Here is a 56088-nt window from a genome sequence, read left to right as displayed (position 1 = left end):
CGGTCTGCTGCCGGACGATCTCCTCGTGCAGGCCGAGGTCGGCGGACAGTCCGTAGGCGTAGTACGGCGGAAGGTTCCAGCCGTGCACGACCCTCAGGGCGGTGGCACGACGGGCCGCCTCCTCGAAGGCGAAGGCGAGCACCGAGTCGTCCGGGCTGTCGGGGTCCAGGCCGAGCACAACGGGCCGGAAGGGCGTCGCGGCGGACGGGATGCCGGACGGATCCATCACGTGCTCGTCGGCGGCCTGTTCCCCGGCACGGACCAGCACCACGGGCCGCTCGGCGTGCGCCACGACGGTGAGGCCGACCGAGCCCACCAGGAACCCGCCGATCCCGCTCATGCCGCGCGAGCCCAGGACGAGCAGCGCGGCGTCCTCGGCCAGATGCGTCAGGATCTCGCCCGGCCGGCCGTAGACCTGCTCGGCGGTGATCTCGACACCGGGGTGCCGCAGGCGCAGGCCCTCGGCGGCCTCACGGGGTATCTGTTCGCTCCAGTGCTGCTGGGTCTCGGCGCGGAGGAGTGGCGCCTGCGCCACGGGCGTCGGAGCGGGCTCCCAGACGTTGACGAGCTTCAGGGGAAGTCCGCGCAGCCTGGCCTCCCGGGCCGCCCATTCGGCCGCGGCATGGCTTTCGGGCGAGCCGTCGAGTCCCACGATGACGGTGCTGGGCATGATCTCCACCTTCGGGATCGGGATCGGGGTCGAAGTCGGAGTCGAGGTCGAGGTCGGAGTCGGACGATGCGATTCCAGCGTGGTGTCGGACGAGTTCGTGGTGCAGGGGCCGTAGGTCCTCAACAGGGGCCGATCGGCCCCATCGGGCCGGCGGGACGCGGCGAGCCCATGACGGATATCGCCGCGTCCCGCCAGGTCCCCGAAGTCAGCGCAGCCAGCCGTTGGTGCGGACGAACGGCAGCCTGGCCCAGAGCTTGCCGATGCCCCAGGTGTCACCGGCGGAGGCCAGGGCGAGCGCGATCAGGACGACGGCGTAGATGAGGTGGTAGTCGACGAACGGGTTGCTGGACATGCTCGGCGACCCGTCGGAGAGGAGCTTGGCGGGCGGCCACTCGGCGACCCACATCAGCGCCATCATCGCGGTGCCCGCGACGGCCGCGAGCCGTAGTGCGAACCCGCCGATCAAGGCCAGTCCGATGCCGAGCAGACCGGCCATGAAGAGCCAGTTCGCCCAGGTGGCACCGGCCCAGGAGTGGAAGGTGGACTCCATCGGTCCGGCGGCGACGCCGCTGAGGAAGCCCATGGTCGGCGAGCCGCCGTCGATCCAGCCCTTGCCGGAGGGGGTGGCGTAGCCGAAGCCGAAGGTCTTGTCGAGGAACGCCCACAGGAAGGCGAACCCCGTGAGCAGTCGCAGGGACGCGAAGGCGTAGGCCCGGGCCGTGTGCGTGTCGGTACGAGCCGACACGGCGGACCCGGAGGTGGCGGCGGTCCGGTTCCCACGGAACGTCGGCAGGTGGAACCCCGGGCTCCGGCGAGGATGCTCGTGCACGGCCATGGTGATGGTCCTTTCAGGAATTCGGGGATTCGGGGATTCGGGGATTCGGGGGTGGTCCGGTCGTTGTCCGTCCGACACCCATCACTCTGGCCGCGCCGGGCGGGCGTCGCCGGAGGCCGAAGGTCCGCGGCGACGGGGCTGAACGGCCCTTTTCACAGGGCCGGTTGGGCTGCCGGGAACGGGGCCGGAGTGCCTGTAGGTTCCTGTCGGCCGGGTCGACGTCTCGCGGCCGTCCGCCCGTCGGTGGATCCTGAGGTCACGCGACAGAAGGAGACTCATGGCAAGGAGCGCGGGCGGGCACGTTCCGGGAGGCCGTCCGACACAGAGGCTCGGCACTCTCCTCGGGCACCTCGCGCCCGGAGTCGGCACGCTCCTCGGCTACCGGCGCTCGTGGCTGAAGGGCGACCTGCTGGCCGGGGTGACCGTGGCCGCGTACCTCGTCCCGCAGGTGATGGCGTACGCGGGCGTGGCGGGTCTGCCGCCGGTCGCCGGACTGTGGGCGATCCTGCCCGCACTCGGGCTGTACGCCGTGTTCGGCTCCTCACGTCTCCTGTCGGTCGGTCCCGAGTCGACGACCGCGCTGATGACGGCGACCGTGGTCGCCCCGCTGGCCGCCGGAGACCCGGACCGTTACGCCGCACTGGCAGCCGCCCTCGCACTCACGGTGGGCCTGTTGTGCCTGGTGGCGTGGGCGGTGCGGCTGGGCTTCCTCGCGGACCTGCTCTCCCGGCCCGTCCTGATCGGCTACCTCGCGGGCGTGGCACTGATCATGATCGTGGACCAGCTGCCCAAGCTCACCGGCGTACGCACGACGGGGTCCGAGTTCTTCGCCCAACTCTGGTCCTTCGTACGGCACCTGACAGAGGTCCATGCGGCGACGCTGCTGGTCGGCGTCGTCACGCTCGCGTTCCTCTTCACGGTGGCGCGGTTCTTCCGGGCGGTCCCCGGCCCTCTGCTGGCCCTGGTACTCGGCACGGCGGCCGTGGCTGTGTTCGACCTGGACGACCGGTACGGCATCAAGGTGATCGGAGAGGTCCCGTCGGGTCTGCCGGGACTCGCCGTGCCCGACCTGACCGAACTGGCGCACCTGGTCCTCCCGGCCCTCGGAGTGCTCCTCGTGGGCTACACGGACTTCATCCTCACCGCGCGCGCCTTCACCGTCCCCTCCTCCGACGACAAGGGCCCCGGCCTCGACCCCAACCAGGAGTTCCTGGCCCTTGGAGCCGCCAATCTGGGTGCGAGCGCACTGCGCGGTTTCCCGGTGAGCAGCAGCGCCAGCCGGACCGCGCTCGCCGCCTCGGCCGGCGCCCGCAGCCAGGCGTACTCGCTGGTCGCCGGTGCGGTGGTCCTCGCGGTACTGCTCTTCCTGAGCCCGCTGCTGGCCCGCACACCCTCGGCCGTGCTGGGCGCGCTCGTCGTGTACGCCGCGGTCCGCATGATCGACCTGGCGGGCTTCCACCGGCTGGCTTCCTTCCGCCGCCGGGAACTGCTGCTTGCCCTCGGCTGCCTGGCCGGGGTGCTGGCCCTGGACATCCTGTACGGCGTGATCGTCGCCGTCGGCCTGTCGGTCGCGGAGCTTCTGGTCCGCGTGGCCCGTCCGAACGATGCCGTCGAGGGAGTGGTCCCCGGTGTGGCCGGCATGCACGACATCGACGACTACCCGCAGGCCCGCACCATCCCCGGCCTGCTGGTCTACCGCTACGACTCGCCCCTGTTCTTCGCCAACGCCGAGAACTTCCGCCGCCGGGCCCTGGCCGCCGTCGACGAACAGGAGGACCCGGTCCGCTGGTTCGTCCTCAACACCGAGGCGAACGTCGAGGTCGACATCACCGCCCTGGACGCCGTCGACGCGCTGCGCCTCGAACTGACCCGGCGCGGCATCGTGTTCGCCCTCGCCCGCGTCAAGCAGGACCTGATGGACGACCTGGACGCGTACGGCCTGACGAAGTCGGTCGGCGCCGATCTGGTCTTCCCGACGCTGCCCACCGCCGTCGCGGCGTACGGGGAGTGGAGTCGCGCACGGGACGACACTCGGTAGGCCGAAAGGACCGAACGAGCCGATAGAGCCGACAGAGCCGACAGAGCCGACAGCCCGTGCTCCCGCCGCACGGCGCGGCGGAGTTCCTTCACGAGGCCGAGGGCGCGGCGCTCTCCTGCCCGGCGGGAACGAGCAGCACCGGGCAGTGGGCCCGATGCAGCAACGTCCGTGCCAGGGAACCGAGATGGCGGCCATGCCCGGTCCGCTCGGGTCGGCAGGCGGTCACGACGAGGTCCGCCGTACGTGTGGCCTCCAGCAGCGTCTGCGTCGAGGCGGCGGCAGCGTCGCGACTCCCCATCCGGACGAGAGGATGCCGAGCGCCGAGCACCGTCGGCGGCTCACCGGCCGGGAGGTACGACGCGGTCCACTCGCTCCGTCGGTGCGGCACCGGGACCAGGGCCGGGTGCCGATCCGCCGGGGGCCGGAAGATCCGCAGCGAAGCACCACGGAGTTCCGCCTCCTGGAAGGCGAACGCCGCCGTGTCCGCGTCGTCCTCCTCGTCGAGGACGAGCACTACCTCGTTGTGCAGGTGCGGCGGAGAGTCGCCGCGTACGACCAGCAGCGGGCCGGGCGCGTGCGCGGCGAGGCGCCGGCTCACCGAGCCGAACATCGTGCCCGCGAACCCGCCGAGACTCCGGCAGCCGACGACGGTCAGCGCGGCCCTGCGTCCGTGTTCCGCCAGGACGGCCGCCGAGTGGCCCTCGGCAGGGACGGTCACGACCGGCAGGCGCGGGTGGCGGTAACGCACCCGCGAGGCGGCGGACGCCAGCACCGGGCCCGCCTCGTCGAGGTCGGGGACGGCGTACACGATCTCCAGACTGGTGGCGCGCAGGGCTGCCTCGTCGGCGGCCAGGTCCAGTGCTCGTACGGCGATGACGGAGCCGTCCACCCCGACGATGACGTGACGTGTGGTCATGACTGCTGTTCCCTCCCTGGACCGCTGGTGCCCTGGGCCGTTGGCCTGAGCACCGTCACGGCGCCGCTTCAGTCGTGCGGGACGACGGCCACGGGGCAGCCGACGTGGTGCAGCACCGCGTGAGTGACGGCGCCGATGTGCGTGCCGAGGTGGCTGTCCCGGGTCCGGCGCCCCACGACGACGAGGGAGGCTCCGGACGACGCCCGCACCAGCGCGGTGGCGGGCCGTCCCTCGGAGACGGTCTCGACCACCGTGACCTCGGGGAACTTCTCGCACCACGGGCGCAGGGTCGCGACCATGGCGTGTTCCTGTGCCGCGATCAGTTCCGGCCCGGTCACCGTGGCCCACGGTCCGTCGGCCGGCTGGACCCGCGGCGTACCGAAGGCGTGGATCACGTGCAGCGTGGCGCCGCAGCGCCGTGCGGACTCGAAGGCGAACTCGATCAGCTCGTCACTGGGGCGCGGGGTGTCCAGGCCGAGGACGACATCGCGATAGGGGGTCTCGGGTATCTCGTCGGGCGAGACGCCGTCCAGGGTGGTGAAGTGTTCGTCGGCGGCACTCTCACCCGCACGTACGAGCACCAGAGGGCGGGAGGACCTGGCGACGAGCCGCTGGGACACCGAGCCGACCATGAATCCCGCGACGCCACTGAGCCCACGGGAACCGAGGACGAGCAGCTCCTCGTCCTCGGCCGCCGCGAGGAGGGCGGCCACCGCGGAGTCGGCCACCAGTCGCTCCACGACCCGCAGCCCGGGGTGCGCGGCACGGATGCTGCCCGCCGCCCGGTCCAGGGTCTGTTCGGCCCAGTCGCGCTCGGTCCTGTCCGCGGGGACGGAGGGGGCGGGGCGTGGGTGCCACGTCCAGGCGTGCACGAGGTTCAGCGAGACGCCGCGACGCAGGGCCTCCCTGGCCGCCCAGTGTGCGGCGGCGAGGCTCTCGGCGGATCCGTCGATTCCTGCGGTGATGTGCCGAACCATGGTGGGCACCTCCTGTGTCCGGTCCTGCCCGATCTCATGCAGAGCCTCGTACAGGAACGTCCGCGTGCGCAGGGGCCGCACAGTCCCCTCCCTGGGGCCGGGTGGCCCATGGTTCGAGCCGAGGCACGGGCACACGCTGGAAGTCCTAGGTTCGAACGTCCGTCCTGGAGGCCGGTCATGAACGCTTCGCCCACGTCCAGCATGCCGCGGGCACTGCCCGCCGAGCACCGGCAGCGACTGATGCACATCGCCCGGGAGGTGTCGTTCCCGCAGGGAGTCCGCCTCTTCGAGGAGGGCGGTCGCGCCGACCGGTTCTGGATCATCCGCACCGGCACGATCCAGCTCGACATGCGCGTACCCGGCCGCCGGGCAGCGGTCATCGAGACCCTCGGCCACAACGAGCTCGTCGGCTGGTCCTGGCTGTTCGCACCGCACTCCTGGCACCTGGGCGCCGAGACGACGAGCCCGGTCCGCGCCTACGAGTTCGACGCCCCGGCCGTCCGGGCGATGTGCCAGGACGACCCCGCCCTGGGCCACACGGTCGCCCGGTGGGTGGGCGACATCCTCGCCCACCGTCTACGCTCGGCCCGGACCCGGCTGCTGGACCTCTACGCCCCGTACGGCAGCGGCAGCCGCCTGTGACCGCGCATCGAGCGATCGCCTCCGGGGCTCCGGAACGGGCTTGGCCCGCGGCGGATGCGCCGGACAGGGCGCATTGTGGGTCGGAGTGGGGCCGGTCGGCCCTAGTGCATCCGGCTGCCGGCGAGTGACGATCGTCGTCGCGGACAGCCCGCAGTCCGTCAGTCGCCGGGGAACGAGGGGTCGCCATGACCAGGACACGCACCTTCACGGAGCAGGACCCGATCCGCGTCTTCCTGCTGGACGACCACGAGGTCGTACGACGCGGTCTGTCCGACCTCCTGGACGCCGAACCGGACATCTCGGTGGTCGGCGACGCCGAGAACGTCGAGCACGCGCTCGCGCGCGGCCCGGCCCTGCGCCCGGACGTCGCCGTCCTGGACGTACGCCTGCCGGACGGCGACGGGATCACCGTCTGCCGCGAGCTGCGCAGCCAGATGCCGGAGCTGGCCGTTCTCATGCTGACCTCGTTCGACGACGAGGAAGCCCTGCTCGACGCGATCATGGCCGGCGCCTCGGGCTACGTCCTCAAGCAGATCAAGGGCTCCGACCTCGTCTCAGCGGTACGCACCGTCGCCTCGGGCCAGTCCATGCTCGACCCCGCGACGACCGCCCGGCTGATGGCCTCCCTGCGGGCGGATCCTGCCGGTACCCCGGCCGTCGCCCCCGAGCTGGCGAGTCTGTCCCCACGCGAACGCGACATCCTCGCCCTCATCGGAGACGGACTCACCAACCGCGAGATCGGCAAGAAGCTCTTCCTCTCGGAGAAGACCGTCAAGAACCACATCTCCCGGCTGCTGGCCAAGCTGGGTGTCCAGCGCCGAGTGCAGGCCGCGGTCCTCGCTTCCCACCTCGAACAGCCCGAATCCGGCGAGCGCCCCGCGAGGTGAAGCGCATCCGGGCCGTCCGGCACAGCACAGGGCCGTACGGCCCCTGCTGCCGCTACACCCGGTGACCGCACGCTGGGAGCGGTCACCGATGAGCCCGGCCCGCCACTCGGCCCGGGGCGGGGAGGAGTTCGCGATGAGGTCCATGACACTCGACGCCCCGACCCTGGAGAAACTCATATCCGCGGCCGTGGCCGCCCCCTCGATCCACAACACCCAGCCCTGGCGCTTCCGCCTCGACCCGGACACCGTCACCCTGGAGATCCGCGCCGCCCCGGACCATGGCCTGCGCCACATCGACCCGACCGGGCGTGCCCTGCACCTCTCCGTCGGGTGCGCGCTCCTCAACCTGCGGGTGGCGGTGGCGCACTTCGGCTGGGAACCGGTGTCCCGCCTGCTGCCCCGGCCCGACGAGCCGGACCTGCTCGCCACCGTACGCTTCGGCGGCACCGCCAGAACCGCCTCTTCGCCGCACCTGTACGACGCGGTGTGGCGCCGGCACAGCAGCCGCTTCCCCTTCTCGGAGCGGCCGTTGCCCACTGCCGTCCACACCGAACTCGCCGAGGCCGCTCACAGTGAAGGCGTACAGCTGAGCCGTCCCGCGCCGCGCGAGACCGACCGCCTGCTGCGGCTGACCGCGGAAGCGGAGCGCCGCAACACGTCCGACGCCGACCGGGCCGCGGAGAGTCGCCTATGGGTGCGCGATCCGAACCACACGGACCTGGGAGTACCGCCGGAGGCGCTGGGCCCGAAGGATTCCCGGGAACAGGTCCCGATGCGGGACTTCGGCGCACACCGACACCCGGCCGTGCCTGCCTCCCGCCCCTTCGAGAAGCGGCCGTCGATCGCCGTGCTGTCCACCGCGCACGACCGCCGGACCGACTGGCTGCGCGCCGGTCAGGCGCTGGAACGCGTACTACTGACGGCCACCGCTCGTGGCCTGCGGGCGTCGCTGCTGCACCAAGCCCTGGAGTGGCCCGATCTGCGCGAACAGCTGATGCCATGGCCGAGCGACCGGCGCGGTCACGCACAGATGGTGATCCGCCTGGGGTACGGCCCTCAGGGGCCTTCCTCGCCTCGTCGAGCAGTGTCCCGGACGCTGACCGAAGGGGCACGGTCAGTCCCGCGCTGAGCCTGTCGGTACGCGCCACACCAGGCGCGTACCACCGCCCTGCGGCCGTTCGCCGAGTGTGAGCGTTCCGCCGAGCGCGCGGGCCCGGTCCTCCAGGTTCTTCAGTCCGCTGCGCGCCACACCGTCGGGCACTCCGCACCCGTCGTCCGTCACCGTCAGCGCCAACTCGCCCCTGGCGCACTGCAGATGGACGTCCACGGAGTGCGCCCCCGCGTGCCGGACCGCGTTGCTGAGCGCCTCGCCGAGGACCGCGAGCGCATGGTCGGCGACATCGCCGGGGACGTCCGTGTCGACGAGGCCCTCGATCCGCAGCGCGGGAGCGAAGCCGAGGGAGGTGGCGCAGGCCTGCACTGCCTCGGACGCCCGGCCGCGCAGGCCGCTGTCCTCCTTCGTCCCACCGCCATGGGCGCGCAGCCCGAAGATCGTCGACCGGATGATCTTGATGGTGTCGTCGAGATCGTCGACGGTCCGCGAAAGCCGCTCCACGGCCTCGGGATGGTCCACGAAGCGCTGTGCGCTCTGCAGGGTCATGCCTGCCGCGAAGAGGCGCTGGATCGCCAGGTCGTGCAGGTCGCGCGCGATCCGGTCCCGGTCCTGCAGCAGCACAAGCTGCTCCGCGTCCCGGCGGCGCTCGGCGAGCTCCAGCGCCAGCGCCGCCTGACCCGCGAAGCCGAGCAGGGGCCCACTGTCGGCGTCGGAAAACGGCGTTCGGCCCGCCAGACGCCCCAGCAGGAGCACTCCGCGGGCCTTCCCGCCGGCGCCGAGCGGCACCGCGACCACCGGGCCGAGCCCGGCCCAGTGCGACTCCAACTCACCGGTACGGTCGTCGAGCTCTATGTCGACGCTGACCACCGGCTCCGCCGTGGTGAGCGCGGCCGCGACAAATCCGTCCTGCGCGGAGAGGACCAGCCCGTTGCGCCGCTCCGCGTCCGCCCCGACCGCGAGCACCGGCCGCAGTTGCTGCGCCCCGATCATGTACTCTGCGATCATCCCCACGTCCGCCGAGGCGATCTCCCTGGCCTGTTCGACGATCAGCTCCAGCACCTCGGCACCGGACGTTCCCGACAGCAGCGCGCTCGTGACCTCCCAACTGGCCCGCATCCAGCGCTCGCTCAGCCGCGTCTCCTCGTACAACCGGGCGTTCTCGATGGCCACTCCGGCCGCCACGGCGAGAGTGGAGAGCACCGACTCGTCCTCGGCGTCGAACTCCGCCGCGCCCCGTTTCTCGGTGAGGTAGATGTTCCCGAACACCTTCTCGCGCACGCGGATGGGCACACCCAGGAACGAATGCATCGGCGGATGGTGGTCGGGGAACCCGTGCGAGGCCGGGTGCTCAGAAAGCTCCGGCAGCCGCAGCGGTTCCGGGTGCCGGATCAGCTCGCCGAGGATGCCGTGGCCGCTGGGCAGTTCACCGATCTCCGCGCGCAGTTCCTCGCCGATGCCCACCGTCAGGAACTCCGACAGCCGGCTGTCGTCCCCGATCACACCCAGCGCCCCGTACTCGGCGTCCACCAGCACCACGGCGGCCTCGACGATGCGCCGCAGCACGTGCGGCAGATCGAGCTCCCGCCCGACCGACAGCACCGCTTCCAGCAGACTGTGCACCCGGTCCTGCGTCCCCCGGGCCGCGTCGATGCGCGCCTGGAGCTCGTCGAGCAGCTCGTCCAGCCGCAGCTTGGGCAGCTGCTGACCGGAACCCCCTTGCCCTTCCCCGCTCATCGCTTCCTCCGACATACGCAGCCAGGGTGCCGTTCATCCGGTAGGCCTCATGCTCACCGTACTGGCTGAAGGACCAGGCAGAGGCTCCTACCTCCGTCGGATGTGGCGCAGCACCGAACCACCATGCTCCGGCCCGTCGACCAGGCAGCACCAGGGCCGTCACCTGAGCAGCACCAGGGCCGTCGTCTAGGCAGCACCACGGACCACAGTCGGCGAGGCCGACGGGGTGATACCCGAGAGATCGCGGGTGGCGACGCTGTTGCGGTCGCACACCGAGCGGCCCAGGGCGTGCTGGGGCCACAGGCCCGCCGCCACGCGTCGGCTCCGCTCGCTCCATTCCCGGGCCGGTCCGCTGCTCGTCTTGTAGTAGTTGAGGGCGTAGCCGCCCGTGTGGATCCGAAGCAGGCAGAAGCCGCCCGGGTACTCCTTCACGGCGCTGACCTCCTGCAGCGTGACGTGCCGCGCCTGTGGGAGGACGGTGCGCTTGTTGCGGTGGGTGTGACCGGCGTGGTGGAGGAAGACACCGGGGGCAACGGAGTAGGCGTCGAGGATCGCGCGGGCCTGGCGGCGGTTGAGGCGCTGCCCGCTCATCACGGGGAACAGTGAATTGCGTACGGTCAGTGGGTGGTGTCCGAAGACCATGGTCGGCTGGTCCCTGTTCTCCCTCAACCTGGCCCGGAACCAAGCCAGTTGGTCGGGCGAGAGTCCGCCGGAGTCGCTGCCGTTGCCCCTTTTCTCGTAGGTGTCCAGTCCGACGATCCGCAGCCCGCCGAGATCGCGTGCGAAGTACGCGGGCCCGTCGCCACCGGGGAATTCGTCCAGAAAGCTGTCGCCGAACGGGTCGTGGCCACTCTTCGGTCTGGGCCGGTCGTGGTTCCCGCGGACGACGAAGTAGTCCTGCCCGTGCGTGCCGAAGCCGTCGAGGATCTGCCTGGCCCCGGCCAGATCGCGCGGCGCGCCGCCGGCCGAGATGTCGCCCGCGGCCAGCAGATGGTCGGCTCCGCGCCGACGGGCCTCGTCGACCAGGGCCCGGCCCATGATTTCCGGATACGGGGCGAGGCCGAGCCGCTGCGAGACGCCCCGCATCAACGGGACTCCGGCCACCAGACCGGCTGTGGTCTCTCCCAGATGCAGGTCGTTGCAGAGGGCGATCGTCCGCAGGTGGCGGCCGGGCGGAGGCTGGGGCGTGGTGAAGGAGTACGGGCCGCCGCGCGAGCCGAGCCCGTGCAGCGAGGTTCCGACGGCGTTGCCCTTCACGAGGTGCAGTGGTGTGGGTGTGGCCGCCGAACCCCGGGAGCGGGCCTGGTAGTAGTACGTCTGGCCGGGTTCCAGGTCGGTCAGTTCCACGTAGTGGTGGGCGGTGCGGCGGCCTTCGGAGGCGGTGCGGTTCAGCCGGGCGGGGTGGGTGCCGTAGACGACTTCGCCCTCGGTGACCGCGGGGAGCAGGTGGCCGAATCCGTCGTCGCTGCCGGTCACGCCGGTGTACCAGGTGATGACGGCCAGGTCCTCGGTGAGCGTGACCAGTTCCAGGTTGACGGCGGACACGGCGTCCGGGTCGCGGGGGTGGCGTATCTGTGTCGTGCCGCGGCGGGCGGCGGCGTGGAGGGCTCGGAAGAGGGCGGGGGCGAGGAGTGCGGCGGATCGCAGGCCACCGTGGGGAGCGGAGAGGCAGCAATACATGTCTGATTCGTGCCCGCTGGTGGTGAACCGCAACAGTGCGGCGGGCGGCGGCCACTTGAAACACCGGCGTGCGCGGTGCTCAACGACGGCGAGGTCGGGTCTCACAGCAGGCCGAGGTCCCGGGCGCGCAGGGCCGCCTGGGTGCGGTCGCGCAGGGCGAGCCGGGTGAGGATCCGGGACACGTGGTTCTTGACCGTGCCCTCGCTGAGGTACAGCCGCGCGGCGATCTCCCGGTTGGTGTGGCCCTGTGCCACGAGCCGCAGGATGTCCGTCTCGCGCGGGCTCAGGACGGCGGCAACAGTCGCGGGAGGTTTGGCAGTTGGGGCGGGCGTGGGGTTCGGCAGGGAGGCCGTGAGGTGGCGGGCGACGGACGAGTCGAGCTGGGTGACGCCCGCGTGCGCCAGGCGGACCGCGTGGGCGAGTTCCTCGGCCGGCAGGTCCTTCAGCAGGTAGCCGTGGGCGCCGGCCCGCAGCGCCTGCACGACGTACTCCTCGTCCTCGAACGTCGTCAGCATGACCACCCTGCACTCCGGGGCCCGGCCGCGCAGGACGGCGACCGCTTCGATCCCGTCCATCTCCGGCATCCGGACGTCCATGAGCACCACGTCCGGGCCCAGTTCGAGGGTCTTCGCCACGGCGTCCCGCCCGTCCACGGCGGTACCGACGACGGCGATGCCCGGCCGGATGGCGAGCAGCGAGGCGATGCCGTCGCGGATGAGCCGCTGGTCGTCGACCACCAGCACCCGGACCGGCGGCGCCGGCTCCTGGTCGTCCATGGTCATCTCCGCCCGCGTTCGTCCATGCTCATCCCCACGTGGTCTTCCCGCGCGGCACGGTCACCGTAAGCCGGGTCCCGGCATCCGGGCCGCTGTCGATGTCCACGCTCCCCGCCACCAGGTGCACCCGTTCCCTCATCCCGAGGAGCCCGAACCCGCCGACGGCCGCCTCCGGTACGAAGCCACGGCCGTCGTCGGACACCACCAGCCGCGCGGTGTCCTCGGCCAGCAGGACCGCCACCGTCACCCGCGTGGCCCGCGCATGACGGCGCGCGTTGGTCACCGCCTCCTGGGCGGCCCGGTACAGGGCGGTCAGTTCGGCCGCGCCGAGGCCGTCCTCGTCGCCCGTCACCTCCACGGTGACCACCGGCCGGGCCTCGCCGCCGTGGGCCAGGCCGGCGAGCGCGGCCGAGAGCGTGGGGTGCGCCGCCTCGCCACGCAGAGCGCGGACCGACTGCCGTACGTCGCCGAGCGCGAGCTTCACCGAGCGCCTCGCCTCGTTCAGCGCCCGCTGGGCCGCGTCGGGGTCCAGGGCCCTGAAGTCGGAGGCCATCTCCAACTGGACCGACATCGCGGTGAGATGGTGACCGAGGCTGTCGTGGATGTCCCGGGCCAGCCGATTGCGTTCGGTGGCGGCCGACAGCTCGGCGACCCGCTCGGCGTACTCCTCCAGTTCACGCCGGGCGCGCTGTTCGCCGACGGCCACGGCGGCCATCGAGAGCGCCAGCACCAGGCCGACGGTGAGCATCAGCAGGTCGGAGACGTGCTCCAGGTCGCGGTACCAGCTGGGAGCAGTCAGTACGTACAAGGTGAGCAGCCCGGCCAGGCAGAGCGCGCCCAGCGCGAGTGCGGTCGTACGGCCGAAGGCGAAGTAGGCGGTGAACGGCAGCAGCACGAACAGCACTTGGGCCAGGTCCGAGGCGTCAAGGACCACCGCCGCGCCGATCAGGGCGCAGCGCGCCAGCAGTAGCGGCACCCGGGCCGTGGGACGGCGGTGTCCCGCCGCTTCCAGGGCGAACAGCGCCCCGATCACGGCGACGAAGCCGACCGTCCGCCACACCGACGGGCCCGGACCGTCGCCCAGTCCGGCCGCCGCGTAGTACAGACCGCCCACGAGCACGGCGCCGTACAGCAGCGGCGGCACCCACCGCACAGGCCCGTACGCCGCCATGAACACCCCCTCACCCACCATCACCCACTGTCGTCAGGCTAGGCCGGACCCGGTGGCTCAGCGGCGTCGCCGCGGAAACTCCAGGTGGTTAGGGCCGAACGACACGTGCCGAACGGCTGGACGGCCCGCGGGAGATGGTGACTTCCGGCGGTCGATGTCCCCGTTCTGCACCTCCTGCCGCTGGTCGGCGGCTCCCTACGGTTGCGGCCTGTCCCACTGTCAGAACCGTCGGAGCAACCGGAGTTGGCCTCATGTCATCGCCCCTCACCTCACCCATCGCCTCACCCGTCACCTCATCGACGTTTCGCGTCGGCGCCCTGTGCGGGGTGCTGGCCGGTCTGCTGATCGCCCTGCCCGCGCTGGTCGAGGCGTTCACCGGGGAGACCACCGCGACCAGCGTCCCACTCGGCCTCTCCCCCGCGTTCGCCCTCCCGCTGCTCACCGCACTGCAACTGCGACAGCGCCCGGCCACCGGCCGCTTCGCAGAGGTGGCGCACATCGTGAACCTCATCGGGCTCGGCCTGTTCGGCGCCGCCGCGTTCGCCTCGAACCTGGTGTTGTTCTACTTCGACGACGACGTCATCGACGAGGTATTGACCGGCCCGACGATCCCCGCGCTCATCGGCTGTGCGGCCGTGTTCGCCGTGGGCTGTGCGCTGTTCGGCACGGCGATGATCCGCGCCCGGGTGTTCCCGGCGATTCCGGCCTGGGGCTACGCCGTCGTCCTGCCGCTGTTCGCGTTCCTCACCGGCCTGTCCGACAGCCTGCTCACGAGCGGGCTGCACATCCTGGTCGGCGCCATCCTGATCTGGCTCTCGGCGGCGCTGTGGCGCATGGCGCGTGACGCCCAGCACGCCGCGAGCCCGGCCCGGGTGTCGGTCTGAGATTGTCCTTCAACCTCTACGGCTGTCACGGTCGAGGATGCTCTCAGGGCGTTTGGTAGTCCTTCCGACGTCATGGTGGGTCGCGGGGTGGCGATTCCTGGAGCCAAGTGGCCTGCCTGGTACGGGAGTTGGGACCCGACCACGGCAGGTCGGCGCGGGACGCCGGTGGGGGACGTCGCTGTCGTATCCGCCGAGCTGCGGTGGCGGAGTGGACCTGAAACGAGCGGGCAACCCCCGTGTGCGGTTCGCGTGTGCCTAGGCGCTCTCAGACGTAAGAGTGGTGAGCGGAAGGGCTGTGGCGTCTTGCGCGGGTCGTGAGAGGTGCAGCGCGGTGTGGAAGTAGCCCTCGGTCTCCTTGCCCCGGGGATCCTCGTCGGCGGCAGTCACAGCGGTGATGGCATATCGCTGCTCCTGCACGCTGGTGAAGCGGCGTTGCGGATAGGTCGGAGCAGCCGCTTTCTCGGTGATGAGGCCGTACGGTGTCAGCCCGTCAGCGATGTGGCGGTAGGAGCCGGTACGCAGGACCAACGCCGCGATCCACACCGGTTCGTGAGCGGCGGCGAGGAGCGGTTGAAAGGTGCGCGGGGACAGGAAACTCGCTCCGCCCGTGACGGTGACCAGCAGGGTTGGCTGCGCGGCGCGCAGGAGAGCGGGGGTGGGTGGAGCCTCTTCGAGGTTCTCGGTGAAGCCTTGGTCCAGCAGGCCGACGGCAAGAGCGTAGGTGATGGCGTTCGCAGCGATGTCGAGCCCGATGACCGGGTGAGCGTCGGCACGTCGGTGAGCCGCGTAGTAGGCACGGTCCCACTCGATCAGCTCCGCCGTGGTGAGCGCCGCGGCCTGCGGGGATGTGTAGTGGGCATACAGGTCTTCCAGGGTGAGGCTGTGGTTGAGAAGGGCCGCGTTGATGCCGTACGAGCAGCAGATGTCCAGCACGGTGACCGGGGCGGCGGCGCGGGCGGTTCGCGCGCGGGCGGCGGCCACGCGCCGGAACAGCCCCTGCGCATGGCGAGGCGTCTGATAGTCCCAGTGGCCCAGGACGCGGAAGAAGTGTCTGGGGTCCGGCTGGTCGTACACCTCGTCGAACGAGGTCATCTCCGCCTGGCCACAGGCGGCCGGATCGCCGGGAGCGGCACTTCCCAGGTCCTCTTGGCCATAGCGCCGCGCGCGCGTCATCGCAGTGTCCCTTCCCTGCCTGGGGCCGCCCTGCATCTCGGCAAGGAGTACCGCTTGACCGAAAGGCGGGGAAGAGGGCATCGGCGAATCCAGCCATGGGCCCACGGTCATGTCTCTGGGCGGCGCATCGGGCGGTGTCGCGCAAGGGTGCGCGGGTTGGCCGGCCGGGCAGACTTCGTCCCGGCCGGCTCAGGTCAGGTCAGGTCAGGTCAGGTCAGGCGACGCAGCCCGAGCGGCGGGCCGAAGTCGGCGTCAGGGCCGGTCATGCGGCTGGCTACGTGGCCCAAATGCGCACGACTGACCGAAACTGTCATCGCACCGCACGCCGCGATGCTCGGTCAGTGGCGGCCGACGCCTCCTGTATCCGCCATTACCGCCACACCGCTCCACTCCGTTCCGAGGAGCCGTCCGGCATGACGCGCCGTACTCGTCAGGCCATCGATCCCGCGTTGCCTTGCACGAATGCAGGAAGTAGCCATTCGTGGAGGCAACTTCACGACGGCGTCACCGGACGCGCGCTTCCGGCCGAGCGTCGCGCCGGGTGTGTCCGTTGGGGAAGACGGTGCGTTCGCGGTTTGCCTAGCCTCCCGGGTCATGCGATCAACACAGATGAGACGCATCGGTCTCGCCGGTATCTTCGCCCTCGTCCTCGCCCTGTTCGGCCTCGCGCCCAGCGCGAGCGCGGCCGAAGCGGGCCCGACAGATCTCACCTTCACGACCGACAGCGCCACCACGACTCCGGGTGGCACGGTGAATCTGTCGATGACGCTCACCAACAACAACACCTACGACGTCTGGTTCATCCACCAGACCATCGAGCCGACCTGGCTGACCACCCAACGGCCCGACCTCAAGTACAGCTTCACCGGTTGCAGCCTGGCCACGGCAGCCGGCAGCGTGCCGTGCTCCGGTACCGGACCCGCCAACCTCGGTACCAACTACGGCGCCACCATCCCGCCCGGTCAGAGCCGGACTGTCACCCTGACCCTTCAGGTCGCCGCCGACTCCGGCTGCAACGGGAACATCGGCTTCTACTCGTACTTCTACGCCGAGTTCAGCGACAGCACGAGCACCAGCGGCGGTCCGGTCTACACGCCCGAGACCCGCGTCCTCTGCGCCTGACCGCGTAGCCGGCGCCACCTCGGAGTGAGCCCACCCGGGGCTGAGCCATGGCACACCGCCGGCACCGCACGACATCAATGGCGGCCGGCCCACATGGGCCGGCCGCCACAGTTGCCGCACGTCCTCCGCTGCGAGTCACGGGCGCCCGTGGGAGAGCCGGCGCGCCACCACGGGAATGATCACGGCGGCGGCCACCAGATGGGACAACGCCAGGACGACCTGGGTGGAGGTCGCGGTGTGCGGGGCCACCGCCGGGCCGGCCATGGACAGTGCGGTGAGCGCGACGGTGGTCACCACGAAGGTGCGGGCGGGCCGCTTCGCCCAGCGAGCCAGGGCCACCGCGAGGACGATGCCGACGACCGACCAGAACAGCACACCGCCGAAAAAGCCGCCCACCGGGATCTCCGCCGCTTCCGTGGCGCCGGGACTGGCCGCCTCCATCGGTACTCCGACGCCTCGGGCGATGAGCCCGAACGCCTCGGTCACGACGGCACCGACGAGCGTGGCGACTACGCCGACCAGCCACACGGGGCGCGTGTCGAGCAGCCGCGCGGACCGGGCGGAGGACTGGGACGAGGTGGTGGGACGGGTCTGGGGCGTGGTTGCGCTCATGGCAGTGACTCCTGCTTCGTTGTTGGGTGTTGATGCCTTTCGCAGGGGTAGACCGCGGGCCACTCGACAACTCATCGGTCCCTGGGCAACTTCTTCCGGGGCGTGTACGAGGGGAGTTCGCGAAGGGGCTTGCCGAGATCCACTGAGATGCTTCGGCAGGAACGGATTTCACGGTTGGATGGATCCATGACTGAGGCTGCCGAGCGGTTCGATCCCGCGGTCCTGGAGATGATGCAGGCCAACCAGGCGAACTGGGACGCACGGACTCCCGTACACCTGGCCAGCCGTTTCTACGACGTCGAGGAGCAGCCCGATCCGTTCCGCTGGTTCGCGCCCTTCGAGTGGGAGGACCTCGGCGAGTTGGCAGGGCGGGAGGTCGCGCATCTGCAGTGCCATCTGGGCACGGAGACCCTCGCGTTCGCCAGGCGTGGAGCGCGCACGGTCGGGCTCGACATCTCCGGGGCGTCGGTGGCGGCGGCCCGGGACCTAGCGGCGAAGGCGGACTGCGCCGTCGACTACGTACGCGCCAATGTGTACGACGCGGTCGACGCGCTCGGCGAACGACGCTTCGACGTGGTCTACACCGGCAAGGGAGCACTGTGCTACCTGCCGGATCTGGACCGCTGGGCGGAGGTGATCGCCCGTCTCCTCAAGCCGGGTGGACGGCTGTACCTCGTCGAGTTCCACCCCCTGCTCAACGCCCTCGGTCCCAAGCCCGCCCCCGACGAGGGCCCGGACCTTCTACTGCGCCACGACTATCTCCAGGGGCGCGGCGCCATCCACGGCAACTCCACCCACACGTACACCGACGGCCCGGCCGTCGACGGCGCGACGGAGAGTTTCGAGTGGAGGCACGGCCTGGACGAGGTGATCAACGCGCTGGCCGGAGCCGGCCTGCGCATCGTCCGGCTCCGTGAGAGCGAGGAACTCCCCTGGCCGCGCTTCCCGCAGATGATCCGCACCCCTTCGGGCTGGTGGCGGCTGCCGGACAGCGCACCACGCATCCCGCTCCTCTATGGGCTGCTCGCTTCCCTCTAGTGCTGTGCCCACATCGGTTCACCGGCATGGCGTGGCAGCGTGCCCAGTAGGCGATCCATTCCCGGGCCGTACGCCCGTGGACGAGGCAACGGTGGTGGGTCAGTTCCTCGCCGAGCCGCCGCAGGGGAGGCGAGGTTGTCCGGCCGTTCGTGACGGTGTGCCTGCTCCAGCCCGGCCGCCCTCGCCCCCGCTCCTGGCTGGACCCGCTCGCCACTTCGCCCGTCGGCAGCATCCGCCGCGACGGGTGACTATGGACTGACGAGACTTGTGGGGTCGGCGAGCGCGCGGTCAGAACCAGTGCAGGCAGTGCGGGGGACGGTCGGCGCGGAAGAGGGAGTCGGCGAGGGTGGCCGCGCCTGGGCGGTGGGCCTGTATGTGTCCGGCACGTACGAGCGTGCTCGGGGCGGTGCCGCCGAGGTAGACGGAGCCCAGGTCGCGCACGTCCATGGACAGGTCGGGCTTCCGGTCCGTGGGGACGCAGTCGGCCTTGCCGTCCCGGACGGTCAGCAGGTAGCGGCCGTGTTCGGCGAGGAACGGGTCGTCGATGTCGAGGACGAGTTCGCCGTCCGTGAACCAGCCGCGCGCGGTCAGAGCACGCGGGACGTCGAGCAGTCGCGCCCAGAGCCAGTCCATGTCGCCGCTCACCTCGCCGGCGCGGAAGTCCGCGAACTGCCAGCGCAGCGGGTGCCCGGGCGGGACGTGCTTGAACACGACCTGAGAGACCAGATCGTGTCCGAGTACGAACCAGGCCAGGGCCGTGAAGACGGCGTCGTCGGTGGCGATGGTCTCGTCGACCGTCAGGGTGCCGGACTCGACCGAGTAGCTGGCGTACCCGTCCGGGACGCCGTCGGCGTCCCGGTGGACGGCGACGTAGCGCGGCGCCGGCGAGATCGGGGGCTGCCCCGCGCGCAAGCCCCACCAGCGGTGCGGGCGGGACAGCGCGCCGGGCTGGGCGCGGCGGTAGCGGTCGTAGACCTCTTCCAGAATCTCGCCGCACTCGGCCCGACGCAGCACCTCGACCGAGCCGTTGTCCGAGCCGGTCGCTGGTGCGTCGGCCACTCCCCGCGCCCGGGGAACCGCGAGGGCGGCCTTGTGGCGCGGCACCGTCAGCTGCGCAGTGTAGGTCGCCGGTCCGTAGCCGAACCTGCCGTAGATCGGGGCCTCAGAGGCCAGCAGCACGGAAAGGAACTCCCCCGCCGGCCCGCAACTCGGCGAGCTGATGCCGCACCATCGCGCTGAGCACGCCCTGGCGCCGATGCGAGGGCAGAACGCCCACGGCGGTCACCCCGGAGACCGGGACAAGGGTCCCACCGGGCAGGGTGAGCTCGAAGGAGTGCGCGGCCGCGGTGCCAACAGGCCGCCCGTCCGCCGTCAGGGCGAGCAGACAGCGGTCCATTTCGAGCGCCGACCACCAGAGCCCGCCGCCCTCGACCGGGGGTTCCGGGAAGAGCCCGAACGCGGCATGAACCGTGTCGACGAAGACGTCGAGATCCTTGTCGGTCGTGGGACGGATCTCCATCGTTGCCGCTGCCTCCTCGGGATACCGGCACCACGACTCATGGTGTCTGGCCACAGTGCAGCTTCAACCCGTAGCCAGGGCAAGCGAATTACGGCCGGGCCCGCAGCCGGACACGGCACAGCCCGGTCCAGGCCCGGCCCAAGGGGTGAGTTGCGGTGGTAGGGCTCGGCGGCCGTCGTGAGCCAGGCGTCAGGCCGTGACGGGCAGTGGGCGTCCGCCCCAGCGGATGCCCTTCTCGCTGCGGACGCGGGCGCGTTCGCGTCGCTGGGCGGCCAGGACATCGGGGTACCGAGCGTTCTGGTTGCGCCACCGCAGACAGCGGTGCAACTCGCGGGTCTGGACGGGGTGGTTGGGACGGTTCGAGTTGGCGAGCGTGAACTGCCGCGGCGGCCCGAAGTGCGCCTCGATCGGGTTGGCCCAGGAGGCGTTGGTCGGTGTGAAGCACAGCTCGACCTTGTTCCTCTGCACCCACCGGCGGATCTTCGTGCCCTTGTGTGCGGAGAGGTTGTCCAGGATCACGTAGAACGGGGCGCCGTCCGGGCGGACGGCCCGGACGGACTTGAGCGCGGCCAGGCTGTTGGCCGCTCCCTTGCGACGGCGGTTGACGGCCCCACAAGGTGTCGTCGCCCATCGAGTAGCAGCCATGGAAGTAGGTGACGCCGTGGGTGCGGTGGTAGGTCGCCGGGACCCGGTCGGGGCGGCCCTGCCGGGCCCAGCAGGTTCCCCCGGTGGGACGGATGCCCAGCGGGCCGAACTCGTCAAAAGCGAATATGCGGTCGGGGAAGTTCTCCAGGAGGTACTCGATCCGGTCGAGCTTGGCGTCGCGCTCGGGATCGGTGGACTCCTTCCAGGTCTTGGTCCGCTGGAAGGTCACGCCGCGGCGGGCGAGCAGGCGCCGCAGGGCCTCGCGGCCGATCCGGATCACCCGGCCGTGTACTTTGCGCAGGTAGGCGACGAGTTTGCGTAACGACCAGCGGGTGAAGGTCAGGCCGAGCCTGGCCGGGCGGGTGGTGGCCGTCGCCACGACGAAATCTTCGTCGTCAGGGCTGAGCAGGCGGGACGGCCTCCCGCCCACTTGGGGTCCAGGCAGGCCAGCCCGATCTCGTTGAACCGGTGGATCACATCGCGCGCTGTGTCCTCGTCGGCCGGGACCAGCTGGGCGATCACCGGCACGCGGTTCCCGCCGGCCGAGGCCAGCAGCATCATCGCGCGCCGGTAGCGCACCGAATTGGTGCTGCCCCGCCGCACGATCTGCTGCAGACGCTGCCCCTCCTGGTCGGTCAGTCTGCGCACGCGGACAGGCTCAGCCACCGCGCCTCCAGCGATCGGATCGGATGTCACCGCACATCCAATCGCCACGACCACCAAACCGGCGAACCTATGCGGTCACAGCACTAGGTGAGCTCGGCTCTCCGGAGGCGGGCCAGTTCCCCGCTGAGGGGCACCGGGACCTCCCGGCCGACAGGCCATCGCGTCCACCTGGTCAATCCCGCCCATCCGGTCCACCTACACTTTCCGCCCATGATGCCTTTGGACGACCCGCGCTGGCCCGCCCTCGACCACCGGGGTTGGTCCAAGGGGCAGGGCAGCGCGCCCGACGCCCCCTTCGTTCCCGACGAGTTGCGCCATCTGATGGCCGACCCCATGAACGGCGGGCACTTCAACGACCTGTGGCCGTACCTGTGTTCCGAGGGCACCGCCTGGCCGGCCGCCTACGCGGCCGTGCCGTACATCGTCACGATCGCGCGCGGGCTTCCGCCGGCCAAGCGCGACGACTACCTGTACGTCGTCGGCCTCGTGGCGATGTGCTCCGGTGAACTCGGCGAGACTCCGGCGGACCTGCCCGACGACATCGCGGACGCCTACCGTCAGGCCCTACCCGAGGCCATGACCCTGCTGGCCGACACATTGGCCAGCGCGGAGCACGACCAGATCACCACTCGCTATCTGCTCGCCGCCGCGGCGGCCCTCAAGGGTCACCCCGAGTACGCCGAGATACTCAACGATCTCGATGTCTTCGCCGAATGCCAGTCCTGCGGTGAACCCATGCTGGAGCTGCCGGAGTAGCCGCGCACGGCGAGCGGGCCGCCCCGGGTCACTCCGTCAACTTGCCCTTGCGCAGGGTGAGTACGCGATCCGACTGGGCCGCAAGGCGCTGGGAGTGGGTGACGACCACCACGCACTTGTCCTGTTCGTGGGCGAGTTCGCGGAAGGTGTCGATGATGCCCTGGGCCGTGTCCTCGTCGAGGTTTCCGGTCGGTTCGTCGGCGAAGAGGATGTCGACGTCGCAGGCCAGGGCGCGGGTGATGGCGACGCGCTGCTGCTGGCCGCCGGAGAGCCGCATGACGTTGCGCGTCGCCATGTGCTTGTCCAGGCCGACCCGCTCCAGGAGTTCCAGCGCGCGCGCCCTGCGGCCACCACTGCCCGGCTTCACACCGGTGATCTCCATGGCGGTGGTGACGTTCTGAAGGGCGGTCATGTAGGTGAGCAGGTTGTAGTGCTGGAAGATCGTGGCGGCGTGCTTGTTCCGGTAGCGGCCGAGGCCGAGCTTCGTCAGGTCCTGACCGTTGAAGCTGATGGTGCCCCGGGTGGGTGCGTCGAGGCCGCTCGCGAGGCTGAGCAGGGTGGTTTTTCCGCTGCCCGAGGGTCCCAGGACCGTGTAGAAGGTGCCGCGCCGGAAGCTGTAGTCGATGTTCTTGAGGACGGTGGTCCGGCGTCGCTGGCCGATGTAGGTGTGGCTGACGCCGTCGAGCCGGAGGACGGGCGGGGGTTCGGTCGCGGTATCGGTGGCGGTGGTCATGGTGGCTGTCACTTGCCCTTCGTGAGGATGGTCCGCGGGCTGAGCCGCAGTACGGAGGCGGCCGGGACGGCGGTGGCGAGCAGTCCGAGGCCGAGGCCGACGGCGCCCACGGTGGCGAGGTCCGCGGGGTCCAGGCGTATGTCGATCCTGTCGATGGGGTCGGCGTTCTCCACCGGCTTGTCGTTCGGGTCGATGCCCTGGTCGATGCCGGTGCTGCCGGGGGCCGGGGGCTGCCACGATTCGAGCTTTTGCCGGGCCGCGGCGGCTTCTTCGCCGAGCAGCGACTGGCTCGCGCTCTGGGTCAGGCTCTGGGTGAACAGGGAGCTCAGTCCGATGGCGAGGGCCGCGACCGCGACGATCTCCAGCGCCTGCTGGGCGATGAGTTTCCACTTCTTCTCGCCCATGGCCAGCAGTACGCCGTACTCCTTGCGGCGCTGCTTGACCGCGAGGTTGACGAGGAGGACGAGGACGGCGGCGCCCGCGATACCGATCAGCCACATCGCGAGGGCGGCGGTGGATCCGATGCTGTCCAGCGGGCCCGTCATCTGCCGGATCGCCTTGTCGTTCGCGTCCAGTTGGAACCCGTCGAGCTCGGATCCCGCGATCCGCTCGGCCTCCTCCTTGAACTTCGGCAGGTCTTCGGCGTCCTGGAGGAGGAAGGTCGCTTTCGTGACCTTGAGGGACCTGTCCTGGGTGGCGTTGAGTCCGGCGAAGCCGCCGATGGAGGCGTACAGCATGTTGGCCGGGTCGACGAAGTACTCGGGCTCGGGTTCGGAGCTGGGGCGCGGGTCCCGGTAGATCCCGGCCACGGTGAACTCGGCTTTGGCAGTGCCTTCGTTCGCGCCCAGGGTGATCTTGTCGCCGGTCTTGAGGCCGTTCTTCCCGGCCAGCCTCTCCTCGATCAGCAGCAGGCGCTTGTCCTTGTCGGCGGCGGTGAGGTGTGCTCCGGACAGGAGTTGGAACTTGCCGCTGCGGAAGTCGGGCAGCAGGGCCGAGTCGAGGACACCGACGGTTGCCGTGCCATTGGGACCCATGCCGGAGGCCGCGGTGTCCGTTCCCCCGGTGACCAGTTCGGTGCCGCCCTTGACGACGCCGCGGTCGAACATGGAGTAGTTGTACTTCTGGACCAGCGTGGACGCGCCCAGCTTCTCCACCGTTCCGGCACTGATCTGAGGGGCCATCAGACCACCGGCGGCGTTCTGGCCGCTCAGGTCCATCACCAGGTTGACCTCGGCGCCCACGGAGCGCTTGGCCTCGTTCTTGGCCTGGGCGGTCGCGTCCGCGATCAGTACGCCGGCCAGCACCATCACGGAGATGACGAGGAAGGTGCAGAGGGTGATCAGGGTCCTGCCTCTGCGGGACCACAGGCTGAACCCTGCGCGTTTGACGAAGTTCATGTCGGTCGGATCTCCCGGTCTGTTTCGGTGCGGTGCTTATTCGCTGTCGGTGAGGATGGAGCGGGGGTGGAGGCGCAGAATTCCGATGCCGGGGACGACAGTTGAGACCAGGGAGATGCCCAGACCGATACCGGCGACCTTGCCCAGGTCGGACGGCTGGACGCGCATCTCGGGCGAGTCGGCCACTGCGTCCGGCGAACGGGGCCTCGGCGATGAAGCGGACTCCTGGTGGCCCAGCAGTGCGTCGCCCGCCTGCTGGGCGGCGATCTGACCGGCCAGGGCGGCGAGGGCCACCGCGGGCAGGGCGACCGCGGCGACTTCCACGGTGTGCTGGCCGATGAGCTTCCACTTCTTCTCGCCCAGCGACAGCAGCATGCCGAGTTCGTCGCGGCGCTCCCGGATCTGCAGCATCACGATGAGTCCGAGAATGAGCGCCCCGGCCAAGGCGATGAGCTGGACGATCAGCCTGGCGAAGGTTCCCACCCGCTGGATCGGACGGACCTGGTCCTTGTACGCCTTGTCGTTGACGCGGAAGTCGAAGGGCCCCGTGCCGAGGAGCCGCCGGGCCTCGGCATGCAGCTGCTCGGCCTGTTCCGGGGAGCCGATCCTGAAGACCGCCTCGGCCAAGTCCGCGGTGCCGGGGCTCAGTTGCTGAGCGGCGCGGACCGGTACGTACAGCGTGTTGCCAGGCAGCAGGTGCGGCGGCGTCCACCTCGTCGGGTCCGGCGTCGCGTCGCGGTAGATCCCGACGACCGTGAGCGGGACGGTGTTCTTGCCGTCGGCGGACAGGGCGCGGATGGTGTCGCCCACCTTGAGCCCGTTCGTCGAGGCCAGCCGTTTCTCGACCATGGCGACCCGGCGACCGGCGTCTTCAGGGGTGATCCCACGCCCGGCAGTGATCTTGTTCGAGCCGTACGAGAAAGGCAGCAGCAGGCCCGAGTCCCGCACACCGTTCAGCGCCAGGGGACGCGGTGTCTTCGCCCCGGAGCGGTCGCCGCCGGGCCTCGGAACGTCGGACTCCAGCGGCTCGATACCGCGGGCCCCGGCCTCGATCGGGAGCCGCGGGTTGTACCGGTGGACCTGCGGGGACGAGCCGAGCCGGTCCGCCAGCGCCGGGGTGAGGGCCTTGCCCTTCAGCGTCACGTCGACGCCGATCGTCCGCTGTGCGTCCGCCTCCTGACGGGCGGTGGCGCCTTGCAGCAGGAAGCCGCCCAGCAGCAGGGTGCAGATGACGACGAAGATCCCCAGCAGGACGGCGGTCCTGACTTTCCTGGCACGCAGGCTCAGCCCGGCGCGCTTGACGAAGTTCATGGTCACGACAGAAGCAGGGCGCCCTGTACAGCGGGATAAGCGCGTTACAGGGGCATAAGGGCCCTGCACCTGCGGTACCGGGGACGTGCCCCTGCGGCCACCGTCCTTACTCCGCTGCAATGCCGCGCCGGGTTTCATGGGGCTCATGAGAGTTCTGGTAGCAGAGGACCACCGTGTTCTCGCCCGTACGATCGCCACGGGTCTGCGTCGGCAGGCGATGGCCGTCGATCTCGCCGTCTCCGGTGACGAGGCCGAGCGGATGTGTCTGCTCACCGACTACGACGTGCTGGTCCTCGACCGCGACCTTCCGGTCATGACGGGCGACGAGGTGTGCCGACGGCTGCGCGAACTCACCGACCCGCCAAGGATCCTGATGCTCACCGCGGCCGGCGAGATCACGGACAAGGTCTACGGACTCACGACGCTCGGCGCCGACGACTATCTGGCCAAGCCCTTCGACTTCGCCGAGCTGGTCGCCCGCATACGGACGCTCGGCCGCCGCGTCCCCAAGTCGCCTCCGGCCGCGCTGCGACACGAGGGCATCACCCTGGACCGGGCGCGGCACGAGGTGTCCGTGGAGGGCCGGCCACTCGAACTGACACCCAAGGAGTTCGCGGTTCTGCGACTGCTGATGGAGGCCCAGGGGGTGGCGGTGCCGCACGACGAACTCGTACGCACCCTCTGGGACGAGAACCTCGACCCGCGCACCGGCGTGGTACGGGCCGTCGTCAGCCGGCTGCGGCGCAAGCTGGGCGACCCCGGTCTCATCACCGCCGACAAGGGTCAGGGATACCGGCTGTGCGACTGAACCCGCGGGCGCTGCTGCGGGGCATGCCCTTCCGTGCCCGGCTGACCGCGGCCTTCTCCGTGCTCTTCCTGCTCGCGGGCGCGGCGCTGCTGGCCTTCGTGGTGCTGCTCGCGCGCTATGGAACGGCCCAGCAGGTCAAGGGAATCGAGATCTGGAAGGGTGAAGTGCCGAGCGGTGGCGGGTTCGCCACGGTGGGCGCGCAACCCACGGATCCCCAGGGGACCGTTCCGCCGCTGGTCAGGCCTCGCGACGACTTCGCCATGATCCGGCAGATGGACCAGACCGTACAGGCCGTGCAGGACACCGCCCTGCGGCAGATGGTCCTCTGGTCGGCCGTCGGGCTGCTCGTGATGGCGGTGCTGGCCGGACTGCTCGGCCGGTGGCTGGCCGGGCGGGCGCTCGGGCCGGTCGCCGCGATGACGGATGCCACTCGTCGGATCAGTGAGCAGAACCTGCATCAGCGGCTGGCGCTCACCGGTCCCGACGACGAACTCCAGCGTCTGGCCGACACGTTCGACACCATGCTCGACCGGCTGGAGAAGTCGTTCGAGAGCCAGCGGCGCTTTGTGGCCAACGCCTCCCACGAGCTAAGGACTCCCCTCGCGGTCCAGCGCACCAGCCTGGAGGTCGGCCTCGCCGATCCCCTCCCCGAGGGTCTCGCCGACGTACGCGAGGACCTGCTCACCGCCAACCGTGAGGCCGAGCGGCTGATCAACGCGCTGCTGCTGCTCGCCCGCAGTGATCGCGGCCTGGACGAGACCGAGCCCGTGGACCTGTCGGCCGCGGCCCGGCTGGTCGCGGCCGAGCTTGCTCCGCAGGCCGAGGGCGAGCAGGTGGACGTAGCCGTGTCGGCAGACCAGCAGTTGACCGTCCCTGGTGATCCGGTGCTGGTGCGCCACCTGCTGACCAACCTCGTCCGCAACGCCATTCAGTACAACCATCCCGGCGGCCGGGTCCGGGTGTTGATCGACGGCCGCACACTGACGGTGACCAACACCGGGCCTCCGGTGCCCGCCGACCGGGTACCGGATCTTTTCGAGCCGTTCCGCCGCCCCGCCCAGGACCGCGTCGGCACCACGGGACACGGGCTGGGTCTCGCCATCGTCCGCTCCATCGCCGAGGCCCATGGAACCGAGGCAACGGCCGAGCCCGGCCAGACGGGCGGCCTTGCCGTAACGGTCCGTTTCCCATGATTCGTGATGCATCCGCCCTCTCAGCCCCGCCGCCCGTGATCCGTACATCTCCGATCTCGCCACCCGCGAGCAGTGCGCTCCCCGTGTCGCAGAACCGGAGCAGCCGCCCGGCGAGCGGCTCACCGTGAAGTCGCACGAGCTGCTCGTTCAATCACGTCAGATGACACCCGGAGTTCCCCGCGAGCGGTGGACGGGCGAGAACTGCTCGAAGGCACCGCTGGGCGCATATCGGATATACGAGGCTCTGGGTGCCGAACCTGGCGCTGGTGCCCGTTGTCGCGCGCCGAACATGAGCGGTCGCAGATATCGCATCATCCGACTTTTTGAGGCTCTCTCGGCCAGTACCGGAACAACAGGGCTGCGGGTCGCAGGCCCTACGTAGGGTCCGGGGCATCCGCGAGGAGGGCGACGCCCGAGTCTCGCAGTGACAAGAAGGAGACGTCGGTATGAGCAATGTGGAGATCTGCCTGAAGGAGATCATGGCTTCGATCGAGGGCGCGTTAGGAACTGCTCTGGTCGACTACACCAGCGGCATGGCGCTGGGCACTCTGGGGGGTAGCAAGGACCTCGACCTGACTGTTGCGGCGGCGGGCAACACGGACGTGATCCGAGCCAAGACCCGCACCATGGAACACCTCGGACTCAAGGGTGAGATCGAGGACATCCTGATCACTCTCGGCAGCCAATACCACATCCTCCGGCCACTCAAGGGCCGTGGCGGCAACGGCTTGTTCCTCTACCTCGTACTCGACAAGAAGAAATCCAACCTCGCAATGGCCCGCCACCAGCTCAAGAGCATCGAGACCCAACTGGACGTATAGAAAAGCGCGTGCTCCACAGCCACGCACGCCCACGACTTGAAGATTTCTTCAACTCGGCACATTGAGATCAGATCAATCCCATGGGCGTGCGGGGCCGGATGCGCCAGGATCGGTCAGCAAGACCCCCGCGGTGGCACGTACAGGGCCACCGCGCCCGGATGCAGCCCGTCGAATGCGGCAGGGAGCGATTGACCATGCAGGTCCCCCTCTACCAGGCCAAGGCCGAGTTCTTCCGGATGCTCGGACACCCGGTACGCATCCGGGTCCTGGAGCTGCTGCAAAACGGCCCCGTCTCCGTACGCGACCTGCTCAGCGATATCGAGATCGAACCGTCCAGTCTCTCCCAGCAACTGGCCGTACTGCGCCGCTCCGGGATCGTGGTGTCCATCCGGGAGGGTTCCACCGTCAGCTACGCCCTTGCCGGCGGCGATGTGGCCGAGCTCCTGCGTGCAGCCCGCCGGATCCTGACCGAATTGATCACTGGCCAGAGCGAGTTGCTCGCCGAACTCCAGCAGGCAGACCCTCAACCGGCCCTCACCCCCGGCGGAGCCATCCGGTACTCCTGACGCCCAGACCCCGTGGCCTCGGCCTCGAACTCCAGGACACTCCGCGGCCCGGCGTCGCCCCCGTACGGAGATTCCGCATCGCAACCTGCCTTGACCAGGGGACGGTGAAGTGCCAGGCGTATTCCCGCAGCACAAGTCCGTCATGTGGTAGACGCTCTCTTCATACGAGTCGACCACACGCCGTAGCAACACAGCGACGCTCTCTCGAAACGCCCGATGGTGGAGGCGAGTTGTGTCCTCCCGGCCGTCGATCGAGGGAGACCCGCGGCCCTTGTCGCCCCCCTCTTCGTGGCAGAGATGAATTGACCTTCCTTCCCCGCACTACGACCGATGCCCCCGAAATCCCTCTTCGCCTGGAGGGGCCGAGCCGATCTCGCGACCCTGAAGAACCAGGGCTCAGACCATCGTCTTGATGATCCGGCCAAGGGGCCTTGGCCGGATCTCAGACAACTCTTCCCGCACAGGCATCAGTCGGGCAGCACTAGCTGAACCGTCTCCCCCGGCTGCACGGAAACCACACGATCGCGCAGCCGGATGTCGATCGGCGACCGGTCGGACGAGGGCACTTCGATCTCCAGACTCCCTTGCTCCATTCGCAGCCGCACTCCCCAGTGCCCCTGGTAACCAAGGGCGAACCCGTAGGAGGACAGCTCCGGCAGCGGCACCGGGTCCAACCACAGGGCACCCTGGCGCGTTTCCAGTCCGGTCAGTCCGCGCTGGACGAGATCGAGGGTGCCGGCCATGGCGCCCAGGTGGATTCCCTCTCCGGTGGTCCCGCCCTGGAGGTCGGCGATGTCGCCCTTGAGCGCCTCCTGGCAGAACGTCCATGCCTCGGCGCGCCGGGCCCGGGCCAGCACCCAGCCGTGGACCAGCCCGCTCAGGGTGGATCCGTGGCTGGTACGTCGCATGTAGTGGTCGACGGTGCGCCGCCAGGTGGCTTCGTCGAGGCGGTGGCCGAGTCTCCTGAACAGCCCCTGGAGCTCGGCAGGTGAGAAGAGGTAGCCGAGCATGAGGACATCGGCCTGCTTGGACGCCTGGTAGCGGTTGACGGTGTCGCCTTCCGCCTCCAGGATCCGGTCCAGCCGGCGGATGTCGCCGTACCGGTCGCGGTAGGCGTCCCAGTCGAGTTCCTCCAGGTCGCCGTAGCCCTCGAACTGGCTGATGACGTCGTCGTGGAAGGGCACGTGGAGCGTGCGGGACACGTCCTCCCAGAGTTCGAGTTCGCCGCCGTCCAGGGCCGTCCGTTCGACGAGTTCCCGCCGGCGCGGTTCGGGCAGTGCCTGGAGTACTTCGAGCGTGCGGGTCAGCACCCAGGCGGCCGTGACGTTCGTATAGGCGTTGTCGTCGAGGCCGGGTTTCTCGGCACCGGGGTAGGCGTCGTGGTATTCGTCCGGGCCGACCACGCCGCGGATGCGGTGCCGTCCGAGACTCTCGTCGTACGTGGCCGAGTCCGCCCAGAAGCGGGCGATCTGCAGGAGCATCTCAGCACCCTTGGTGTGCAGGAACTCGGCGTCCCCGCTCGCCTCGCAGTACTGCCACACGTTGTAGGCGACGGCCGAGCCGACGTGGTACTGAAGGCGTGAGTGGTCGGGCAGCCAGCGCCCGGAGCGTGGGTTGAGATGCAGTTCCTGTGTCTCCTCGCGGCCGTCGCTGCCGCTCTGCCAGGGGTAGAGCGCACCAGTGCGGCCGACGGCACGGGCTGCGGAACGGGCCTGTTCGAGCCGGCGGTGGCGGTAGCCGAGCATGGCGCGGGACACCTCGGGGAAGTGCAGGTTGAGATAGGGGAGGACGAACAGTTCGTCCCAGAAGATGTGACCCCGGTACGCCTCACCGTGCAGACCTCGGGCCGGTACGCCCACGTCGAGGTCGGCGGTGTGCGGGGAGAGGGTCTGCAGGACGTGGAAGAGGTGCAGCCGCAGGATGCTGCCCGCCTCGCCCGGCACGTCCAGTTCGGCCCGGCGCCACAGCTGGTCCCATGCCGTGATGTGCGACTCCAGCAGGTCGTCGAAGCCGGGTGCCGCGCTCACCCGGTCGATCGCCGCGCGCAGCGGGTCACTGATCGCCGAGTCCCGCGAGGTGTGCAGGGTGACGGCCTTGTCGACGGTGACGGTGCGATCAGGGGCGAGGGGCAGGCGCGTGTGCTGGACGGCGCGCAGGGCCCCGTGACGGGTGGATACAGGCTCGTCTGCGGTGAGGCGGGCCGCCATGCCGACGCGGATGTCCGACGTACGGGTGCGGCAGCGCAGCCACACGGTGTCCTGGGCGGCGGTGTCGGTGTGCACGTGGGTCAGATGGCGGCCGTCCAGGTCCCGGTAGCGCGCCACGCCCGCGTTGGTGACGGCGCCGTCGAGGACCGCCTCGACGTCGAGTTCGCCGGAGAAGTTCTCCGCCGTGAACTCGGTGCGCATGGCGGCCAGATGAGGGTCTGCCATGTGCACGATGCGCAGTTGGCGTACGGCCAGGGTGCGGCCCACGTCGTCGGCGTACCGTGTCCGGCGCTCCAGCAGGCCGGTGGACAGATGGAGGGTCTGGTGGTGTTCGAGGACGGTCGCGGTGTCCGGGGTGAGCCACGGTCCCGGGCCGTCATCGCCGTGCAGGCGGAAGCGGAGCGGCAACCAGTTGGGCAGGTTGACCATGTCCTCGTTCTCGACCCGGCGTCCGGCCACGTCGGAGGTGAGCCGGTTGTAGCAACCCGCCGCGTACGTCCCGGGGTAGTGCACGTCGTCGGCCGCGCACTCGGGGATCGACCCTCGGGTGGCGAAGTAGCCGTTGCCCAGCGTGCACAGGGACTCCCTGAGCCGCTCGTCCGCGGGTTCGTAGCCCTCGTAGTCCCAGGTCCAGCCCGTCACGTCGGTACTCCTGCCTCGATCAGTTCACCCAGGTCGCGTACGACCAGGTGGGCGCCGTGCCGCAGGAGTCCGGCCCGGGTGTCCGGACCGGCCGTGCGATCCACACCGATGACCAGGGCGAACCCGCCCAGACGGCCTGCCTCCACACCTGCCAGGGCATCCTCGACGACGGCGGTGCGGTCGGCGGGGACACCGAGCCGGCGGGCCGCTTCCAGGAAGAGGTCGGGCCGCGGTTTGCCCGGCAGGCCGAGCCGGGCCGCCTCGCCGCCGTCGACCAGCGCGGCGAAGAGGTCGAGGACGCCGGCCCTGGTGAGGAGTTCACGGGCGTGGTGGGACGCGGAGGCGGCGGCAAGGGGCACCGCCTCGCGCCGCAGGGCTCGCAGCAGCCGCACCGTACCCGGGTAGGCGTCGATGCCCTTCTCACGCAGCCGCTCGGTGAACAGCCGCTCCTTGTCGGCGGCGACGTCGCGGACCGTCTCGGCGGGCAGGTCGAGGCCGCGTGAGGCGAGGAAGGCGGCGGCGCCGTCGAGGCGGGACTTGCCGTCCACGTACTTCAGATAGTCGTCGCGTGTGTCGAACGGACGCCGCTGGTGAGGGTCCTGGGGCGGATGGTCGCGCAGGAACGCGTCGAAGGCGGTCTTCCAGGCGGCGGCGTGCACCCTGGCCGAGTCGGTGATCACTCCGTCTGTGTCGAGGACGACGGCACGAACGCCCCTCAGCACGGGTGAGATGCCGTCGAGGGAGTTCCCGGGCCGGGCGGGCGGCCGGTTCACAGCTGCTCCGCCACGTGTTGCTGGAAGCGGCCCGTCGGCTCGGCACCGGTGAGGTCGAGCAGCCGGTTGCTGCAGCCCCACTCTTTGTCGTACCGGCCGATGACCTTCACCGGGTCGCCGTGCGCCTGGGCCGGGGCCGCGTCGAAGACGTAGGGGGCGGGATCGCCGATCACGTCACGGGAGACAATCGGCGCGGTGGTCACCCGCAGGATGCCGCGCAGCCGCCCGTCGGCCGTCTCGGCGCACGCCGACCTGTCGGACTCGGCACGCTCCGGTGCCCCGCGCAGGCGGGCGCGGCCGACGCGGCCGAATCCGTCGATACCCACTCGGACGGTCATGGACAACTCCTGAGCGAGAAGGAATGGGGTGCGTACGGGGCGTTTTCCACGGTCACACCGGTTGCGGCACGATCGCCACCGGGCAGCCCGCGTGGTGCAGCAGGGTGTGGCCCACCCTGCCCAGCTGGAGGCCGAAGTGGCCGTGCCTGCGCCGGGCTCCGACAACCACCAGGTCGGCGGCGGCGGAGCGATGCAGCAGGACCTTGCGGGCCGGTCCCTCGACCGTCGTTCGGCGTATCCGCACGTCCGGGTGGTCCGCGACGGCGTCGTGGACCACCGCGTCCAGCAGGGCGGAAGCCCGCTCATCGTGGTACCGCGCCGGTTCGTTCGCCGACGCCGGATGATCGGCGGTCTCGTGCGCGGGGCAGCGCCAGGCACGTACGACATCGAGCGTGCCGGCGCGGGCGGCGGCCTCACGGAACGCGAAACGCACCGCTTCACTGCTCGTGTCGGGGTCCCCGGCCCCGAGCAGGATCCGCTCGTGCTTGCTCTCCACGGCGACCTTGTCGCCGCGCACCACGATCACCGGGCAGTGGGCCCGGGCCGCCACACCCAGGCCGACCGAACCCAGGAGCAGTCCCGTGAGCTCGCCGCGGCCACGCGAGCCCGTCACCAGCGCCGCGGCGTTGCGGCCCTCCAGCAACAACGCGGAGACCGCCTCTTCGGGCACCAGCTCGGTGGAGACCCTCACGGCAGGGTTGCGCCGCCAGGCGCGTTCCGCCGCGGATCCGACGATGTTCTCGGCAAGCACCCGCCCGGAGGGCCGGCCGAGATCGCTCCGGAGGTCGATGCCCTCGTAGCGCTCCCAGAGGGGAGCGTGCACCAGGCGGAGCGGCAGGCCGTGGCGGGCCGCCTCGTCCACAGCCCAGTCCATCGCGCGGAGGCTGGACTCCGATCCGTCGACACCCACAACCAGGGGCAGCTCCATCATCGTCACCGCCTTCGGTACGGCCTCGGAGATCCCGCATCGGTCGGGGGGACCACGTTCACCGTCGCACCGGCGTGCGGTCGGCAGTAGGGGCGGTTCGGCCCCTTTCGGGGACGTTCGGCACTGTTGCGCGGCGCGGCAGCCGACGCGCGGACAGCCGACGCGACAGCCACACGAAAGCCCCGTCGGCCACCGCGGCCACGACGAACGTCGCGGCCATGGCCGCGACCAGCAGCACGGCGAACAGCTGATAGAACTCCGGCGTGAGAGTCGTACGCACTGCTCTCATCTCCTGTCGGGAAGCACATCGGGAAGTTCCTTCACTCTCATCCAACTCCCCTTTGACGCAGGACACTTGAGCCGAACGGTGCGACATCCCGTGCCGGACGGCCCTAGTGTCCGGAGGCGGGCCGGGGCCGCGTCTACTGAGGTTCCCTTCCTGGCGAAGGCGCGAGCAGCTGTGCGCCGATGCCTGCGGCCCAGGACTCGATCTGCCCGAAGTCGCGGAAGTCTCCGCCCTTTCCGGAGGAGACGATCATCCGGGCGATACGCCCCTTCGCGCCCTCTTCGAGGCAGCCCCCGAAGGTGATGTGCTCCTTGGCGTCGAGCCGGACCATGGCCCGGCGGACGCCGGGCACAGGTGGGATGTCCCGTTCCGAGGCCGTGACGTCGAGCGGGCCGCTGCTGAAGAACCACAGCGGGCGCCCGGTCAGCGCGCGGCGGTGGCGACGGACGAACCGTCGCGCGTCACGGTGCCACCGTCCCGCGTAGAGCCCGCCTCCGACCACCACCGCGTCGTACGCCTCCACGCTCTCGACGGACCGGGCGGGCAGTGCCTCGACCGTCAGCCCTTCCTTTCGCAGCACGTCGGCGACCGCCTCGGCGATCCGGGCGGTTGATCCGTTCGTCGTTCCGTAGGCGACCAGTACCTTGCTGAGCATGGCGGTCCGCCTCCTCTCACAGTCGTCGCAGCCAGTCCTCGGTGACTCCGTGCAGTGCCTGCTCGTCCGGCCTGATGCGCGCGTCGTCGAGCCGGTAGGTGAGCATGTCGACCACCGCCACCACTCCGTCGATGTGTTTTGTCATGGAGACGGCGATCTCCGTCTCGCTCTTGCGCTCCATGTGACCCGCGAGCGTGACGACGCCCTCCGTCACGGTGATCGTCACGCTCCGGGGCGCCAGCCACAGCGTGCGGACCAGAACCTCCTCGATCACCTCGTGGCGGATGTCGGCGTCCGGCCGCAGGAAGACCTGGAGCAGGTCGCGCCGGGTGACGATGCCGACGAGCCGGTCCTCCTCGTCCACGACGGGCAGCCGCTCCACGCGATGCCGCGCCATGGTCCGGGCGGCCTCGGCGATGGTGTCCTCGGCGTGCACGGTGACGGGTGGCTGGGACATCAGCCGGCCGGCCGTTCGGGCATGGGCCTTCGCCGCCTGCCTCCGGGCACCTCGGCTCAGAGTCGCGAGCCGGAAGCGGCGCCCTGGACCGGGTATCTGCGACTGCCGGGCCATCAGGTCGGTCTCCGAGATCACCCCGATGACCTTCTCGTCCTCGTCGACCACGGGCAGTCCGCTGATGCGGTGGTCTGCGAGCAGCCGAGCGACCTCCTTGAACGGGGTGCCGTACACGGCGCGGACGACGCCGGCCGTCATGACGGTGCCGATCCTGCTGTGCTTCATGTCTGTTCCTCCTCAGCGCAGTCGGCGCAGATAGGGGTCCTGGGCCCTGCGCGGCAGCAGGCGTACCCGCGCGTCGAGCACGGTGACGTGGCCGGGCGTGGCAAGGACGGGGTTGAAGTCGGCCTCGGCGAGCTGCGGCAGGTCGCTCGCCATGCGGGACAGGCGCAGCAGCAGTTGTTCGAGGCCTTCGAGGTCGACGGGGCCGCTGCCGTGCGCACCGAACAGCAGCGGTGCACAGCGCGGCGCGGTGATCAGGTCGTGCACGTCGTGATCCGTCAGCGGGGCGAGACGAGCGGCGTGGTCGGCCAGCACCTCGGTCGCGGTACCGCCCAGCCCGAACAGCACCAGCGGGCCGAAGACCTCGTCCTGCACCACGCCGGCGAACAGCTCGGTGCCGCGTGCGGCGAGCGGCTGGACGACCACTCCGGTCATGAGACCCGCGAATCGCGTCTCCAAGTCCCGGAAGGCGGCCCGAACCTGGGAGTCTCCCTGGAGGTCGAGATGGAGGGCATGCTGTGCGCTCTTGTGCAGCAGGCCGGGCCAGTGGGCCTTCATCACCACGCGTCCGTCGGGGCCGCGCAGCCGCTCCGCGGCGACGACCGCGTCGTCCTCGGTCTCCGCCCAGGCCCAGGCCAGTTGCGGGATGTCGTAGCAGGCGAGGAGATCGGCGCAGGTCCGCGGGTCGAGCCAGCCGCCGTCCGGGTGAGCGGCGAGGAAGGTTTCGGCGACCGTGTGTGCCCGGTTCGTGTCGACGCCTGCGAGGTCGAGGACCGTGCCCGCCGGCCGGCTGAGCCACGCCGAGCGCCGGGCCGCGTGGGCCAACGCCCTGGCGGCTGCACCCGGTTCGGCGTACGAGGGGATGGCGCCGCCTTCTGTGGCTGGCAGCAGCTTGACGGGCAGATCCTGTTCCAGCCGTACGACGGCCACCGTGCGGGGGCGGCGTCCGGGGCCGTTCGTGAGGGCCCGGACGAGGTTGTCACCTGTCGCGGCGGCGACGGCCGTGGGAACGAGGGCCAGCAGCACGGCGTCGATGCCGGGACACCGCACCATCCGCTCCACGCAGTCCTTGAGTTGCTCCTCCGTCACCGCCGCCGTGGCGTCGACGGGGTTGCCGACGGCCGCGCCTTCGGGCAGTACGGCGAGGAGGTCGTCGATCACCTCGGGGGTGAGCCGGGGCAGGGACAGTCCGGCCTCCGCGCAGGCGTCTGCGGCCAGAACGCCCGCGCCGCCCGCGTTGGTGACGATCGCGACACGGGTGCCGGCCGGGAGCGGCTGGGAGTGCAACAGGGCGGCGGTTTCGAGGAGTTCACCGACCGATCCGGTGGCGGTGACGCCCGCCTGGGTGAACAGCGCCTGACGCGTCATGGTCCGGGTCGCGGCGGCCGCGGTGTGCGAGGCGGCGGCACGTCGGCCAGCGTCGGTGCGGCCGGCGTCGACGGTGAGCACCGGCATGCGCCGGGTCACGCGCCGGGACGTGCGGGAGAACGCCCGTGGGTTGCCGAAGGACTCCAGGTGCAGCAGGGCGAGTTCGGTACGGCCGTCGCTCTCCCACCACTGGAGCATGTCGTTGCCGCTGACGTCGTACTTGTCACCGAGCGAGGCGAAGGTCGAGACGCCGACGCCGAGCCGGGAAAGGCCGTCGAGCAGGGCGATACCGACGCCGCCGGACTGGACGGCGACACCCGCCGTGCCGGGCCTCGGATGATCGGCAGCGAAGGTCGCATCGAGGGAGAGCGCCGGATCCGTGTTGGAGACTCCCAGGCAGTTGGGCCCGACGAGCCGCATACCGTAGGTCCGGCACGCGGCCAGCAGCGCCTGCGCCTCGTTGCTGTCGAGCCCCGCCGACACGACGAGCAGCGCCCGTACGCCGGTCTTGCCGCACTCCTCGGCGGTGGCGGGTATCGCCGCCGCGGGCACCGCGAGAACCGCGAGGTCCGGGACCTTGGGCAGCGCGCCGACCGAGGGATACGACGGCACGCCGAGCAGCGAGGTGACGCTCGGGTTCACCGCGAACAGGCGCCGTGTGAAGCCGCCCGTGCGCAGATGGTGGAGAAGGGCACGGCCCACCGACCCGGGCCGGCGTCCGGCGCCGATCACGGCGATCGAGTCCGGCCTCAGCAGGGGTTCCAGGCTGGCCACGTCGGCGGCCCGGCCGCGCGCCTCCACCGCCGACAGATAGGCCTCGTCCTCTTCGAGTTCGATGGTGCAGCGCACTTCCGGGCCCTCGAAGTGGCGGGCCGTGCGCAGCCCGAGGTCGGCGAAGAGCTGGAGCACTTCGTGGTTCTCCACGAGTGCGTCGGCCGTGAAAGCGGTGATGCCTTCGGCGCGGGCGGCCGAGACCAGATGCTCGACGAGAAGCGTGCCTACGCCCCGGTGGTGGAGTCCGTCGGCCACCGCGATCGAGATCTCCACCCGGCCCGGGTCCTCGCCGGTCTCGTACTCGGCCAGGCCGATCACCTGGTGCTGCGCCTCGGCGAGGAGCGCACGGTGTCCGGGGCGCGGCGGTGCGCAGGCGCGGTCGGCCGCCATCTCGGCGGACCGGCGGCTGGCTCCGAAGAACCGCAGCCGGAGGTTCTCCGGGGACATCTCCTCGTACAGCCCCTGGAGGGGTTCGTGGTCGCTGGTCTCCACGGGGCGTATGCACACCGTGGTCCCGTCCGCGAGCAGTGCGTGAACCGTGTGGGGGCCGTGCTTGTCGTCCGTCATCTTCGTTCTCCTCCAGCCTCTCGACAGTTCGAGCATCCGGCGGACCGGGTGCTCGCCCCAGGGGCTGTCCGGGGTCGGCTTCTGGGCCGGTCGGCCCTGAGTCCTGTCCGGACAGGGAAGGCGGAGGGGCCATTGAGCTCCGTTCGGATCCGTACGGCCCCTGTCGCCGGGCAGTGCCGTGGCGGACCGTGGACGCAAGGATTTCCGTATGCCAGAAGGGCGAACTGCCATGGAGCGAACGATCGTTGTCGGCATCGACGGCTCTGCGTGCAGTCGCGTCGCGGTCGACTGGGCGGTGGGCGAGGCGCGGTTGCGTGGCCTGCCGCTGCGGGTCGCGCATGTCTCGTCGCTGTCCGCCGAGGAGGCACTCGCGATATGGCCGTACTGCCGTGAACCCGCCCCGGACGCGTTGGTGAAGGCGCTTGCCGAAGATCACCCGGCGCTCCGGATCGAAGGCGTCGACCTCACCGGAGAGACCGTGCCGGCGCTGCTGTCCGTGGGAACGCGGGCCGACCTCGTGGTTCTCGGTATGCGCGGTGCGGGAGGCTTTGCGGGACTGGCCGTCGGCTCCGTGGCGCACGGTGTCGCCGCGCTCGGGAACCGGCCCGTGGTGCTCGTCCCCGACCGTCCCGCCGTCGGCGGGCGGTCACCCCGCGCAGTGACAGTCGGCATCGACGCGCGCCGTCCGGCGGCCGACGCGCTGAGCTTCGCGTTCGACGCCGCGGAGCGGCGCGGGGCACTGCTGCGCGTCGTCCATGCCTGGCGGCTGCCGTCCTCCGCCGAGCAGTGGATGCCGTTCGCCCTTCCCGAGGAGGACCGAGGCGCTTGGGAGGACCAGGAGGTCCAGCAGCTGTCGGACGTGCTGCGACCGTGGCGGGAGAAGCATCCACACGTCCGTGTCCACGAGGACGTACGTCTGAAGAGTCCGTCTTCCGCCCTGGTCCAGGCATCGGCCTGCGCCGAACTACTGGTCGTGGGACGGACCGGCACGTCGCTCGGCCCCACCCTGCATGCGGTGGTGGATCACACCGAGTGCCCTGTGGCGGTCGTTCCGTCCTGAAGGAGACTGCCGTCATCGAGTGCCCATGGGCGGCATGGGCGGCATGGCGGGCAGGAGGACGGCGAGGGTGCCGCGCGCGGCGTACGAGCAGGAGCTGCCGAGTCTGCAGACGGAGCTGGTGAAGCTCCAGGAGCGGGTGGTCACACGGACATCTCGCCGGCCCCGTGGTTCGTCGTGGAGGCACGACAAGCGCCGGGCCCGCCTGCACATGATCGCCCATCTGCTCGGCTCCGTGCCGTACCACGAGGTGCCGCCGCCGCTGCTGAAGCTGCCGGCGGCGGCACCTCGACCGGCTACCAGCGCGCCCCGCGATCTGCAGGCATATGTCCCCGATCACGCGGCGAGCGCTGGGCCGACCCGGATGTTCACACCCGCTGCGGTACCACGGCGACAGGGCAGGCGGAGTGGTGCAGGACCGCGTGGGCGACCCGCCCGAGTTGGAGGCCGAAGTGTCCCTGCCTCCTGCGGGTGCCGACGACGAGCAGTCCGGCGTCGGCCGACGCGTCGAGGAGCGCCTCGCGCGCCGTGCCTTCGACGACACGCCGTCGCAGTTCGACGGAGGGGTGATCCGCCACGACTTCGCGCAGTACCGCCTCCAGAGTCTCGACGGCCCGCTGCTCGTGGTGGTGGGCGGGCTCTCCGGCCAGGAGGGGATGCTCGGCGCTCTCGTGCGACGGGCAGCGCCAGGCACGTACAGCCTCCAGGGCGACCCGTCGCTCCTCCGCCTCCTGGAAGGCGAACCGCACGGCCTCCGTACTGTGGGCATCCTCGCCGACGCCCAGCACGATGGGCCGCCGCATCCCGGCGTCGGCCTGGCTGTCGTGGCTGCCGCGCAGCACGATCACCGGGCAGTCCGCGCGGGCGGCGACGGCGAGGCTGACCGAGCCGAGCAGCAGCTCGGCGATGCCGCTGCGGCCGCGGGCGCCCACGACCAGCGCGGATGCGTTTCGCCCCTCCCCCAGCAGTGCGGGCACCGGCTCCTCGGGCAGCACCTCCGTGGAGATCTTCAGGTCCACATCACGCCGGTGCGCACGCTTCGCGGCAGCCTCGACGATGTTGTCGGCCAGCACCTGTTCCGAGGGCCGGTCAATTCCCTCGGCGAGCGCGGCCCCCTCGTAGCGCTCCCACAACGAGGCGTACACCAGCCGCAGCGGCACTCCGCGCAGGGTGGCCTCGTCCGCCGCCCAGTCCACGGCCCGCATGCTGGGTTCGGAGCCGTCGACGCCCACGACCAGGGGCAGTTCCATCGCCGTCACCTTCCTCCGGGGAACTCGAAGACGATCCGTGCGTCGACCTGGCCGTGCAGGACGTCTTCGAAGGACTCGTTGACCGAGGCCAGCGGGCGGGAAACAGAGATCACCCGGGTGCGGCCGGCCGCGTGCAACCGGAACACCTCGTCGAGGTCCTGCCGGGTGCCCACGATGGAGCCGATGACGCTGACGCCCTTGAGGACGGTGTCGAAGATCGGCAGCTGGATCGTGCCGCCGGCGGGAAGCGCGACCATGACGAGCTTGCCACCGCGCCGCAGCCCGCCGTACGCCGCAGCGAACGCGGCCTCGTTGACGGCGCAGACCAGCACGGTGTGCGCGCCGCCGTGCCGCTGGAGCACCTCGGCCGGGTCCTCCTTGCGGGCGTCGATCAGGATGTCCGCGCCGAGCTCGCGGGCGAGTTCCAGCTTGGCGTCCGTGACGTCGATGGCCGCCACCGTCGCACCGGCGATCTTGGCGTACTGCACGGCGAGATGCCCGAGGCCGCCGACGCCGGAGATCGCCACCAGTTGGGCGGGACGCACCTGGGCGACCTTCAGTGCCTTGTACGTGGTGACGCCCGCGCAGGTCAGCGGCGCGGCGTCCCGCGGGGAGATTCCCTCGGGCACCGGCTGGGCGAAGTCGGCCCAGGCGAGCATCTTCTCCGCGTAGCCGCCGTCACATCCGTAACCGGTGTTGATCTGCTGCTCGCACAGCGTCTCCCAGCCGGACAGGCAGTGCTCGCACCGCCCGCACGCCTTGCCCAGCCACGGAACGGCGACCCTCTGCCCCACGGAGAGGTGGGTGACGCCGTCACCGAGGGCCTCGACGAGGCCGACGCCCTCGTGGCCGGGGACGAACGGCGGACTCGGTTTGACCGGCCAGTCGCCGTGGGCCGCGTGGATGTCCGTGTGGCACAGCCCGGAGGCCTCGACCCGGATGCGGACCTGCCCGGGACCGGGTTCGGGATCGGGGCGCTCCTCGATGACGAGGGGCTCACCGAACGCTCGTACGACTGCTGCCTTCATGGTCTGTCTCTCCTCGGGTGGTCAGTCGTGCGGGACGACGGCGACGGGGGCGGTGGCGTGATGCAGCACCGCGTGGGCGATCGGCCCGATGCGGGCGCCGATCGGGGAGCGGCGGATCCGACGTCCGACGACGACCAGGGAGGCCTCGTGGGAGGCGTCCACCAGGTGACTTGCGGGCTTGCCGGACCGGGACACCTCGACGACCTCGACAGACGGGAACTTCTGCCGCCAGGGCCGCAGCACCTCGGCCAGGGAGGCGGCGTCCTGCTTGGCCAGGTGGGCATTGAACTCGGGGTCCACCGACATCCCGTAGGCGAAGTAGGGCGGCACATTCCAGCCGTGGACGACGCGCAGGGAGGTGGCACGGAGTACCGCGGCCTCGAAGGCGAACTCGATCACCGAGTCGTCGGGGCTCTCGATGTCGAGCCCCAGGACGACGGGCCGGTACGGGGCCGAGGCGGAGGGCGTCCCCGCCGGATCCTGCATGCGCTCGTCGGCAGCCTGTTCCCCGGCCCGTACGAGGACTACGGGACGCTCGGCGTGGGCGACGACGGCCAGACCGACCGAGCCGACCATGAACCCGCCGAGCCCGCTCAGACCTCGGGTGCCGAGGACCAGCACTTCAGATTCCTTCGCCACCTGGGACAGCACCTCTCCGGGCCGGCCGGGAGGCTGCTCCACGGTGACGTCCAAGCCGGGGTGGCGCAGCCGGATGCCGTCGGCCGCCTCGCGGGGAATCCGCTCGGTCCAGTGCTGCTGTGTCTCGGCGCCGAGCAGTGGGGCCTGGGCCATGGGATCCGGTACCGGCTCCCAGACGTTGACGATCTTCAGCGGCAGGCCGCGGAGGTTCGCCTCCCGGGCCGCCCATTCGGCGGCGGCCTGGCTCTCGGGGGAACCGTCGAGGCCTACGGTGACGGTGCGGGACATGATGCGTACCTCCTGAGCAGGGGATCTGGTTCCAGACTCGTGGTCGGGGCGGTCATGGTGCAGGGGCCGCAGGTCCCCGAAGGGGGCCGACCGGCCCTATGCCTGGGCGGGCTCGACGCGTGGCTGCGGGGTCCCGCTCAGGACCCCGCACCCCTCCCGTGGTCAGCGCAGCCAGCTGTTGTGGCGCACGAACGGCAGCTTCGCCCAGAGCTTCCCGGCACCCCAGGTGTCGCCGGCCGAGACAACGGCCAGGGCGATCAGGACGACGGCGTAGATGAGGTGGTAGTCGACGAACGGGTTCGTGGACATGCTGGGCGCGCCGTCGGAGAGGTGCTTTGCGGGCGGCCATTCGGCGATCCACATCAGCGCCATCATCGCGGTGCCCGCGACGGCCGCGAGCCGCAGCGCGAAGCCTCCGACCAGGGCTAGCCCCACGCCGAGCAGACCGGCCATGAACAGCCAGTCGGCCCAGGTGTCACCGGCCCAGGAGTGGAAGGTGGACTCCATCGGTCCGGCGGCGACCCCGCTCAGGAACCCCATGGTCGGCGAACCGCCGTCGATCCACCCCTTGCCGGACGGGGTCGCGTAGCCGAAGCCGAAGGTCTTGTCGAGGAAGGCCCACAGGAAGGCGAAGCCGGTCAGCAGACGCAGCGACGCGACGGCGTGGGCCCGCAGGGAGTACGTGTCGGTGCTTGCCGACACGGCGGACTCAGGGGTGGACGCGGTCCGGTGCCCACGCCAGGTGGGCAGGTGGAACCCCGGGCGCCGGTGAGAGTGCTCGTGCACGGCCATGATGGTGACCCCTTCGGAAAGCGACGATGCCGGGCCTGTGCCCTGACACCGCTCACTCTTGTGGCGCGGGAGGGGCGCCGCCGGATGCCGAAGGTCCGTTGGCGCAGGGCTGAACGGCCCCATCCGCAGGGCCGGTTGGGAGCGGTACCGACGCCGCCGACCTCCCTGGCCGCGTACCGGCACTGGTGCCGTACTCGGGACGATGCTCAGTAGGTCACGAGCCCGTGCTCCCTGAACTGCTCTCGGACCCGTTCGGTCAGTGCCGGTCCGGGGACGGGGTTGTCACGCAGTGGGAAGGGGATGTCCAGGGCTTCGTACTTCGAGGCGCCCAGCTTGTGGAACGGCAGGACGTCCACGCGGTCCACGTTGCCGAGGCCGGCGACGAAGCGAGCCAAGCCGTCGACCGCTTCGGGGTCGTCGGTCCAGCCGGGGACCAGGACGTAGCGGATCCACACCGGGATGCCCAGGCGGTCCAGGCGAGTGGCGAAGCTGAGAGTGGGGGCGAGTTCACCTCCGGTCAGTGTCCGGTACGTGGCGATCTCGAAGGCCTTGATGTCGAGCAGCACCAGGTCGGTGTCGGCGAGGAGTTCGTCGGTGGCCCGTGCGCCGAGGAGGCCGGAGGTGTCCACGGCGGTGTGCAGTCCCGCCTCCTTGCAGCGGCGCAGGACCGAGGCGGTGAAGGCGGGCTGGAGCAGTGGCTCACCGCCGGTGATCGTCACCCCTCCCCCGGCAGTCGTGATGAATTCCCGGTACTTGTCGATCTCGGCCATCACCTCGTCGACGGTGGCCTCACGGCCGTCCCGCATGTGCCAGGTGTCGGGGTTGGCGCAGTACAGGCAGCGCAGCGGGCAGCCGTTGACGAAGAGGACGAACCGGGTCCCGGGACCGTCCACGCCGGTGGACAGGTCCCAGGAGTGGATCCGGCCGGTGGTCATCGCCCTCACGGTGCTCACAGCGTTCCGTGGAAGGTGCGGCTGATCACGTCGAGCTGCTGCTCGCGGGTCAGGCGTACGAAGTTGACGGCGTAGCCGGAGACCCGGATGGTCAGCTCCGGGTACTTCTCGGGGTGTTCCATCGCGTCCTCCAGCGTTGCCCGATCGAGGACGTTGACGTTCATGTGGAAGCCGCCGGAGGCCGTGTACGCGTCGAGGATGCCCACCAGATGGCCCGCGCGCTCGGCGGGCGCGTGCCCCAGCCCCTCCGGGGTGATCGTCGTGGTCAGCGAGATGCCGTCACGTGCCTGCTCGTAGGGGAGCTTGGCGACCGAGAGCGCGGAGGCGGCCACTCCGTGCCGGTCGCGGCCGTTCATGGGGTTGGCGCCGGGCGCGAAGGGCTGTCCGGCCTGCCGGCCGTCGGGGGTGTTGCCGGTGTGCTTGCCGTAGACCACGTTCGAGGTGATCGTCAGCACCGACTGGGTGTGCTCGGCGTCCCGGTAGGCGGGGTGTGCGCGCACCTTCGCCATGAAGGACTTCACCAGCTCGACGGCGAGGGCGTCGACGCGGTCGTCGTTGTTGCCGTATGCCGGGTAGTCGCCCTCGGTCTCGTAGTCCACGGCCAGCCCGGTGCCGTCGCGGATCACCTTCACCCGCGCGTACTTGACGGCCGAGAGGCTGTCGGCCGCAACCGAGAGCCCGGCGATGCCGCACGCCATGAAGCGGTGCACGGGGTGGTCGTGCAGTGCCATCTCGATGCGCTCGTAGGCGTACTTGTCGTGCATGAAGTGGATGACGTTGAGCGTGTTGACGTAGGTGGCGGCCAGCCATTCCAGCATCCCGTCGTACGCCTTCGACAGCTCCTCGTACTCCAGGTACTCGCCGGTCAGTGCGGTCGTCTCGGGGCCGATCTGCTCGCCGGTCATCTCGTCCCGGCCGCCGTTGATCGCGTACAGCAGAGCCTTCGCGAGGTTCACCCGCGCTCCGAAGAACTGCATCTGCCGGCCGACCGCCATCGCCGAGACGCAGCAGGCGATCGCCGTGTCGTCGCCGGTGCACGGGCGCATCAGCTCGTCGGACTCGTACTGGACCGCGCTGGTGTCGATGGACACCTGGGCGCAGAACTGCTTGAAGGCGTCCGGCAGCCGGGGCGACCACAGCACCGTCAGGTTGGGCTCCGGGGCGGGGCCGAGGTTGTAGAGCGTCCGCAGGAAGCGGAAGGAGGTACGTGTGACCAGCGGACGTCCGTCGGTGCCGATGCCGCCGATGGACTCGGTGACCCAGGTCGGGTCGCCGGAGAACAGCGCGTCGTACTCGGGGGTGCGCAGGAACCGTACGATCCGCAGCTTGATCACGAAGTCGTCGATCAGCTCCTGGGCCCGGGTCTCGTCGATGCGGCCCTCGGTCAGGTCGCGCTGGAGGTAGACGTCCAGGAAGGTCGAGGTGCGGCCCAGCGACATCGCCGCGCCGTTCTGCTCCTTCACCGCGGCCAGATAGCCGAGGTAGAGCCACTGGACGGCCTCGTGTGCGGTGGCGGCGGGTCGGGTGACGTCGCAGCCGTACGAGGCGGCCATCTCTGCCAGCTCGCCCAACGCCCTTGTCTGCTCGGCCAGTTCCTCGCGGTCCCGGATGACGTCCGGGGTGGAGGGCTGTGCGTCCAGCAAGGCGCGTTCGGCACGCTTGGCCTCCGCAAGCCGGTTGGTGCCGTAGAGCGCCACCCTGCGGTAGTCGCCGATGATCCGACCCCGGCCGTAGGCGTCGGGCAGCCCGGTGATGATCCCGGCCTTGCGGGCGGCGCGCATCTCGGGGGTGTACGCGTCGAAGACTCCGTCGTTGTGGGTCTTGCGGTAGGTGCCGAAAACCCTGGTGACGAAGGGGTCGACCTCGTAGCCGTACGCCTTGAGTCCGTTCTCGACCATCCGCAGGCCGCCGTTCGGCATGATCGCGCGCTTCAGCGGGGCGTCGGTCTGCAGGCCGACGATCAGCTCCCGCTCGCGGTCGATGTATCCCGGCGCGTGCGAGGTGATCGTGGCCGGGGTCGCGGTGTCGACGTCCAGGATGCCCCTGCGCCGCTCCTCCGGGAACAGCGCGACGATCTTCTGCCACACGGTGCGGGTCCGCTCCGTGGGACCGGCGAGGAAGGCTGCGTCGCCTTCGTACGGGGTGTAGTTGGCCTGGATGAAGTCGCGCACGTCGACGTGGTCGCGCCAGTGCCCGCCCGTGAAACCGCGCCACGCGGACTCTGGTGCCTGCACGCTGGTTGGTGCCACCGTCGCCATAACTGCCTCCGCATACGTTCATGACGTGTCCGCGGAATCCCGTGGACGTCTCTGCTGTCGATACTCGTCCGGGCGGCAGGCGCGGAACAGGGCCGTCGGGAGCCCTCGACGACGCCGATCGGGCCAGGACAAAGAAGGCCCTCCGGGCCGGTGTTCCCACCTGGATGGGGCCGATCGGCCCTCTCGCACCGGACACCCGGCACCCGGCGCGGCGACATGACGTCGCTGAGACTCCGGTGCCGATGATGCTGCCGATCACCAGCGCGGCCGCCGCCGGAAGTCCGACTGCCTGTCTTTTGTCGGAGGGTGGAGCCACCGCTCCCGTGCGCCGGAAAGTTCATGTCCTCGCGTGGTCGCGGACATGGCTGTGCTCCTTCATCCGGCCGTTCCAGCAGGGGAGTTGATCTGGGACTGATCCTGCTGCGCGGGGAGCATCCGCGGTCAGTGGCCGCTTGTCCCCGAGCGGGACCGTTGGTCCCCACGACCTCGTCCCGATCGACCCGTCGATGACAGGGGCACGCCCCGCACCAGCCAGATGCGGGGCGCGTGGCGCAGTTGGTTCAGGAGGAGATGCCCACCCCGTAGATCGTGCGCCCGCCGACGAGTTCACGACCGGTGACCAGCTCGGCCTCGATGCGTACGAAGACTTCCCCGGGTGCGGCGACCCAGGAGTGCGGGCCGGTCAGGGACAGCCGCCTGTGCTCGGCGGTATCGGTGACCACGGTGGCGTGTCCGGTGATGACGACGCTCCAGCCGGAGTGCGCGACGGCGTCGAGCTCGTCCGCCTCGAAGGCGACCACCGCACCGTCGACAGCGCGGGACAGTTCAGAATCCGCCGCGGTGCGCAGCAGCACGGCGGAATCGCCGTCCAGGGCGAAGTCGACCGGCAGGACCGCGGGCAGGGCGTGACGGGTGTGGACAATGCGGCCGACGGGCGCCCCGGCCAACAGGCGCAGGCGCTCCTGCCGGTCGAGTTCGCGGAATCCGTCGTTGGGATGCATCGGGCGCTCCAGCTCTCACGTGGTGCAGCGGTATGTGTCCCATGCTGTGCGCCGGTGGCGGCGGGGACGAGAGCCCACCGGTCCACGACTGCCGGCGAGTGGCCCCGGCGGTGTCGCCCGCGGGCACGCACCTGAGCACTTCGCCGTTATGTCGTGGGAGGGCCCGGGCCCTCCCACGACATAACGGCCGTACCGGCCGCGTCTCCGTTCACACCGCTCGCGGCATCAGCGCACCGTGATCGAGCGCCCGGTGATGTCGGCGAGGTCGATAGACACCCACGTGTTCCGCTCGCCGCCCGCCCATGGACCGCTGTACGCCCGCTCCTCCAGCCGGCGTACGGCGTCGGGCTCGGTCACCTCGCGTGCGCGGCCACGCACGAGCACGCTCCAGCCTCGGCTGAGTGCCTCGTCGATGTGGTCGACCTCGAAGGCGACCTGCTGCCCGGCGGCGGCCGCAGGTGCCGCGCCGGGAGCGGTCCGGAAGACGACCGCACCGTCGACGACGCTGTAGTTCACGGGAACGACGACTGGCCCGGTGGGCGTGGACATGGCGAGTCGTCCGACACCGTGCGTCGACAGCCGTGCGCGGCACTCCTCGGTGCTCAGCTCCACGAGCTCCGGGCGGCCGGCGGCCCGGCCGACCCCCGGCGGCAGGTCGGCGTCACCACCGCGCAGGGCCGTAACCGTGGTCTCCAGGGCGTCGGCGAGCCGGATGAGGACGCCGGTGCCGGGCGTGGCGGTGGACTGTTCCTCCAGGTACTGGAGGTAGCTGGGGACCGTACCCGCCCGCTCTGCGGTCTCCTGCCGGGTCAGGCCGAGTTCCCCTCGGCGCTGGGCGATGCGCCGCCCGATGTCGCCCCGTGCGGCATTCGCCGCCGAGGACGCCGTGTTCGGTGGTGTGTGCTCCGGCATTACCGGTCACTTCCTCCTGTCAGGACGCCCTGACCGTCAGAACGTCGTGCGGCTGCCCGCCGAGGACGACTTTGAGCGCGCCGGTGTCGGCGGCCCGGGAGAAGACGTCGTACGCCTCTTCCATCTGGTCCAGCTGGAAGGTGTGGGTGACCATCGACGAGGCGGGCAGGCGGCCCCCTGCCATCATGCGCAGCAGCGTCGGCGTGGAGGACGTGTCGACCAGCCCGGTGGTGATCGTCACGTTCTTGATCCACAGCTCTTCGAGGTGCAGCAGGGCGGGCTTGCCGTGCACACCGACGTTGGCCACGTGTCCACCCGGCCGCACCATGCGCGTGCACGTCTCGAAGGCTTCCGGGACTCCGACCGCTTCGACGACGACATCGGCCCCGAGGCCTTCGGTGAGGTCGGCGACCAGCGATTCGGCCTCGCCCGCGACCGCCACGGCGTCGGCGCCGAGGTGCTTGGCCGCCTCCAGCCGGGCCGGGGCGAGGTCCACGGCGATGATCTTCTCGGGTGTGTACAGCCGGGCGGTGGCGATCGCGGCGAGACCGATGGGACCGGCGCCCACGACGGCGACGGTGTCTCCGGGCCGTACGCGGCCGTTCAGCACACCCACCTCGTAGGCCGTGGGGAAGATGTCGGCCAGCAGCACGGCGTCCTTGCTGTCCAAGGCGCCCGGCAGCAGGTGCGTGGACAGGTCGGCGTGGGGCACGCGGACGTACTCGGCCTGCGTGCCGTTGATCAGGTGGCCGAGGATCCAGCCTCCTCCGCCGCGGCACTGCCCGTACGATCCCTCCCGGCAGAAGCGGCAACGGCCGCACGCCGTGATGCACGAGACGAGCACCCGGTCGCCGGGACGGACGCTGCGTACGTCGCTGCCGACCTCGACGATCTCGCCGACGGCCTCGTGACCGAGGACCGTTCCCGGACGTACCTCGGGTACGTCGCCCTTGAGGATGTGCAGGTCCGTTCCACAGATGGTGACGGTGTCGACGCGGACGACCGCGTCGGTGGCGTCCTGGATACCGGGGTCCGCGACATCCTCCCAGGCGGACTGTCCGGGGCCGTGGAAGACGAGTGCCTTCATGACGATCCCTTTCCTCGGTGTGCCGGCCGGCCGTGGTGACCGCTTCGATGCGAGGCCCCGGTTGCGGCCAACCGGTACCGCCCCACATGTCCAGCCTGACCGGGATGGCTGCCGCCCGCATGGGCTGGTCGGCCCCCACCTCAGGAAGACCGGCAGGGCCGGTTCGGGCCGTTCGGCAGCAGGCGGGGCCGATCAGCCCCTGCAGAGCCGTGCCCGGGTACCGGACAGTGGGCAGCAGGAACGCTGAGAACCATGTCGAAGGAGGCAGGGGCCATGAGGCACCGCATCGTGAGCGAACTGATGACAACCGAGGTCGTGAGCGTGCGGCAGGACGCGTCTTTCACGGAAATGGCCAAACTGCTCGCCGAGCACGACATCACCGCGGTTCCGGTCGTGGACGACGGCGACCGCCCCGTCGGAGTGGTGTCCGAGGCGGACCTGCTCCGCAGGGAGGCAGGCCGGCTCGACACGGCGGCGGGGCCCGGCCTCGACCCCTGGCCCGCCGAACCGGCCAGGGCCGAAGCGACCACGGCCGGTGGGCTGATGACCAGCCCGGTCGTCACCGGCCGTCCGGAATGGACAGTGGCCGAGGCCGCCCGGGCAATGGAACGGAATCGTGTCAAGCGACTGCCGGTAGTGGACGCGAGCGGCCGACTGATCGGCTTGATAAGCCGTGGAGACCTGCTGCGGGTGTTCCTGCGCGGGGACCGCGCCATCCGCGAGGAGATCACCGGGGACATACTGGTGCACACGCTGGGTATCCCGCCCACAGCGGTGACCGCTCACGTCGTGGACGGCCGGGTCACTCTGCGCGGAACCGTTGAGCGCAGATCCACCATTCCCGTGGTCGTGCGGCTGTGCCGCAGCGTGGACGGCGTCGTCGAGGTCTCGGAACACCTGGATCACAGGGTCGACGACACGGACGGCCCGGCATCGGGCATCGACTCCTCGCGACGTGACCAGCTGTCGCCCTGACGAACCGCGGGACCGGCACCCGGCAGTGCGCTGCGACGGCCTCCTCGTCCGTTGCTCCGCGCCGTCGGGGAAAGTTCCCAAAGGGCATGAAAGGGTACCGAACGGCCCTACCTTCCGCGTAGCCGTCCGGGATTTCCTGAGCGCATGGACGAACCCGGCTCACAGCAAGTGCTTCGCCTGAGCACACGCATCATCGGCGACATCACTGTTGTACGGCTGTGCGGCGAGATCGACATTCTGACCGCAACACCCTTGTCGGTGCGTCTCGATGGCCTGACCGCCGGACCGAGTCCCGAGCTGGTGCTGGACCTGCGATCCGTAACGTTCATCGACTGCAGTGGTCTGGCCGCGCTGTGCCGCGCCCGGAACCGCATGAGGATCCGGGACGGGCGGCTTCGCCTCGTGACCAGCAGCCCGAGCGTTCTGCGGTTGCTGCGCCTGACCGGTCTGGCCCACGCCTTCGAGGTGTACCCGCGCCTTTCCGACGCTCTCGCCCGTACTCCGGGCAAGGCAGGCATCCTTTCCCCCGCGGCCGGATGACCATGTGTCGGGGATTCGGCAGTCCCTTGGACTGGCGAGCAGCAGACGGCGGAGGTGACGCAGGATCCGGCCCCCGTGACCATGCCGGACGCCGCGACGATGACGATCGGGCGAAAAGGATGCGCGGCAAAGGTGCGCGGCCGGAAGAACATACCGGCCGCGCACACTTGATGCGGCTTGGCGCGAACCCGCGCTCAGACGTCATTCAACGTGCCGCACGGGGATGGTCCTGATGCCCGCCTTCGTCTCCGGCACCGGAACCGTGATGGTCAGAACACCATCCTTGTAGTCGGCGGTCGCCTCGTCGCCCTTGGCCCCGGCCGGCAGCCGGACGGCGCGGGCGAAGGTGCCGTAGCGGAACTCCGTGTGGTGCTTCTGCGTCGGCTCCTCAGCGCGCTCGGCGCGAAGCGTCAGAACGCCTTCCGTGACAGTGATCTCGACATCCTTGGACGGGTCGATGCCCGGACGCTCTGCCCGCAGCACATACGTCCCGTCCGCCAGGTGTTCCTCCACACGGATGCCGTGCAGCCCTGGGGCGGTGCGCATACCGGGGAACCCGGCCTCGACCCAACCGGCAGGTCGGGCAGCGGCGGCCAACCCGGCAGCCGCTCGATCATGCCGCTCATGTCACCCTCCCTCTCTCGTTCGCTGCTTCCAGAATCGCGGGCCCTGGCCGGGACATGTGTGGGCCGACCGGTCCTCAGTAGACCCGGTCGGCCCTGTCGGCCGGTCGTCCGGCCACTCCTCGCGCTGGTGCGGTCGCGACCGCTGCTCACCTCTGCGGGAGTCGGGCGGCGACGTACTCGGTGAGGTCGAGCAGACGGTTGGTGTAGCCCCACTCGTTGTCGTACCACCCGAAGACCTTCACCAGGTCGCCGTGCGCCTGGGTCAGCGGAGCGTCGAGCACGCACGAGGCGGGGTCGCCGACGATGTCCCGGGAGACGATCGGGGCGTCCGACACTCGCAGGATTCCCTTCAGCGGGCCGTCGGCGGCCTCGCGGAACGCGGCGTTGACCTCGTCCGCGGTCACGGGACGGTCGAGCACCACGCTCAGGTCCGTCAGCGAGCCGTCCTCGACCGGCACCCGGACAGCGATGCCGTCCAGAGTGCCTGCCAGCTTCGGCAGGACGAGGCCCACCGCGCGGGCGGCGCCGGTGCTGGTCGGGATGATGTTCACGGCGGCGGTGCGACCGCGACGCGGGTCCTTGTGCGGACCGTCCAGGACCACCTGGTCGTTGGTGTAGCCGTGGATGGTGGTCATCAGGCCCTTGACGAGGCCGAAGTGCTCGTCCAGCACCTTCACCATCGGCGCCACACAGTTGGTCGTGCACGAGGCGTTGGAGATCACGTGGTCCCGCTCGGGGTCGTAGACGCCCTCATTGACCCCCATGACAACAGTGGCGTCGACTTCCTTGCCCGGTACGGAGAGCAGTACCTTGCGCGCGCCGGCCTTCAGGTGCAGTCCGGCATCCTCACGGCTGCGGAAGTGTCCGGTGGACTCGATGACCACGTCCACTCCGAGCTCACCCCAGGCCAGGGCCGCGGGGTCGCTCTTGGCCGTCACCGCGATGCGGTGACCGTCCACCGTCAGCGACGTGTCGTCGTGCTCGACGCTGCGGCGCAGCCGCCCGAAGGTCGAGTCGTACTCCAGCAGATGGGCCAGCGCCGCCGGCGAGGTGAGGTCGTTGACCGCCACCACCTCGACGGCGGTACCGGTCCCCGCCTCCGCACGCTCCAGTACGCAGCGCAGGTAGTTGCGCCCGATGCGGCCGAAGCCGTTGATTCCTATGCGCACGGTCATGTCCGTCGTCCTCCCCGGTCGGTGTCTGGTGTGCGCTGCCAGCCTGTGGGACCCGCGTCGATAGGGGCATGGGCCGTACGGGGACGAGGCGGGGACGTTCGGCCCCGTGTGCGGGGCCGGGTCGCGGTCGGCTCACCGGCCGGGTGGTGGCACTGGGACCGAGCAGGAACCGGCCCACCGCCACGATGCGTACGGACCGCCGCAAGACCGGGACCAGGTGGCCGCGGTTCGGGACCACTGGCCCATGGAGGACGTGACCGCGTCGGCGCGAGGCTCGGAACGAGTACCGGCGGCCTCTGCCGCCACCCGTCGTACCGGACCCGGAGGTATCTCCCATGCTTCGCCCCATCACCGTCGGCCTGGACGGCTCTCCCGAGAGCCTGGCCGCAGCCGACTGGGCCGCCCGTGAGGCGCAGCGCCGCGGCCTGCCGCTGCACTTGGTCAACGCCTGGATCTGGCAGCCGCACGACGTGCCCGTCGCCGAGGACCTGGAGGCCCAGAAGCGCTGGGCCCTGAGCGTGCTGCGCGAGTCCGAGCAGGAACTGCGTACCCGGTATCCGCAGCTGACGATCGACACCGAGCAGGTCTCCGAGCCGGCCACCGAGGTTCTGCTGGGCCGGGCGGAGAAGGCCGAGATGCTGGTGCTGGGCTCCAGCGGGCACGGCGCCGTCGCCGGCTTCCTCCTCGGCTCCGTCGGCCAGCACGTGCTCGCCAAGGCAAAGCACCCGGTGGTGATGGTGCGGGCGAACACGCGGTCCGCGGCCGAGGGGGACAGCGGAGAAGTGGTGGTCGGGCTCCAGGATCTGGGCTCACAGGCCGGCCCGCTTCTGGAGTTCGCGTTCCTTGCGGCGGCCGCCCGCGGAGCGACGCTCCGTGCCGTACACGCCTGGGATCTGCCTCCGCTGTACGGACGCGGCCCCGAGGCCGGGCAGGCGGCGGTCAAGCCGGGCGCCCTGGCCGAACAGCAGGAGAAGGCGCTGAGCGACGCCCTGCAGCCGTGGCGGGAAAAGTTCCCGCAGGTCACAGTGGTTGAGACAGTCGACCTTGCCTTCGCCTCCGGGGTCGTGCTGCAGGCCGCGGCGCATGCCGGGCTCGTGGTCGTGGGCCGCCGCGTACACCGGCCCGCGCTCGGCATGCGCATCGGCCCGCTCGCGCATGCCGTGCTCCACCACGTGGCCGCCCCTGTCGTCATCGTCCCTCACGACTGACGGTCGGCAGGTCCACCGGCCTCGGGAACGTCCGGGGCATGGCAGCCACACCAAAGGCCCGCTTGGAGCGGGAAACCCGGTCCCTCACATCCGTCGCATCCCTCACGGAGAGCGGACACCACGTCCGGCAACTCCCCCGAATCCGAAGGAAGAGCACACCGCCATGGCCCACCACGTGTACGAATTCACCGAGGGCGGCCGTGACATGGCCGACCTGCTCGGCGGCAAGGGCGCCAACCTGGCCGAGATGACCCGGATGGGCCTGCCCGTGCCGCCCGGGTTCACCGTCAGCACCGAGGCCTGTCGTGCCTTTCTCACGACCGGCAGCGAGCCGGACGGGCTGTTCCGCGAGATCTCCCGCCACCTGACCGCCCTTGAGCAGGCCGCCGGGCGGCTTCTGGGACAGCCGGACGACCCGCTGCTTCTGTCCGTCCGGTCCGGGGGCCGCTTCTCCATGCCCGGCATGATGGAGACCATCCTCGACATCGGCCTCAACGACGACTCCGTGCTCGGTCTGGCGAAGTCCTCCGGGAACGAGCGCTTCGCCTGGGACTCCTACCGCCGCCTCGTGCAGATGTTCGGCAGTACGGTCATGGGAGTCGACAGTGGGCTGTTCGAAGGCATCTTGGCCCGCCTCAAGGACATGCGCGGCGCGGCCGACGACCTGCATCTGGACGCCACCGACCTCGCCGGGCTCGTCGAGGCCTACAAGGACCTGATCCACCACGAGACCGGCGAGGACTTCCCGCAGCTGCCCGCCGAGCAACTGCGGCGTGCGGTCCTCGCCGTCTTCGAGTCCTGGAACGGTGAACGCGCCCGGCTCTACCGCCGCCGCGAGCACATCCCGGACGACCTCGGTACCGCGGTCAACGTCCAGACCATGGTCTTCGGCAACCTCGGTCCCGACTCCGGCAGCGGCGTCGCCTTCACCCGGGACCCGGCCACCGGCGCGCCGGGCGTGTACGGCGACTACCTGGCCAACGCCCAGGGCGAGGACGTCGTCGCGGGCATCCGCAACACCATCCCGCTGGACGGACTGAAGGACCTGGACCCGACCTCGTACGCGCAACTGCGCGCACACATGCGGACGTTGGAGACCCACTACCGTGACCTGTGCGACATCGAGTTCACGATCGAGCGCGGCAGGCTGTGGATGCTGCAGACGCGGGTCGGAAAGCGCACCGCCGAGGCCGCGTTCGCCATCGCCGCCGCGCTGGCCGACGAGGGACTGATCACCGCGGACGAGTGCCTGGCACGGGTCGGCGGGGACGGACTGTCCCGGTTGATGTTCCCCCGCTTCGACACCTCGAAGGTCGGGCAGGCACTCGCGCACGGCATCCCTGCCTCACCGGGCGCCGCCGTGGGCGCCGCGGTCTTCGACTCCGCCGAGGCCGTCCGTCGCGCCGCGGCCGGGGAGAAGGTGGTCCTCGTACGCCAGGAGACCACCCCCGACGACCTGCCTGGCATGATCGCCGCCCAGGCCGTGCTGACCAGCCGCGGCGGCAAGACGAGCCATGCCGCCGTGGTCGCCCGCGGCATGGGGAAGGTCTGCGTCTGCGGCGCCGAGGAACTCGGTGTCGACACCGGCGCGCGGCGCTTCACCGCCGACGGCACCACGGTCGAGGAAGGCACGGTCATCTCGGTGGACGGCTCCGAAGGCGCCGTGTACCTGGGCGCCGCCCCGCTCGTCGACTCCTCCGTGATGCGCTACTTCGAGACCGGCGAACACTCGGCGGGACTGGTCGAGGCCGTGGCCCGCGCCATGGACCGGGCCGACGGAGTACGACGGCTTGGCGTGCGGGCGAACGCCGACACCCCCGAGGACGCGGCCCGGGCCCGCCGGTTCGGGGCCGAGGGCATCGGCCTGTGCCGCACCGAGCACATGTTCCTCGGCGAGCGCCGGCAGCTGGTCGAGGCGATGATCCTCGCCCGCACGGACACCGAACGCGAACGGGCCCTCGACGGGCTGCTGCCCCTGCAGCGAGAGGACTTCGTCGGCATTCTGGAGGCGATGGACGGCCTGCCGGTCACCATCCGGCTCCTCGACCCGCCCCTGCACGAGTTCCTGCCCGACCGCACGGAACTCGCCGTACGGCTCGCCGCCGCCGAGGCCCACGGCAACCCGCCGAGCGCACACGACTCGGAGCTGCTGGACGCCGTGAACCGCATGCACGAGGAGAACCCGATGCTCGGCCTGCGCGGAGTACGTCTGGGCCTGGTGGCGCCGGGCCTGGTCGCCATGCAGGTACGGGCCATCGCCGAGGCGGTCGTGGAGCGCAAGCGCGCGGGCGGAGACCCCCGGGCGGAGATCATGGTGCCGCTGATCGACACCGTCGAGGAA

At 70.5% G+C, this 56088-nt stretch carries 49 protein-coding genes and 4 pseudogenes (2 of these 53 running past the window's edge); 18 read left to right on the top strand and 35 right to left on the bottom strand.

The annotated features are described in order from the left end of the window. On the bottom strand, positions 1 to 670 hold the 5' portion of the coding sequence (locus AOK17_RS22335) for a universal stress protein (protein WP_055614288.1). 236 nt of this gene lie to the left of the window's left edge; the window shows 670 of its 906 coding nt (coding positions 1–670); the start codon lies at positions 668 to 670; the stop codon falls past the left edge of the window. Between the two features lie 205 nt (positions 671 to 875). After that, on the bottom strand, positions 876 to 1505 hold the full coding sequence (locus tag AOK17_RS22330) for a DoxX family membrane protein (RefSeq protein ID WP_055614287.1): 630 nt from the start codon (positions 1503 to 1505) through the stop codon (positions 876 to 878). Between the two features lie 277 nt (positions 1506 to 1782). Between AOK17_RS22330 and AOK17_RS22325 the strand changes: the two genes are divergently transcribed. Further along, on the top strand, positions 1783 to 3543 hold the full coding sequence (locus AOK17_RS22325) for a SulP family inorganic anion transporter (protein WP_055614286.1): 1761 nt from the start codon (positions 1783 to 1785) through the stop codon (positions 3541 to 3543). Between the two features lie 88 nt (positions 3544 to 3631). Here AOK17_RS22325 and AOK17_RS22320 read toward each other — a convergent pair whose 3' ends face one another. Then, a complete protein-coding gene (locus AOK17_RS22320; protein WP_055614285.1) occupies positions 3632 to 4459 on the bottom strand; it encodes a universal stress protein in 828 nt (275 codons plus the stop codon). Between the two features lie 68 nt (positions 4460 to 4527). After that, positions 4528 to 5436, bottom strand: coding sequence for a universal stress protein (locus AOK17_RS22315; RefSeq protein ID WP_055614316.1), 909 nt, complete (start codon positions 5434 to 5436; stop codon positions 4528 to 4530). Positions 5437 to 5613: 177 nt separating this feature from the next. Here AOK17_RS22315 and AOK17_RS22310 point away from each other — a divergent pair, with 177 nt between their 5' ends. The 3 genes from AOK17_RS22310 (at position 5614) to AOK17_RS22300 (ending at position 8094) form a co-directional block, all read left to right on the top strand. Next, positions 5614 to 6078, top strand: coding sequence for a Crp/Fnr family transcriptional regulator (locus AOK17_RS22310; protein ID WP_055614284.1), 465 nt, complete (start codon positions 5614 to 5616; stop codon positions 6076 to 6078). Positions 6079 to 6263: 185 nt separating this feature from the next. Then, positions 6264 to 6965, top strand: a complete 702-nt coding sequence (locus tag AOK17_RS22305; protein WP_055614283.1) for a response regulator — start codon at positions 6264 to 6266, stop codon at positions 6963 to 6965. 133 nt (positions 6966 to 7098) lie between these two features. Next, entirely contained in the window at positions 7099 to 8094 is a 996-nt protein-coding gene (locus tag AOK17_RS22300; protein WP_055614315.1) for an Acg family FMN-binding oxidoreductase, read from the top strand. Here AOK17_RS22300 and AOK17_RS22295 read toward each other — a convergent pair. The 4 genes from AOK17_RS22295 to AOK17_RS22280 all read right to left on the bottom strand — a co-directional run bounded on the left by AOK17_RS22295 (position 8080) and on the right by AOK17_RS22280 (position 13440). Continuing rightward, a complete protein-coding gene (locus tag AOK17_RS22295; RefSeq protein WP_281198619.1) occupies positions 8080 to 9828 on the bottom strand; it encodes a sensor histidine kinase in 1749 nt (582 codons plus the stop codon). The two genes, AOK17_RS22300 and AOK17_RS22295, sit on opposite strands and share 15 nt — an antisense overlap. 171 nt (positions 9829 to 9999) lie before the next feature. Continuing rightward, on the bottom strand, positions 10000 to 11493 hold the full coding sequence (locus AOK17_RS22290) for a purple acid phosphatase family protein (protein ID WP_055614282.1): 1494 nt from the start codon (positions 11491 to 11493) through the stop codon (positions 10000 to 10002). A 101-nt stretch (positions 11494 to 11594) separates the two neighbouring features. Next, entirely contained in the window at positions 11595 to 12269 is a 675-nt protein-coding gene (locus AOK17_RS22285) for a response regulator (protein WP_055614313.1), read from the bottom strand. Between the two features lie 28 nt (positions 12270 to 12297). Continuing rightward, a complete protein-coding gene (locus AOK17_RS22280) occupies positions 12298 to 13440 on the bottom strand; it encodes a sensor histidine kinase (protein ID WP_055614312.1) in 1143 nt (380 codons plus the stop codon). Positions 13441 to 13691: 251 nt separating this feature from the next. On the opposite strand from AOK17_RS22280, the gene AOK17_RS22275 reads away from it, so the two are divergent. Next, entirely contained in the window at positions 13692 to 14324 is a 633-nt protein-coding gene (locus tag AOK17_RS22275) for a hypothetical protein (RefSeq protein ID WP_055614281.1), read from the top strand. A 255-nt stretch (positions 14325 to 14579) separates the two neighbouring features. Here the strand turns inward: AOK17_RS22275 and AOK17_RS22270 are convergent, their stop codons facing one another. Further along, on the bottom strand, positions 14580 to 15497 hold the full coding sequence (locus AOK17_RS22270) for a hypothetical protein (RefSeq protein ID WP_245697284.1): 918 nt from the start codon (positions 15495 to 15497) through the stop codon (positions 14580 to 14582). 594 nt (positions 15498 to 16091) lie between these two features. On the opposite strand from AOK17_RS22270, the gene AOK17_RS22265 reads away from it, so the two are divergent. Then, the gene (locus tag AOK17_RS22265; RefSeq protein ID WP_055614280.1) at positions 16092 to 16619 is read left to right on the top strand and encodes a COG1361 family protein; all 528 of its coding nucleotides are present in this window, start codon (positions 16092 to 16094) and stop codon (positions 16617 to 16619) included. 135 nt (positions 16620 to 16754) lie between these two features. On the opposite strand, the gene AOK17_RS22260 is transcribed toward AOK17_RS22265, so the two are convergent. Beyond that, the gene (locus tag AOK17_RS22260) at positions 16755 to 17231 is read right to left on the bottom strand and encodes a DUF6069 family protein (protein WP_055614279.1); all 477 of its coding nucleotides are present in this window, start codon (positions 17229 to 17231) and stop codon (positions 16755 to 16757) included. A 186-nt stretch (positions 17232 to 17417) separates the two neighbouring features. On the opposite strand from AOK17_RS22260, the gene AOK17_RS22255 reads away from it, so the two are divergent. Then, positions 17418 to 18269: a class I SAM-dependent methyltransferase gene (locus tag AOK17_RS22255; protein WP_079053204.1), complete on the top strand. Its 852-nt coding sequence runs from the start codon at positions 17418 to 17420 to the stop codon at positions 18267 to 18269. Positions 18270 to 18557: 288 nt separating this feature from the next. Here the strand turns inward: AOK17_RS22255 and AOK17_RS22250 are convergent. Beyond that, positions 18558 to 19788: pseudogene (locus AOK17_RS22250) on the bottom strand (GNAT family N-acetyltransferase). Positions 19789 to 19977: 189 nt separating this feature from the next. Further along, positions 19978 to 21099, bottom strand: a pseudogene (locus AOK17_RS22245) (IS630 family transposase). A gap of 210 nt (positions 21100 to 21309) precedes the next feature. On the opposite strand from AOK17_RS22245, the gene AOK17_RS22240 reads away from it, so the two are divergent. After that, positions 21310 to 21855 carry a hypothetical protein gene (locus AOK17_RS22240; protein ID WP_157881374.1) on the top strand — a complete coding sequence of 182 codons (546 nt, stop codon included), beginning with the start codon at positions 21310 to 21312 and terminating at the stop codon, positions 21853 to 21855. Positions 21856 to 21883: 28 nt separating this feature from the next. Here AOK17_RS22240 and AOK17_RS22235 read toward each other — a convergent pair whose 3' ends face one another. The 3 genes from AOK17_RS22235 to AOK17_RS22225 are packed head-to-tail and all read right to left on the bottom strand — an operon-like array spanning position 21884 to position 25296. Next, on the bottom strand, positions 21884 to 22600 hold the full coding sequence (locus AOK17_RS22235; RefSeq protein WP_245697282.1) for an ABC transporter ATP-binding protein: 717 nt from the start codon (positions 22598 to 22600) through the stop codon (positions 21884 to 21886). After that, complete coding sequence (locus tag AOK17_RS22230; protein ID WP_055614277.1) at positions 22597 to 23985, bottom strand: ABC transporter permease; 1389 nt, start codon at positions 23983 to 23985, stop codon at positions 22597 to 22599. The genes AOK17_RS22235 and AOK17_RS22230 overlap by 4 nt, the downstream gene beginning before the upstream one ends. A gap of 36 nt (positions 23986 to 24021) precedes the next feature. Beyond that, positions 24022 to 25296: an ABC transporter permease gene (locus AOK17_RS22225; protein WP_055614276.1), complete on the bottom strand. Its 1275-nt coding sequence runs from the start codon at positions 25294 to 25296 to the stop codon at positions 24022 to 24024. 145 nt (positions 25297 to 25441) lie between these two features. On the opposite strand from AOK17_RS22225, the gene AOK17_RS22220 reads away from it, so the two are divergent. The 4 genes from AOK17_RS22220 to AOK17_RS22205 all read left to right on the top strand — a co-directional run bounded on the left by AOK17_RS22220 (position 25442) and on the right by AOK17_RS22205 (position 28684). Next, positions 25442 to 26104 carry a response regulator transcription factor gene (locus AOK17_RS22220; protein ID WP_055614275.1) on the top strand — a complete coding sequence of 221 codons (663 nt, stop codon included), beginning with the start codon at positions 25442 to 25444 and terminating at the stop codon, positions 26102 to 26104. Continuing rightward, positions 26095 to 27297 (top strand): sensor histidine kinase, encoded by a 1203-nt coding sequence (locus AOK17_RS22215; protein WP_055614274.1) that lies wholly within the window; start codon positions 26095 to 26097, stop codon positions 27295 to 27297. The genes AOK17_RS22220 and AOK17_RS22215 overlap by 10 nt, the downstream gene beginning before the upstream one ends. A 446-nt stretch (positions 27298 to 27743) precedes the next feature. Then, on the top strand, positions 27744 to 28118 hold the full coding sequence (locus AOK17_RS22210) for a hypothetical protein (protein ID WP_055614273.1): 375 nt from the start codon (positions 27744 to 27746) through the stop codon (positions 28116 to 28118). 194 nt (positions 28119 to 28312) lie between these two features. Beyond that, the gene (locus AOK17_RS22205) at positions 28313 to 28684 is read left to right on the top strand and encodes an ArsR/SmtB family transcription factor (RefSeq protein ID WP_055614272.1); all 372 of its coding nucleotides are present in this window, start codon (positions 28313 to 28315) and stop codon (positions 28682 to 28684) included. Positions 28685 to 29151: 467 nt separating this feature from the next. Here AOK17_RS22205 and AOK17_RS22200 read toward each other — a convergent pair whose 3' ends face one another. The 8 genes and pseudogenes from AOK17_RS22200 to AOK17_RS22165 form a co-directional block, all read right to left on the bottom strand. Then, positions 29152 to 31533, bottom strand: a complete 2382-nt coding sequence (locus AOK17_RS22200) for a glycoside hydrolase family 65 protein (protein WP_055614271.1) — start codon at positions 31531 to 31533, stop codon at positions 29152 to 29154. After that, on the bottom strand, positions 31530 to 32306 hold the full coding sequence (locus AOK17_RS22195; protein ID WP_055614270.1) for an HAD family hydrolase: 777 nt from the start codon (positions 32304 to 32306) through the stop codon (positions 31530 to 31532). The genes AOK17_RS22200 and AOK17_RS22195 overlap by 4 nt, the downstream gene beginning before the upstream one ends. Beyond that, a pseudogene (locus AOK17_RS22190) lies at positions 32303 to 32554 on the bottom strand (hypothetical protein); the annotation flags it as partial. The gene AOK17_RS22195 and the pseudogene AOK17_RS22190, both read right to left, overlap by 4 nt. Before the next feature lie 142 nt (positions 32555 to 32696). After that, complete coding sequence (locus AOK17_RS22185; RefSeq protein WP_079053208.1) at positions 32697 to 33572, bottom strand: universal stress protein; 876 nt, start codon at positions 33570 to 33572, stop codon at positions 32697 to 32699. 58 nt (positions 33573 to 33630) lie between these two features. Further along, positions 33631 to 33852 (bottom strand): hypothetical protein, encoded by a 222-nt coding sequence (locus tag AOK17_RS22180; protein ID WP_055614267.1) that lies wholly within the window; start codon positions 33850 to 33852, stop codon positions 33631 to 33633. A 142-nt stretch (positions 33853 to 33994) separates the two neighbouring features. Further along, on the bottom strand, positions 33995 to 34513 hold the full coding sequence (locus AOK17_RS22175) for a flavodoxin domain-containing protein (RefSeq protein WP_055614266.1): 519 nt from the start codon (positions 34511 to 34513) through the stop codon (positions 33995 to 33997). Positions 34514 to 34529: 16 nt separating this feature from the next. Then, positions 34530 to 35252 carry a CBS domain-containing protein gene (locus AOK17_RS22170; RefSeq protein WP_055614265.1) on the bottom strand — a complete coding sequence of 241 codons (723 nt, stop codon included), beginning with the start codon at positions 35250 to 35252 and terminating at the stop codon, positions 34530 to 34532. Between the two features lie 12 nt (positions 35253 to 35264). After that, on the bottom strand, positions 35265 to 37958 hold the full coding sequence (locus AOK17_RS22165; RefSeq protein ID WP_055614264.1) for a bifunctional acetate--CoA ligase family protein/GNAT family N-acetyltransferase: 2694 nt from the start codon (positions 37956 to 37958) through the stop codon (positions 35265 to 35267). A 229-nt stretch (positions 37959 to 38187) separates the two neighbouring features. On the opposite strand from AOK17_RS22165, the gene AOK17_RS50130 reads away from it, so the two are divergent. Then, the gene (locus AOK17_RS50130) at positions 38188 to 39018 is read left to right on the top strand and encodes a universal stress protein (protein WP_055614263.1); all 831 of its coding nucleotides are present in this window, start codon (positions 38188 to 38190) and stop codon (positions 39016 to 39018) included. A 12-nt stretch (positions 39019 to 39030) separates the two neighbouring features. On the opposite strand, the gene AOK17_RS53590 is transcribed toward AOK17_RS50130, so the two are convergent. After that, positions 39031 to 39162: a hypothetical protein gene (locus AOK17_RS53590; protein ID WP_281198618.1), complete on the bottom strand. Its 132-nt coding sequence runs from the start codon at positions 39160 to 39162 to the stop codon at positions 39031 to 39033. Between AOK17_RS53590 and AOK17_RS52375 the strand changes: the two are divergent. Then, positions 39160 to 39364: pseudogene (locus AOK17_RS52375) on the top strand (polyphosphate kinase 2); the annotation flags it as partial. The gene AOK17_RS53590 and the pseudogene AOK17_RS52375 sit on opposite strands and share 3 nt — an antisense overlap. 19 nt (positions 39365 to 39383) lie before the next feature. Here AOK17_RS52375 and AOK17_RS22155 read toward each other — a convergent pair. The 9 genes from AOK17_RS22155 to AOK17_RS22115 form a co-directional block, all read right to left on the bottom strand. Next, on the bottom strand, positions 39384 to 40265 hold the full coding sequence (locus tag AOK17_RS22155) for a universal stress protein (RefSeq protein WP_055614262.1): 882 nt from the start codon (positions 40263 to 40265) through the stop codon (positions 39384 to 39386). A 5-nt stretch (positions 40266 to 40270) separates the two neighbouring features. After that, a complete protein-coding gene (gene adhP, locus AOK17_RS22150; protein WP_055614261.1) occupies positions 40271 to 41293 on the bottom strand; it encodes an alcohol dehydrogenase AdhP in 1023 nt (340 codons plus the stop codon). A gap of 21 nt (positions 41294 to 41314) precedes the next feature. Continuing rightward, positions 41315 to 42220: a universal stress protein gene (locus tag AOK17_RS22145; protein ID WP_055614260.1), complete on the bottom strand. Its 906-nt coding sequence runs from the start codon at positions 42218 to 42220 to the stop codon at positions 41315 to 41317. A gap of 162 nt (positions 42221 to 42382) precedes the next feature. Further along, positions 42383 to 43012 carry a DoxX family protein gene (locus tag AOK17_RS22140; protein ID WP_055614259.1) on the bottom strand — a complete coding sequence of 210 codons (630 nt, stop codon included), beginning with the start codon at positions 43010 to 43012 and terminating at the stop codon, positions 42383 to 42385. Between the two features lie 206 nt (positions 43013 to 43218). Further along, the gene (gene pflA / locus AOK17_RS22135; RefSeq protein ID WP_055614308.1) at positions 43219 to 43947 is read right to left on the bottom strand and encodes a pyruvate formate-lyase-activating protein; all 729 of its coding nucleotides are present in this window, start codon (positions 43945 to 43947) and stop codon (positions 43219 to 43221) included. Positions 43948 to 43961: 14 nt separating this feature from the next. Continuing rightward, complete coding sequence (pflB, locus tag AOK17_RS22130) at positions 43962 to 46223, bottom strand: formate C-acetyltransferase (RefSeq protein WP_055614258.1); 2262 nt, start codon at positions 46221 to 46223, stop codon at positions 43962 to 43964. A gap of 560 nt (positions 46224 to 46783) precedes the next feature. Continuing rightward, a complete protein-coding gene (locus tag AOK17_RS22125) occupies positions 46784 to 47224 on the bottom strand; it encodes a pyridoxamine 5'-phosphate oxidase family protein (protein WP_055614257.1) in 441 nt (146 codons plus the stop codon). Between the two features lie 225 nt (positions 47225 to 47449). After that, positions 47450 to 48136: a helix-turn-helix domain-containing protein gene (locus AOK17_RS22120; RefSeq protein WP_055614256.1), complete on the bottom strand. Its 687-nt coding sequence runs from the start codon at positions 48134 to 48136 to the stop codon at positions 47450 to 47452. A 19-nt stretch (positions 48137 to 48155) separates the two neighbouring features. After that, positions 48156 to 49223, bottom strand: coding sequence for a zinc-dependent alcohol dehydrogenase family protein (locus AOK17_RS22115; RefSeq protein WP_055614255.1), 1068 nt, complete (start codon positions 49221 to 49223; stop codon positions 48156 to 48158). A gap of 273 nt (positions 49224 to 49496) precedes the next feature. On the opposite strand from AOK17_RS22115, the gene AOK17_RS22110 reads away from it, so the two are divergent. After that, complete coding sequence (locus AOK17_RS22110; RefSeq protein ID WP_055614254.1) at positions 49497 to 50198, top strand: CBS domain-containing protein; 702 nt, start codon at positions 49497 to 49499, stop codon at positions 50196 to 50198. Between the two features lie 144 nt (positions 50199 to 50342). Further along, positions 50343 to 50738, top strand: a complete 396-nt coding sequence (locus tag AOK17_RS22105) for an STAS domain-containing protein (protein WP_055614253.1) — start codon at positions 50343 to 50345, stop codon at positions 50736 to 50738. A 201-nt stretch (positions 50739 to 50939) separates the two neighbouring features. Here the strand turns inward: AOK17_RS22105 and AOK17_RS22100 are convergent, their stop codons facing one another. Continuing rightward, on the bottom strand, positions 50940 to 51284 hold the full coding sequence (locus tag AOK17_RS22100) for an Hsp20/alpha crystallin family protein (protein ID WP_169801943.1): 345 nt from the start codon (positions 51282 to 51284) through the stop codon (positions 50940 to 50942). Between the two features lie 226 nt (positions 51285 to 51510). Further along, the gene (gene gap, locus AOK17_RS22095) at positions 51511 to 52539 is read right to left on the bottom strand and encodes a type I glyceraldehyde-3-phosphate dehydrogenase (RefSeq protein ID WP_055614252.1); all 1029 of its coding nucleotides are present in this window, start codon (positions 52537 to 52539) and stop codon (positions 51511 to 51513) included. Positions 52540 to 52874: 335 nt separating this feature from the next. On the opposite strand from gap, the gene AOK17_RS22090 reads away from it, so the two are divergent. After that, on the top strand, positions 52875 to 53747 hold the full coding sequence (locus tag AOK17_RS22090; protein WP_055614251.1) for a universal stress protein: 873 nt from the start codon (positions 52875 to 52877) through the stop codon (positions 53745 to 53747). A 163-nt stretch (positions 53748 to 53910) separates the two neighbouring features. Beyond that, on the top strand, positions 53911 to 56088 hold the 5' portion of the coding sequence (gene ppdK / locus AOK17_RS22085) for a pyruvate, phosphate dikinase (RefSeq protein ID WP_055614250.1). Its footprint extends 510 nt past the window's final position; only the first 2178 of its 2688 coding nucleotides appear in the window; it begins with the start codon at positions 53911 to 53913; the stop codon falls past the right edge of the window.

The sequence above is a fragment of the Streptomyces phaeochromogenes genome, assembly GCF_001418655.1.
Classification (GTDB): Bacteria; Actinomycetota; Actinomycetes; order Streptomycetales; family Streptomycetaceae; genus Streptomyces; species Streptomyces phaeochromogenes.
This window is presented reverse-complemented; position numbering and strand designations above follow the sequence as displayed.

Excerpts from the sequence above, each read along its gene's own strand:
- AOK17_RS22165 (WP_055614264.1), bottom strand. The coding sequence starts at position 37,958 with ATGACGGACGACAAGCACGGCCCCCACACGGTTCACGCACTGCTCGCG.
- AOK17_RS22115 (WP_055614255.1), bottom strand. The coding sequence starts at position 49,223 with ATGAAGGCACTCGTCTTCCACGGCCCCGGACAGTCCGCCTGGGAGGAT.
- AOK17_RS22270 (WP_245697284.1), bottom strand. The coding sequence starts at position 15,497 with ATGACGCGCGCGCGGCGCTATGGCCAAGAGGACCTGGGAAGTGCCGCT.
- pflA (WP_055614308.1), bottom strand. The coding sequence starts at position 43,947 with ATGACCACCGGCCGGATCCACTCCTGGGACCTGTCCACCGGCGTGGAC.
- AOK17_RS22110 (WP_055614254.1), top strand. The coding sequence starts at position 49,497 with ATGAGGCACCGCATCGTGAGCGAACTGATGACAACCGAGGTCGTGAGC.
- AOK17_RS22310 (WP_055614284.1), top strand. The coding sequence starts at position 5,614 with ATGAACGCTTCGCCCACGTCCAGCATGCCGCGGGCACTGCCCGCCGAG.
- AOK17_RS22090 (WP_055614251.1), top strand. The coding sequence starts at position 52,875 with ATGCTTCGCCCCATCACCGTCGGCCTGGACGGCTCTCCCGAGAGCCTG.
- AOK17_RS22285 (WP_055614313.1), bottom strand. The coding sequence starts at position 12,269 with ATGGACGACCAGGAGCCGGCGCCGCCGGTCCGGGTGCTGGTGGTCGAC.
- AOK17_RS22295 (WP_281198619.1), bottom strand. The coding sequence starts at position 9,828 with ATGTCGGAGGAAGCGATGAGCGGGGAAGGGCAAGGGGGTTCCGGTCAG.
- adhP (WP_055614261.1), bottom strand. The coding sequence starts at position 41,293 with ATGAAGGCAGCAGTCGTACGAGCGTTCGGTGAGCCCCTCGTCATCGAG.
- AOK17_RS22305 (WP_055614283.1), top strand. The coding sequence starts at position 6,264 with ATGACCAGGACACGCACCTTCACGGAGCAGGACCCGATCCGCGTCTTC.
- AOK17_RS22140 (WP_055614259.1), bottom strand. The coding sequence starts at position 43,012 with ATGGCCGTGCACGAGCACTCTCACCGGCGCCCGGGGTTCCACCTGCCC.
- AOK17_RS22125 (WP_055614257.1), bottom strand. The coding sequence starts at position 47,224 with ATGCATCCCAACGACGGATTCCGCGAACTCGACCGGCAGGAGCGCCTG.
- AOK17_RS22100 (WP_169801943.1), bottom strand. The coding sequence starts at position 51,284 with ATGCGCACCGCCCCAGGGCTGCACGGCATCCGTGTGGAGGAACACCTG.
- AOK17_RS22260 (WP_055614279.1), bottom strand. The coding sequence starts at position 17,231 with ATGAGCGCAACCACGCCCCAGACCCGTCCCACCACCTCGTCCCAGTCC.
- AOK17_RS22105 (WP_055614253.1), top strand. The coding sequence starts at position 50,343 with ATGGACGAACCCGGCTCACAGCAAGTGCTTCGCCTGAGCACACGCATC.
- AOK17_RS22290 (WP_055614282.1), bottom strand. The coding sequence starts at position 11,493 with ATGTATTGCTGCCTCTCCGCTCCCCACGGTGGCCTGCGATCCGCCGCA.
- gap (WP_055614252.1), bottom strand. The coding sequence starts at position 52,539 with ATGACCGTGCGCATAGGAATCAACGGCTTCGGCCGCATCGGGCGCAAC.
- AOK17_RS22145 (WP_055614260.1), bottom strand. The coding sequence starts at position 42,220 with ATGTCCCGCACCGTCACCGTAGGCCTCGACGGTTCCCCCGAGAGCCAG.
- AOK17_RS22280 (WP_055614312.1), bottom strand. The coding sequence starts at position 13,440 with ATGGCGGCGTACGGGCCTGTGCGGTGGGTGCCGCCGCTGCTGTACGGC.
- AOK17_RS22170 (WP_055614265.1), bottom strand. The coding sequence starts at position 35,252 with ATGAAGCACAGCAGGATCGGCACCGTCATGACGGCCGGCGTCGTCCGC.
- AOK17_RS22300 (WP_055614315.1), top strand. The coding sequence starts at position 7,099 with ATGAGGTCCATGACACTCGACGCCCCGACCCTGGAGAAACTCATATCC.
- AOK17_RS22185 (WP_079053208.1), bottom strand. The coding sequence starts at position 33,572 with ATGGAGCTGCCCCTGGTTGTGGGTGTCGACGGATCGGAGTCCAGCCTC.
- AOK17_RS22210 (WP_055614273.1), top strand. The coding sequence starts at position 27,744 with ATGAGCAATGTGGAGATCTGCCTGAAGGAGATCATGGCTTCGATCGAG.
- AOK17_RS50130 (WP_055614263.1), top strand. The coding sequence starts at position 38,188 with ATGGAGCGAACGATCGTTGTCGGCATCGACGGCTCTGCGTGCAGTCGC.
- AOK17_RS22225 (WP_055614276.1), bottom strand. The coding sequence starts at position 25,296 with ATGAACTTCGTCAAGCGCGCCGGGCTGAGCCTGCGTGCCAGGAAAGTC.
- AOK17_RS22205 (WP_055614272.1), top strand. The coding sequence starts at position 28,313 with ATGCAGGTCCCCCTCTACCAGGCCAAGGCCGAGTTCTTCCGGATGCTC.
- AOK17_RS22155 (WP_055614262.1), bottom strand. The coding sequence starts at position 40,265 with ATGGAACTGCCCCTGGTCGTGGGCGTCGACGGCTCCGAACCCAGCATG.
- AOK17_RS22315 (WP_055614316.1), bottom strand. The coding sequence starts at position 5,436 with ATGGTTCGGCACATCACCGCAGGAATCGACGGATCCGCCGAGAGCCTC.
- AOK17_RS22275 (WP_055614281.1), top strand. The coding sequence starts at position 13,692 with ATGTCATCGCCCCTCACCTCACCCATCGCCTCACCCGTCACCTCATCG.
- AOK17_RS22320 (WP_055614285.1), bottom strand. The coding sequence starts at position 4,459 with ATGACCACACGTCACGTCATCGTCGGGGTGGACGGCTCCGTCATCGCC.
- AOK17_RS22265 (WP_055614280.1), top strand. The coding sequence starts at position 16,092 with ATGCGATCAACACAGATGAGACGCATCGGTCTCGCCGGTATCTTCGCC.
- AOK17_RS22220 (WP_055614275.1), top strand. The coding sequence starts at position 25,442 with ATGAGAGTTCTGGTAGCAGAGGACCACCGTGTTCTCGCCCGTACGATC.
- AOK17_RS22325 (WP_055614286.1), top strand. The coding sequence starts at position 1,783 with ATGGCAAGGAGCGCGGGCGGGCACGTTCCGGGAGGCCGTCCGACACAG.
- pflB (WP_055614258.1), bottom strand. The coding sequence starts at position 46,223 with ATGGCGACGGTGGCACCAACCAGCGTGCAGGCACCAGAGTCCGCGTGG.
- AOK17_RS22175 (WP_055614266.1), bottom strand. The coding sequence starts at position 34,513 with ATGCTCAGCAAGGTACTGGTCGCCTACGGAACGACGAACGGATCAACC.
- AOK17_RS22255 (WP_079053204.1), top strand. The coding sequence starts at position 17,418 with ATGACTGAGGCTGCCGAGCGGTTCGATCCCGCGGTCCTGGAGATGATG.
- AOK17_RS22120 (WP_055614256.1), bottom strand. The coding sequence starts at position 48,136 with ATGCCGGAGCACACACCACCGAACACGGCGTCCTCGGCGGCGAATGCC.
- AOK17_RS22230 (WP_055614277.1), bottom strand. The coding sequence starts at position 23,985 with ATGAACTTCGTCAAACGCGCAGGGTTCAGCCTGTGGTCCCGCAGAGGC.
- AOK17_RS22330 (WP_055614287.1), bottom strand. The coding sequence starts at position 1,505 with ATGGCCGTGCACGAGCATCCTCGCCGGAGCCCGGGGTTCCACCTGCCG.
- AOK17_RS22240 (WP_157881374.1), top strand. The coding sequence starts at position 21,310 with ATGATGCCTTTGGACGACCCGCGCTGGCCCGCCCTCGACCACCGGGGT.